Annotated in this window: 44 protein-coding genes (1 of these 44 running past the window's edge); 28 read left to right on the plus strand and 16 right to left on the minus strand. The window is 56.9% G+C overall.

Annotation, left to right across the window (positions count from 1 at the left end):
• Positions 1–271: 271 nt before the first annotated feature.
• Entirely contained in the window at positions 272–658 is a 387-nt protein-coding gene (gene panM, locus ABLU96_RS04285) for an aspartate 1-decarboxylase autocleavage activator PanM (protein ID WP_014227090.1), read from the minus strand.
• 420 nt (positions 659–1078) lie between these two features.
• Here panM and livK point away from each other — a divergent pair, with 420 nt between their 5' ends.
• The 5 genes from livK to livF are packed head-to-tail and all read left to right on the plus strand — an operon-like array spanning position 1079 to position 5931.
• Complete coding sequence (gene livK, locus ABLU96_RS04290) at positions 1079–2188, plus strand: high-affinity branched-chain amino acid ABC transporter substrate-binding protein LivK (protein WP_064406462.1); 1110 nt, start codon at positions 1079–1081, stop codon at positions 2186–2188.
• Between the two features lie 60 nt (positions 2189–2248).
• Positions 2249–3175 (plus strand): high-affinity branched-chain amino acid ABC transporter permease LivH, encoded by a 927-nt coding sequence (livH, locus tag ABLU96_RS04295; RefSeq protein WP_014227088.1) that lies wholly within the window; start codon positions 2249–2251, stop codon positions 3173–3175.
• Positions 3172–4452 (plus strand): branched chain amino acid ABC transporter permease LivM, encoded by a 1281-nt coding sequence (gene livM / locus ABLU96_RS04300; RefSeq protein ID WP_025107864.1) that lies wholly within the window; start codon positions 3172–3174, stop codon positions 4450–4452. Before livH ends, livM begins: the two co-directional genes overlap by 4 nt.
• Positions 4449–5216, plus strand: a complete 768-nt coding sequence (livG, locus tag ABLU96_RS04305) for a high-affinity branched-chain amino acid ABC transporter ATP-binding protein LivG (RefSeq protein ID WP_004855045.1) — start codon at positions 4449–4451, stop codon at positions 5214–5216. The genes livM and livG overlap by 4 nt, the downstream gene beginning before the upstream one ends.
• Before the next feature lies 1 nt (position 5217).
• Positions 5218–5931, plus strand: coding sequence for a high-affinity branched-chain amino acid ABC transporter ATP-binding protein LivF (gene livF / locus ABLU96_RS04310; protein WP_004126158.1), 714 nt, complete (start codon positions 5218–5220; stop codon positions 5929–5931).
• A 44-nt stretch (positions 5932–5975) separates the two neighbouring features.
• Here livF and ABLU96_RS04315 read toward each other — a convergent pair whose 3' ends face one another.
• The 4 genes from ABLU96_RS04315 to ABLU96_RS04330 all read right to left on the minus strand — a co-directional run bounded on the left by ABLU96_RS04315 (position 5976) and on the right by ABLU96_RS04330 (position 10829).
• Entirely contained in the window at positions 5976–7571 is a 1596-nt protein-coding gene (locus tag ABLU96_RS04315; protein ID WP_064380898.1) for an altronate dehydratase family protein, read from the minus strand.
• A gap of 33 nt (positions 7572–7604) precedes the next feature.
• Entirely contained in the window at positions 7605–8915 is a 1311-nt protein-coding gene (locus tag ABLU96_RS04320) for an MFS transporter (protein WP_009654269.1), read from the minus strand.
• An 18-nt stretch (positions 8916–8933) separates the two neighbouring features.
• Complete coding sequence (locus ABLU96_RS04325) at positions 8934–9833, minus strand: dihydrodipicolinate synthase family protein (protein ID WP_064406464.1); 900 nt, start codon at positions 9831–9833, stop codon at positions 8934–8936.
• Between the two features lie 228 nt (positions 9834–10061).
• On the minus strand, positions 10062–10829 hold the full coding sequence (locus tag ABLU96_RS04330) for an IclR family transcriptional regulator (protein ID WP_014227084.1): 768 nt from the start codon (positions 10827–10829) through the stop codon (positions 10062–10064).
• A 271-nt stretch (positions 10830–11100) separates the two neighbouring features.
• On the opposite strand from ABLU96_RS04330, the gene ugpB reads away from it, so the two are divergent.
• The 5 genes from ugpB (at position 11101) to ugpQ (ending at position 16078) form a co-directional block, all read left to right on the plus strand.
• The gene (ugpB, locus tag ABLU96_RS04335; protein ID WP_004855028.1) at positions 11101–12417 is read left to right on the plus strand and encodes a sn-glycerol-3-phosphate ABC transporter substrate-binding protein UgpB; all 1317 of its coding nucleotides are present in this window, start codon (positions 11101–11103) and stop codon (positions 12415–12417) included.
• 122 nt (positions 12418–12539) lie between these two features.
• Positions 12540–13427 carry a sn-glycerol-3-phosphate ABC transporter permease UgpA gene (ugpA, locus tag ABLU96_RS04340; protein WP_004126134.1) on the plus strand — a complete coding sequence of 296 codons (888 nt, stop codon included), beginning with the start codon at positions 12540–12542 and terminating at the stop codon, positions 13425–13427.
• Positions 13424–14269: a sn-glycerol-3-phosphate ABC transporter permease UgpE gene (gene ugpE / locus ABLU96_RS04345; protein WP_004116045.1), complete on the plus strand. Its 846-nt coding sequence runs from the start codon at positions 13424–13426 to the stop codon at positions 14267–14269. Before ugpA ends, ugpE begins: the two co-directional genes overlap by 4 nt.
• A 1-nt stretch (position 14270) precedes the next feature.
• On the plus strand, positions 14271–15341 hold the full coding sequence (locus tag ABLU96_RS04350) for a sn-glycerol-3-phosphate import ATP-binding protein UgpC (RefSeq protein WP_025107858.1): 1071 nt from the start codon (positions 14271–14273) through the stop codon (positions 15339–15341).
• Positions 15338–16078 carry a glycerophosphodiester phosphodiesterase gene (gene ugpQ / locus ABLU96_RS04355; protein ID WP_014227082.1) on the plus strand — a complete coding sequence of 247 codons (741 nt, stop codon included), beginning with the start codon at positions 15338–15340 and terminating at the stop codon, positions 16076–16078. The genes ABLU96_RS04350 and ugpQ overlap by 4 nt, the downstream gene beginning before the upstream one ends.
• 23 nt (positions 16079–16101) lie before the next feature.
• On the opposite strand, the gene ABLU96_RS04360 is transcribed toward ugpQ, so the two are convergent.
• Positions 16102–16422 carry a DUF2756 family protein gene (locus ABLU96_RS04360; RefSeq protein WP_004855016.1) on the minus strand — a complete coding sequence of 107 codons (321 nt, stop codon included), beginning with the start codon at positions 16420–16422 and terminating at the stop codon, positions 16102–16104.
• Between the two features lie 120 nt (positions 16423–16542).
• Here ABLU96_RS04360 and ggt point away from each other — a divergent pair, with 120 nt between their 5' ends.
• Positions 16543–18285 carry a gamma-glutamyltransferase gene (gene ggt, locus ABLU96_RS04365; RefSeq protein WP_064407364.1) on the plus strand — a complete coding sequence of 581 codons (1743 nt, stop codon included), beginning with the start codon at positions 16543–16545 and terminating at the stop codon, positions 18283–18285.
• Between the two features lie 50 nt (positions 18286–18335).
• Here ggt and yhhY read toward each other — a convergent pair whose 3' ends face one another.
• Complete coding sequence (gene yhhY, locus ABLU96_RS04370; RefSeq protein WP_032751567.1) at positions 18336–18827, minus strand: N-acetyltransferase; 492 nt, start codon at positions 18825–18827, stop codon at positions 18336–18338.
• A 247-nt stretch (positions 18828–19074) separates the two neighbouring features.
• On the minus strand, positions 19075–19734 hold the full coding sequence (locus tag ABLU96_RS04375; RefSeq protein WP_064406469.1) for a polymer-forming cytoskeletal protein: 660 nt from the start codon (positions 19732–19734) through the stop codon (positions 19075–19077).
• 253 nt (positions 19735–19987) lie between these two features.
• Here ABLU96_RS04375 and ABLU96_RS04380 point away from each other — a divergent pair, with 253 nt between their 5' ends.
• From ABLU96_RS04380 to glgP, 11 genes are all read left to right on the plus strand, one after another.
• Entirely contained in the window at positions 19988–21025 is a 1038-nt protein-coding gene (locus ABLU96_RS04380; protein WP_064406470.1) for an oxidoreductase, read from the plus strand.
• 121 nt (positions 21026–21146) lie between these two features.
• Positions 21147–21842, plus strand: a complete 696-nt coding sequence (locus ABLU96_RS04385) for a pirin family protein (RefSeq protein WP_025107853.1) — start codon at positions 21147–21149, stop codon at positions 21840–21842.
• Between the two features lie 114 nt (positions 21843–21956).
• A complete protein-coding gene (gntR, locus tag ABLU96_RS04390; protein ID WP_004106498.1) occupies positions 21957–22952 on the plus strand; it encodes a gluconate operon transcriptional repressor GntR in 996 nt (331 codons plus the stop codon).
• A 181-nt stretch (positions 22953–23133) separates the two neighbouring features.
• Positions 23134–23664 carry a gluconokinase gene (gene gntK / locus ABLU96_RS04395; protein ID WP_004854998.1) on the plus strand — a complete coding sequence of 177 codons (531 nt, stop codon included), beginning with the start codon at positions 23134–23136 and terminating at the stop codon, positions 23662–23664.
• A complete protein-coding gene (gene gntU / locus ABLU96_RS04400; protein WP_014227075.1) occupies positions 23664–25004 on the plus strand; it encodes a gluconate transporter in 1341 nt (446 codons plus the stop codon). Before gntK ends, gntU begins: the two co-directional genes overlap by 1 nt.
• Before the next feature lie 452 nt (positions 25005–25456).
• A complete protein-coding gene (gene asd / locus ABLU96_RS04405; protein WP_004854992.1) occupies positions 25457–26563 on the plus strand; it encodes an aspartate-semialdehyde dehydrogenase in 1107 nt (368 codons plus the stop codon).
• A gap of 248 nt (positions 26564–26811) precedes the next feature.
• Positions 26812–28998: a 1,4-alpha-glucan branching enzyme gene (glgB, locus tag ABLU96_RS04410; RefSeq protein ID WP_064406473.1), complete on the plus strand. Its 2187-nt coding sequence runs from the start codon at positions 26812–26814 to the stop codon at positions 28996–28998.
• Positions 28995–30971 (plus strand): glycogen debranching protein GlgX, encoded by a 1977-nt coding sequence (gene glgX / locus ABLU96_RS04415; protein WP_064406477.1) that lies wholly within the window; start codon positions 28995–28997, stop codon positions 30969–30971. The genes glgB and glgX overlap by 4 nt, the downstream gene beginning before the upstream one ends.
• Before the next feature lie 80 nt (positions 30972–31051).
• Entirely contained in the window at positions 31052–32347 is a 1296-nt protein-coding gene (gene glgC / locus ABLU96_RS04420) for a glucose-1-phosphate adenylyltransferase (protein WP_004106488.1), read from the plus strand.
• Complete coding sequence (glgA, locus tag ABLU96_RS04425; RefSeq protein ID WP_064406479.1) at positions 32347–33780, plus strand: glycogen synthase GlgA; 1434 nt, start codon at positions 32347–32349, stop codon at positions 33778–33780. Before glgC ends, glgA begins: the two co-directional genes overlap by 1 nt.
• 15 nt (positions 33781–33795) lie before the next feature.
• The gene (glgP, locus tag ABLU96_RS04430; protein ID WP_004854983.1) at positions 33796–36243 is read left to right on the plus strand and encodes a glycogen phosphorylase; all 2448 of its coding nucleotides are present in this window, start codon (positions 33796–33798) and stop codon (positions 36241–36243) included.
• A gap of 51 nt (positions 36244–36294) precedes the next feature.
• On the opposite strand, the gene glpD is transcribed toward glgP, so the two are convergent.
• Positions 36295–37803, minus strand: a complete 1509-nt coding sequence (gene glpD, locus ABLU96_RS04435) for a glycerol-3-phosphate dehydrogenase (RefSeq protein WP_004854978.1) — start codon at positions 37801–37803, stop codon at positions 36295–36297.
• 212 nt (positions 37804–38015) lie between these two features.
• Here glpD and glpE point away from each other — a divergent pair, with 212 nt between their 5' ends.
• Genes glpE through ABLU96_RS04450 form a run of 3 tightly spaced genes read left to right on the plus strand, consistent with a single transcriptional unit; the run spans position 38016 to position 40013 of the window.
• Positions 38016–38345, plus strand: coding sequence for a thiosulfate sulfurtransferase GlpE (gene glpE / locus ABLU96_RS04440; protein WP_004126086.1), 330 nt, complete (start codon positions 38016–38018; stop codon positions 38343–38345).
• A gap of 59 nt (positions 38346–38404) precedes the next feature.
• Entirely contained in the window at positions 38405–39235 is an 831-nt protein-coding gene (gene glpG / locus ABLU96_RS04445; RefSeq protein WP_064406480.1) for a rhomboid family intramembrane serine protease GlpG, read from the plus strand.
• Between the two features lie 19 nt (positions 39236–39254).
• Positions 39255–40013, plus strand: a complete 759-nt coding sequence (locus ABLU96_RS04450; RefSeq protein ID WP_004106478.1) for a DeoR/GlpR family transcriptional regulator — start codon at positions 39255–39257, stop codon at positions 40011–40013.
• A gap of 137 nt (positions 40014–40150) precedes the next feature.
• On the opposite strand, the gene malT is transcribed toward ABLU96_RS04450, so the two are convergent.
• The gene (malT, locus tag ABLU96_RS04455) at positions 40151–42856 is read right to left on the minus strand and encodes an HTH-type transcriptional regulator MalT (protein ID WP_014227069.1); all 2706 of its coding nucleotides are present in this window, start codon (positions 42854–42856) and stop codon (positions 40151–40153) included.
• Positions 42857–43475: 619 nt separating this feature from the next.
• Here malT and malP point away from each other — a divergent pair.
• On the plus strand, positions 43476–45866 hold the full coding sequence (malP, locus tag ABLU96_RS04460; protein WP_064406482.1) for a maltodextrin phosphorylase: 2391 nt from the start codon (positions 43476–43478) through the stop codon (positions 45864–45866).
• A gap of 10 nt (positions 45867–45876) precedes the next feature.
• The gene (gene malQ / locus ABLU96_RS04465) at positions 45877–47970 is read left to right on the plus strand and encodes a 4-alpha-glucanotransferase (RefSeq protein ID WP_025107848.1); all 2094 of its coding nucleotides are present in this window, start codon (positions 45877–45879) and stop codon (positions 47968–47970) included.
• 60 nt (positions 47971–48030) lie between these two features.
• Here malQ and pckA read toward each other — a convergent pair whose 3' ends face one another.
• The 5 genes from pckA to ABLU96_RS04490 form a co-directional block, all read right to left on the minus strand.
• Positions 48031–49653, minus strand: a complete 1623-nt coding sequence (gene pckA, locus ABLU96_RS04470) for a phosphoenolpyruvate carboxykinase (ATP) (RefSeq protein WP_014227066.1) — start codon at positions 49651–49653, stop codon at positions 48031–48033.
• Positions 49654–50001: 348 nt separating this feature from the next.
• Positions 50002–50886, minus strand: a complete 885-nt coding sequence (gene hslO / locus ABLU96_RS04475) for an Hsp33 family molecular chaperone HslO (protein ID WP_160741635.1) — start codon at positions 50884–50886, stop codon at positions 50002–50004.
• Positions 50887–50904: 18 nt separating this feature from the next.
• Complete coding sequence (gene hslR, locus ABLU96_RS04480) at positions 50905–51306, minus strand: ribosome-associated heat shock protein Hsp15 (protein WP_014227064.1); 402 nt, start codon at positions 51304–51306, stop codon at positions 50905–50907.
• 11 nt (positions 51307–51317) lie between these two features.
• Complete coding sequence (yrfG, locus tag ABLU96_RS04485; RefSeq protein WP_029946960.1) at positions 51318–51989, minus strand: GMP/IMP nucleotidase; 672 nt, start codon at positions 51987–51989, stop codon at positions 51318–51320.
• Positions 51990–52050: 61 nt separating this feature from the next.
• Positions 52051–54180: an intracellular growth attenuator family protein gene (locus ABLU96_RS04490; RefSeq protein WP_064406485.1), complete on the minus strand. Its 2130-nt coding sequence runs from the start codon at positions 54178–54180 to the stop codon at positions 52051–52053.
• Positions 54181–54507: 327 nt separating this feature from the next.
• Here ABLU96_RS04490 and nudE point away from each other — a divergent pair, with 327 nt between their 5' ends.
• Positions 54508–55068, plus strand: coding sequence for an ADP compounds hydrolase NudE (nudE, locus tag ABLU96_RS04495; RefSeq protein ID WP_004854946.1), 561 nt, complete (start codon positions 54508–54510; stop codon positions 55066–55068).
• A 144-nt stretch (positions 55069–55212) separates the two neighbouring features.
• Here nudE and mrcA read toward each other — a convergent pair whose 3' ends face one another.
• Positions 55213–57671, minus strand: the 3' portion of a protein-coding gene (gene mrcA / locus ABLU96_RS04500) for a peptidoglycan glycosyltransferase/peptidoglycan DD-transpeptidase MrcA (protein WP_009654857.1). 100 nt of this gene lie beyond the right edge of the window; 2459 of the gene's 2559 nt are visible here — the last part of the coding sequence; its start codon lies beyond the right edge, outside the window; it ends in the stop codon at positions 55213–55215.

Consider the following 57671-nt stretch of genomic DNA (forward strand, 5'->3'; position numbering starts at 1 on the left):
GGAATGCGCCGGGGTTGATGCATTGGTGCGGTTTCTTCCCGGGTCGCGCTGCGCTTACCCGGGCTACAGGCTGGTGCGGTCTGGTTTTTTGTAGCCCGGGTAAGGCGTTACGCCGCAACCCGGGGAATGCGCCGGAGTTGATGCATTGGTGCGGTTTCTTCCCGGGTCGCACTGCGCTTACCCGGGCTACAGGCTGGTGCGGTCTGGTTTTTTGTAGCCCGGATAAGGCGTTACGCCGCAATCCGGGAATGTTCAGCCTTCTTTCGCCGATTTATTGCTTTTTTACCCAACCGCCGGTTTGCGCGTTAAAGCCCAGCGCCTGCATAAACGCCGCCATCACGCCGCGGTCTTCCACGTCGGCATCCGCGATGTGCCAGCTGCCGATCTCTGGATTATCCCTTAGCACCTCTTCCACTAAATATTGTCCGACGCCGCGACGGCGGGTCACTTCACGCACGCACAGCGCGCTGAGTTCGCCCTCAACGCCGTTTAGCGTTACGCGAACCGCGGCCAGCAGGCGCTCATTGAAGCGGGCGGCATAAATACGATGGCTCTCATCCAGAGCCAGCGCCGCAAGATCCTGCGACGGCCAGATTTTACCTAAGTCGATGCGATCCTGATCGCTGAAGTGCTGTAAACGAATAATGGTCAGTTTCATACGCGAGGGTCCAGTCAAAACAGAGGCGTTAGTGTATCCAAATTCCCCGCCAGGCGGAGCGCCGTTTTTTGCCTGTTCATCAGGGGATTCGTTTTCCTGGAAGGAGCAGGGTAGAGCAATTCATCATGGATCGAAAAATAAGCAGAATTTTAACCTGATATGTAGCGTTTTATTCCGCCTTATGTATCGTTATTTTATGCTGTTTACTGGACTTTTTTTGTTTATCTTCCAGCAAATACAGAATATTATCTTTGCTTAATCGCCTGAAAAATAGAGATTTTACTCTGTATTCAGGCAAAAAACCTCGCTAAACCATTAAAGATAATGGTAAAAGTAGCGTTGTTTAATAAAAGTACAGAATGCTTTTTAACCATAAAAATACAAAATATTTACACCACATCACGAACGGGGTTCTGCAGCATGAAAAGGAACGCGAAAACGGTTATCGCGGGGTTAGTCGCACTGGCGATGTCCCAGGCGGCTTTTGCCAAAGATATTAAGGTCGCTGTTGTTGGCGCGATGTCTGGCCCGGTAGCCCAGTGGGGCGATATGGAATTCAACGGCGCGCGTCAGGCGATCAAAGATATTAATGCCCAGGGCGGCATCAATGGCGATAAGCTGGTTGCCGTGGAGTACGATGACGCCTGCGACCCGAAACAGGCCGTTGCGGTGGCGAACAAAATCGTCAATGACGGCATTCAGTACGTTATCGGCCACCTCTGCTCTTCTTCCACCCAGCCGGCATCCGATATCTATGAAGATGAAGGCATTCTGATGATCTCCCCGGGCGCGACCAACCCGGAGCTGACCCAGCGCGGCTATCAGTACATCATGCGTACCGCCGGTCTGGATTCTTCGCAGGGGCCGACCGCCGCAAAATACATCATGGAAACCGTCAAGCCGCAGCGTATTGCTATCATTCATGATAAGCAGCAGTACGGCGAAGGCCTGGCGCGTTCCGTCCAGGATAGCCTGAAAAAAGGCGGCGCGAATATCGTCTTCTTCGACGGCATTACCGCCGGTGAAAAAGACTTCTCCGCGCTGCTGGCGCGCCTGAAAAAAGAGAATATCGACTTCGTTTACTACGGCGGCTACTACCCGGAAATGGGCCAGATGCTGCGCCAGGCGCGCTCCGTGGGCCTGAAAACTGTGTTTATGGGCCCGGAAGGCGTGGGTAACGCGTCGCTGTCCAACATCGCGGGCGATGCGGCGGAAGGCATGCTGGTGACGATGCCAAAACGCTATGACCAGGACCCGGCCAACAGCGCTATCGTTGACGCGCTCAAAGCCGAGAAGAAAGACCCGAGCGGTCCGTATGTCTGGATCACCTACGCCGCCGTGCAGTCGCTGGCGCAGGCGATGGACCGGGCCGGAAGCCAGGAGCCGCTGGATTTAATCAAAGATCTAAAAGCTCACGGCGCGAAAACCGTGATTGGGCCGCTGAATTGGGACGAAAAAGGCGATTTGAAGGGATTTGAATTTGGTGTCTTCCAGTGGCACGCGGACGGGTCATCCACCCTCGCGAAATAAGCCATAAGACAAGTTATCCCACCGCCCGTGCAAAGCGGGCGGGTAGAAAAAGGTTACCTTATGTCCGAGCAGTTTCTCTATTTTCTGCAGCAGATGTTTAACGGCGTCACGCTGGGAAGCACCTATGCGCTGATTGCCATCGGCTATACCATGGTGTACGGCATTATCGGCATGATCAACTTCGCCCACGGCGAGGTCTATATGATTGGCAGCTACGTCTCCTTCATGATCATTGCCGCCCTGATGATGATGGGCATTGATACCAGCTGGCTGCTGGTTGCCGCCGGATTCGTCGGCGCTATCGTGATTGCCAGCGCCTACGGCTGGAGTATCGAACGCGTGGCCTACCGGCCGGTGCGCAGCTCCAAACGCCTGATTGCGCTGATCTCCGCCATCGGGATGTCCATCTTCCTGCAAAACTACGTCAGCCTGACGGAAGGTTCGCGCGATGTCGCGCTGCCGAGCCTGTTCAACGGCCAGTGGACGGTAGGCAGCAGCGATAACTTCACCGCTACTATCACCACCATGCAGCTGGTTATCTGGGTGGTGACGTTTATCGCCATGCTGGCGCTGACGCTGTTTATCCGCTATTCCCGCATGGGGCGCGCCTGCCGCGCCTGCGCTGAAGACCTGAAAATGGCCAGCCTGCTCGGCATCAACACCGACCGGGTGATTGCGCTGACGTTTGTGATCGGCGCGGCAATGGCGGCGGTTGCCGGCGTTCTGCTCGGTCAGTTCTACGGCGTAATCAACCCGTACATCGGCTTTATGGCCGGGATGAAGGCCTTCACCGCCGCGGTGTTGGGCGGCATCGGCAGCATTCCCGGGGCGATGATCGGCGGGCTGATCCTCGGTATCGCCGAAGCGCTCTCTTCTGCCTATCTCAGTACGGAATATAAAGATGTGGTCTCCTTCGCGCTGCTGATCCTGGTTCTGCTGGTGATGCCTACCGGTATCCTGGGCCGTCCGGAGGTAGAAAAAGTATGAAACCGATGCATTTTGCGATGGCGCTGCTGTCCGCGGTGATGTTCTTTATCCTGGCGGGCGTCTTTATGGGCGTGCAGCTGGAGCTTGACGGCACGAAGCTGGTGGTGGATACCGCCGCCGATATCCGCTGGCAGTGGATCTATATCGGTACCGCGGTGGTCTTCTTCTTCCAGCTGCTGCGTCCCATTTTCCAGAAAACCATGAAGAACGTCTCCGGGCCGAAGTTTATTCTGCCGGCTATCGACGGTTCGACGGTAAAACAGAAGCTGTTCCTGATCGCCCTGCTGGTTATCGCCGTGGCGTGGCCGTTTATGGTGTCGCGCGGGACGGTGGATATCGCTACCCTGACGATGATCTATATCATCCTCGGCCTGGGCCTTAACGTGGTGGTGGGGCTTTCCGGCCTGCTGGTGCTGGGATACGGCGGCTTTTATGCCATCGGCGCCTATACCTTCGCGCTGCTGAACCACTATTACGGTCTGGGCTTCTGGACCTGCCTGCCGCTGGCGGGGCTGGTGTCGGCGGCGGCGGGCTTCCTGCTTGGCTTCCCGGTCCTGCGCCTGCGCGGCGACTATCTGGCGATTGTCACGCTTGGCTTTGGCGAAATCGTGCGCATCCTGCTGCTTAACAACACCGAAATAACCGGTGGCCCGAACGGCATCAGCCAGATCCCGAAACCGACGCTGTTCGGCCTTGAATTCAGCCGCAGCGCCCGCGAAGGCGGCTGGGATACGTTCAGCAACTTCTTCGGCGTGAAGTACGATCCCTCCGATCGCGTGATTTTCCTCTACCTGGTCGCTCTGCTGCTGGTGGTGTTAAGCCTGTTCGTGATTAACCGCCTGCTGCGTATGCCGCTGGGCCGCGCGTGGGAAGCGCTGCGTGAAGATGAGATTGCCTGCCGCTCGCTGGGCCTCAGCCCGACGCGCATCAAGCTGACCGCCTTTACCATCAGCGCCGCGTTTGCCGGTTTTGCCGGCACCCTGTTCGCCGCCCGTCAGGGCTTCGTCAGCCCGGAATCCTTTACCTTCGCCGAGTCGGCCTTTGTGCTGGCGATTGTGGTTCTCGGCGGTATGGGCTCCCAGTTCGCGGTGATCCTGGCGGCGGTTCTGCTGGTCGTTTCGCGCGAGCTGATGCGTGATTTCAATGAATACAGCATGCTGATGCTGGGTGCGCTGATGGTACTGATGATGATCTGGCGTCCGCAGGGGCTTCTGCCGATGACCCGTCCGCAGCTGAAGCTGAAAAATGGGCAGGCCAAAGAAGGAGAGCAGGCATGAGTCAGCCATTATTGTCCGTAAACGGTCTGATGATGCGTTTTGGCGGCCTGCTGGCGGTCAACAACGTGTCGCTGGAGCTGCGCGAGCGGGAAATCGTTTCGCTTATCGGCCCTAACGGCGCGGGCAAAACCACCGTTTTTAACTGTCTGACCGGTTTCTATAAGCCAACCGGCGGTACCATTATGCTGCGCGACCAGCATCTGGAAGGGCTGCCGGGCCAGCAGATTGCCCGTATGGGCGTAGTGCGAACGTTCCAGCACGTGCGTCTGTTCCGCGAAATGACGGTGATTGAAAACCTGCTGGTGGCGCAGCATCAGCAGCTGAAAACCGGGGTTTTCTCCGGCCTGCTGAAGACGCCGTCCTTCCGCCGCGCCCAGAGCGAAGCGCTGGACCGCGCCGCGACCTGGCTTGAACGTATTGGCCTGCTTGAGCACGCCAACCGGCAGGCCAGTAACCTGGCCTACGGCGACCAGCGCCGTCTGGAGATTGCCCGCTGTATGGTGACCCAGCCGGAAATCCTGATGCTGGATGAGCCCGCGGCGGGGCTAAACCCGAAAGAGACCAAAGAGCTGGACGAGCTAATCGTCGAGCTGCGCAGCCATCACAACACCACCATCCTGCTGATTGAGCACGATATGAAGCTGGTGATGGGCATTTCCGATCGTATTTACGTGGTAAACCAGGGCACGCCGCTGGCCAACGGTACGCCGGAAGAGATCCGCAACAACCCGGACGTGATCCGCGCCTATTTAGGTGAAGCATAAGATGGAAAAAGTGATGTTATCTTTTGACAACGTCAGCGCGCATTACGGCAAAATCCAGGCGCTGCACAACGTCAGTCTGCATATCAATCAGGGAGAGATTGTCACCCTGATTGGCGCCAACGGCGCGGGAAAAACCACGCTGCTGGGTACCCTGTGCGGCGACCCGCGCGCCTCCAGCGGCCGCGTGGTTTTCGACGGTAAAGATATTACCGACTGGCAGACGGCGAAAATCATGCGCGAAGCGGTGGCGATCGTGCCGGAAGGACGCCGCGTTTTCTCGCGGATGACGGTGGAAGAGAACCTGGCGATGGGCGGTTTTTTTGCCGACCGCGACCAGTTCCAGACCCGCATCAAATGGGTGTATGAGCTGTTTCCGCGCCTGCATGAGCGCCGGGTTCAGCGGGCGGGCACCATGTCCGGCGGCGAGCAACAGATGCTGGCTATCGGGCGCGCGCTGATGAGCCAGCCGCGCCTGCTGCTGCTGGATGAGCCTTCGCTCGGTCTGGCGCCGATTATCATTCAGCAAATCTTCGATACCATCGAACAGCTGCGCGAGCAGGGAATGACCATCTTCCTCGTCGAGCAGAACGCCAACCAGGCGCTGAAGCTGGCCGACCGCGGCTACGTGCTGGAAAACGGCCACGTGGTGCTTGAGGATACCGGCGACGCGCTGCTGGCGAATGAAGCGGTACGCAGCGCCTATCTGGGCGGGTAGTGAAGACAAAACGCCCGGCATCTGCCGGGCGTTTTACTTGGCTACTACAGCTCCAGAGAGCGTTTCCACAGCATAAAATCATACTGTTCGAGCGCATCCGCTTTGGTGCGCCAGGTCCCACTGGCGGTGGCGATGATTTTCTCAAACAGGCCGTCGGCGATGTCCGCCAGCGGCGTGCCTTCGATAATCGGCCCGCAGTCATAATCGATAATATCCGGCATCTTTTTCGCCAGCGCGGAGTTGGTTGAAACCTTAAGCACCGGAACGATAGGGTTCCCCGTCGGCGTACCTAACCCGGTTGAGAAGATCACCACGTTGCACCCCGCCGCGACCAGGCCCGTTACCGCGTCCACATCGTTGCCCGGCGTGCAGACCAGCGAAAGGCCGCTTTCTCCCATCGGTTCGGCGTAGTCGCATACCGCGCTTACCGGCGCTCTGCCGCCTTTTTTCGCCGCGCCGGCGGATTTGATGGCGTCAGTGATCAGCCCATCGGCAATGTTTCCCGGGCTGGGATTATCGGCGATGGTGGTACCGAAGAAGTTCGCGACATGCTCATAGTTTTTCATCAGCGACAGAAACTTCTCTTTCAGCTCGCGGGTCGCGCAGCGTTGCACGATATCCCCTTCAGCGCCGCACAGCTCGGGGAATTCCGCCAGCCCCGACGCGCCGCCGAGGGCGACAAGACGATCCGACACTTCGCCCATCGCCGGGTTTGCGCTGATCCCCGAGAACCCGTCAGAAGCGCCGCACTTCACGCCGATTTTGAGGTGGGAGAGCGGGACGTCCTGCCGCTCGGCGACGGGGGCTTCGCGGATCGCGTTATAGGTTTCAGTCAACGCATCCTGCATCATTTTTTCTTCGCTACTCCAGTCCTGCTGTCTGAAGTAAATAATCGGTTTGTTGAAATTCGGGTTGCGCTTCGCCAGCGCGGCGTTGAAATCAACAATCCGCGCTTTTTCACAGCCGAGGGCAAAGACCGTCACGCCAAGAACGTTGGGATGATCGGAATAGGCGGCCAGCACGTCGCACATCGTCATGCTGTCCGAGGTGGCGCCGCCGCAGCCGGAATTGACGGTAATACAGCGGATGCCGTCAAGATGCGGGAAGGGCAGATGCCGGGTATCGTTTAATGCTCCTGCCGACGTCACCTGGCGAGCAAAATTTTTCAGGCCGTTATTGGCGTAGCCGAGGGCGTCGTTCAGCGCATCGGTGACGCGCTGAACGTTGCGGTTTTCACAGAATACCAGCGGAATGACCAGCCAGTAGTTCGCGGTGGCGACCCGGCCATCTTCGCGAACTATGCCCTTGAAAGTCCGCTGCTGCCAGGCGGAAACATCCGGCTGCTGCCAGTCATAGGGCGCGACGTCGTCAAGCGAAACCGGGGCCGCGTAGTGTTTGATATTCTCAGTGGTAATGGCTTCGCCGCGGGTGATGGGGCGCGTCGCTTTGCCGACCGGTACGCCGTACAGCGACACGATATCGCCGGGCGCAATATCCTCGGTGGCGAATTTATGTTTGGCTTTGACATCGCTACGCAGAACGTAGGCTTCATCGTTCCAGTGAACCCGCTGCTCTTTGCGTAAGTCCTGCAGCGCAACGATCAGGTTATCGGTAGGGTCAATTTTTAAGATGTTCTGCATGTTCATTATCCTTTGTTATAAGCGCATCAGGACTTAGTGATGGGGGACGGCGACGCCGTTTGTCGCTTTTCTGCCGGCAAGGGCGGCAATCAGCAGCGCGCAGCAGACGGTGATGAGCGACAGGGCGACCAGACCCGCCGAATCGTTGCCGAAGAAGGCATCGACCTCAACGCGAATCAGCGGCGCGAGGAAGCTGCAAAATGCGCCCATGGTGGTGCAAAAGCCGATACTGGCGGCCAGCGCCGAGCCTGACACAATCTGCGCCGGGAAAGTCCAGAAGATAGGTTGCACTGAGAGGAAGCCGATGGCCGACAGCGAGAGCGCGGCAATGGCGAGTACCGGGCCGGACCAGGCAGAAACAAACAGCCCCAGCGCCGCCGCCAGCATACAGATGACTGAAATCAGCACCCGACGGGCCGGCATTTTGTCCGCCAGACGCGGAATGTAATAGACGCCGACGGCGGAGCAGGCCCACGGAATGGCGGCGACCAGCGACTCCTTAAAGCCGAGGGTGGAGCCCATTAGCGAGGCGACTTGCGAAGGCAGGAAGAACATCAGCCCGTAAACGCTGATCTGGATGGTGCCGTAGATCAGCGCCAGGTGCCAGACTTTCAGGCTTTTCAGGGCGGTGCCGACGCTGCTGGTTTCCGTCTGCCGCTGCTCCTGCTGAAGCTGAGCAATCAGCGCTTTTTTCTCTTCGTCGTTCAGGAATCGCGCTTTGGCCGGCGTATCATCAAGCCAGAACCAGGCGAAGATCCCCATGATGACCGCCGGAATGCCTTCGATAAAGAACATCCAGAACCAGCCGGGTTTGCCGAGGAAGCCGTGCATTTCCAGAAGCGCCCCGGAGATGGGCGAGCCTAAGGTTAATGCCAGCGGCACGCCGAGCACGAAGATACCGACGACGGAGGCGCGAACTTTATTGGGAAAGTAGATTGAGGCCAGCAGCAGAATACCGGGATAAAAACCGGCTTCGCCTAGCCCCAGTAAAAAGCGCAGAACAATAAACTGGGTTTCCGTCTGCACCAGTCCGGTGAGGGCAGAGAGAACGCCCCACAGCGCGGTGGTGATGCTTAACCATTTTTGCGCGCCGATTTTATTCAGAATCAGGTTAGCGGGAATACCAAACAGCGCATAGGCGGCGAAAAAGATCCCCGCGCCGAGGGCGAAGGCGGAATTGGAGAGCCCAATATCCACCTGCATCGCCTCTTTGGCGAATCCCACGTTCACCCTGTCGATAAAGGCGATGAAGTACAAAATAAACATCAGTGGCACCAGGCGCTTCCATGATTTGGTAATCGCGGAATTGAGGGCCGGATTGTCGTAAGCTGTGATGGTTTTCATAATACCTCCGCGTGGGGGTCAGGCATTAATTTCAATACCAGCGCGGGAAAGTATCCGCAGAATACTTTCGGTCTGGCAGGTGGCGAGCGAGCTAAACGGTGGCGTGCAGCGGTCGGACTGAATAATTCCGCGCAGCTGTAACGCTTTTTTAAATGTTGGAATGAACGGATCGTTAACCGCGTAAATATCCATTAACCCATCCACTTTTTGCTGATACCGCGAAATTTGCTGCACATTGTTATCGTTAAATGCCTGCATCCAGTCGCGGAATATTTCAGGGCAAATATTGGATAACCCGCCAATACATCCATCGCCCCCCGCCAGCACATTGTGCGCGAAGTTATTGTCATAACCGGCATAGACTTCAAAATACGGCAGTTCAGATTTTACCTGGCGAATCACCTGCGACGTGTGATTGGTGTCCGGAATGGTGTCTTTAAGACCGACAATGTTTGGGAACTCGCTGGCGAGTCGTAAACAGACCTCCGGCGAGACGCAATAGCCGGTACGCTCCGGAAAGTTATAGATGAATATTTTGGCGGCGGTGCGGCGGGCAATCTGGCTATAAAATGTATAAATGCCTTCATCAGTCAGGCGGAAGTACCACGGGCTGATAATCATGACGCCATCCAGCCCGCACTCATCTGCATAGTTTGCCAGCTCTACGCACTCGTCAATATCCATGCGGCTGGTACCCGCATAGGCCTTTATTCCCTCGCGCGGGAACTCTGCCGCCATTTGAATTATCTGACGGGATGTTTTCATATCCAGCGAGAAAAACTCGCCGGTACTGCCCATGACGACAAATCCCGATACGCTGTTTTTAATAAAATCGTACAGGCGAAAATTTCCGTCAGGATCCAGCCTGCCCTGCTCATCAAAAACCGTTATTGCCGGGGTGATGTAACGACTTTGCATATTCAACCTCTTTATTGTTCGTATATACAAACTGTGTTTGTATTTGCGATTAAGCATAAGTAAACACGCCATCGACGTGAAGTCAAATGGCGTAAAAGGCGGATGGATAATTGATTAAATCAATGAATAAATAGGGAATTATGCAGAAGAGACGGGCGTCACGGCGGATCATTAAATCTCGGTATTGTGTGGGTAATCACAATTCCGACGGCACCGCTGGCGAATAAATCAGTAATTTTTAATATCAGGCAGCTTATTCAGCACGCTTTCGATACGACCCTTTGCCTCTTTTAACGCGTGAATAACCTGCTGCGTTTTTTCATCGCTGGCGCGGAAAGAGGGCAATGAGACGCTGATCGCCGCCAGAATAATGCCTTTCTGCAGCAGGGGGACGGCAAAGCAGATGGTATCGTCGTTGATTTCCCGATCGTCCATGGCATAACCGTTGGCGGCGACCCATTCCAGCTGCTGACGAAGCTGAGCCATATTCGTTACGCTGCGGGCGGTAACGGAAGGAAAACCCTGCGGATAGAGCTCCAGGATCTCTTCGTCGCGGTGCTTATGCAGCAGCGCCTTGCCCAGGGCAGAGCAGATTGCCGGAAGGCGAGTCCCTACCTTAGAGACCAGCTGCACGGTTTGGTCGCCCTGAACTTTATCAACATAGAGCACCCAGGCGTCATCCAGAATGCCGAGCTGGCAAACTTCATTGCATTCATTGACCACCGCGTGCATTTCGCTATTGATCGTTTTCAGCCAGAACTCTTTTTCCACCGTTGAGCTGGCCAGAACCGCGCACGAGATCCCCAGCGTATATATGCCGTTGCGATCGTCGTGGCTGATATATTTCCGGTACTGCAGCGATTTGAGGATCGGGAAAATGGTTCCCTTTGAAATATCCGTTTTGAGCGATAGCTCGGAAAGCGTCATTCCGTCCGCGTTGGCTAAGGTTTCCAGAATGAGTAAAACGCGTTCGGTAGGTTTATGAAGCGTCTTCATATTTTTCCTTATGACGGCTCGCCGGAGAGTGCTGTTTAACGCCCCCTATTTAACTACAGATCCCCGCTTATCTGTAGCCTGCGCCGCCTCTCTTTTTCGCTTTGCCATTTCCCTGCCACTTTTTTTTCACCGTTTCATCATGTTTTTGCCAATTTATTGTAATATTTTTGTAATGCAATAGTTATTTTTCTGTCATTCGAGCATGTCATGTTACCCCCGCGAACATAAAACGCGTGAAATCGCGCATCCGGAACAACAAGAGAGATAACCGATGATATCGTTACGACATACAGCTTTAGGACTGGCGCTCAGCCTGGCATTTGCCGGACAAGCCCTGGCGGTAACCACTATCCCGTTCTGGCACTCGATGGAAGGGGAGTTGGGGAAAGAAGTTGATTCACTGGCGCAACGTTTCAACGCAGCCAACCCGGACTACAAAATTGTTCCGGTGTATAAAGGCAACTATGAGCAGAGCCTGAGCGCCGGCATCGCCGCCTTCCGTACCGGCAACGCGCCGGCTATTCTGCAGGTTTACGAAGTCGGCACCGCGACGATGATGGCCTCGAAGGCGATTAAGCCGGTCTATCAGGTGTTCAGCGATGCGGGCATTCAGTTTGATGAAACGCAGTTCGTGCCAACCGTCTCCGGTTATTACACCGACTCCAAAACCGGCCATCTGCTCTCCCAGCCGTTTAACAGCTCCACGCCGGTGCTGTACTACAACAAAGACGCCTTTAAAAAAGCCGGATTAGATCCGGAACAGCCGCCGAAAACCTGGCAGGATCTGGCGGCGTATACCGCGAAGCTGAAAGCCGCCGGGATGAAATGCGGCTACGCCAGCGGCTGGCAGGGCTGGATTCAGATTGAAAACTTCAGCGCCTGGCACGGCCTGCCGGTGGCGACCAAAAACAACGGCTTCGACGGTACCGATGCGGTACTGGAGTTCAATAAGCCGGAGCAGGTGAAGCATATCGCTCTGCTCGAAGAACTGAATAAGAAAGGCGACTTCAGCTACTTCGGGCGTAAAGACGAATCCACCGAGAAGTTCTATAACGGCGACTGCGCCATTACCACCGCCTCTTCCGGCTCCCTCGCGGATATTCGCCAGTACGCGAAGTTCAACTATGGCGTAGGGATGATGCCGTACGACGCCGACGTGAAAGGCGCGCCGCAAAACGCCATTATCGGCGGGGCCAGCCTGTGGGTGATGCAGGGTAAAGACAAAGAAACCTATACCGGCGTCGCCAAATTCCTCGATTTCCTGACTAAGCCGGAAAACGCCGCCGAATGGCATCAGAAAACCGGCTATCTGCCGATTACCACCGCCGCTTACAACCTGACCCGCGAACAGGGCTTCTATGATAAGAACCCCGGTGCCGATATCGCGACGCGCCAGATGCTGAACAAGCCGCCGCTGCCGTTCACCAAAGGTCTGCGCCTGGGCAATATGCCGCAGATTCGCACCATCGTGGATGAAGAACTGGAAAGCGTATGGACCGGGAAGAAAACGCCTCAGCAGGCGCTGGACGCCGCGGTTGAGCGCGGTAATCAGCTGCTGCGCCGTTTCGAGCAGTCAACCAGGTCGTAATCTTATAGCCAGCCCCTCACCCTCTCCCCGTCGGGGAGAGGGGATCGCCCGGAGCCGTCTTTTCATCCTCGTCCGTTTAGGGAGAGGGCCGGGATGAGGGGAAACCAACTCAGAGTTTAACTATGTCATCATCCCGTCCGGTGTTCCGCTCGCGTTGGCTGCCCTATGTGCTGGTCGCGCCGCAGCTGGTTATCACCGTCATCTTTTTTATCTGGCCCGCGGGCGAAGCGCTGTGGTATTCACTGCAGAGCGTCGATCCGTTTGGGCTCTCCAGCCAGTTTGTTGGCCTGGATAACTTTTTAGCCCTCTTCCAGGACCCGTACTACCTGGACTCCTTCTGGACCACCATTAAGTTCAGCACGATGGTTACCGTCAGCGGCCTGCTGATCTCGCTGTTTTTCGCCGCGCTGGTGGATTACGTGGTGCGCGGCAGCCGCTTCTATCAGACGCTGATGCTCCTGCCCTATGCCGTTGCGCCCGCGGTGGCGGCGGTGCTATGGATCTTCTTGTTCAACCCCGGACGCGGGCTGATTACGCATCTCCTCGGTGAGATGGGCTACGACTGGAACCACGCGCAGAACAGCGGTCAGGCGATGTTCCTTGTGGTTTTCGCCTCGGTCTGGAAGCAGATTAGTTACAACTTCCTGTTCTTCTTCGCCGCGCTGCAATCTATTCCCCGCTCGCTGGTAGAAGCCGCCGCGATTGACGGCGCCGGTCCGGTTCGCCGCTTCTTCAGGCTGGCGCTACCGCTGATCGCCCCGGTGAGCTTCTTCCTGCTGGTGGTGAACCTGGTATACGCCTTCTTTGATACCTTCCCGGTTATCGATGCCGCAACCGGCGGCGGGCCGGTTCAGGCGACAACAACGCTGATTTATAAAATCTACCGTGAAGGTTTTGCCGGGCTCGACCTTTCCGCTTCCGCCGCCCAGTCGGTGGTGCTGATGTTCCTCGTCATTATTCTGACGGTGGTGCAGTTCCGCTACGTTGAACGAAAGGTGCGCTACCAATGATTGAGAATCGACGCGGGCTGACGATTTTCAGCCACACCATGCTGATTTTAGGGATCGCGGTCATTCTGTTCCCGCTGTATGTCGCCTTTGTCGCGGCGACGCTGGACAGTAAAGCGGTTTTTGATACGCCGATGACGCTGATTCCCGGCGGGCATCTGCTCGAAAATATGAAATTTATCTGGGTGAACGGCGTAGGGGCCAATAGCGCGCCGTTCTGGCTGATGATGCTCAACAGCTTCATCATGGCCTTCGGCATCACGGTGGGCAAAATTACGGTCTCGATGCTCTCCGCTTTCGCCATCGTCTGGTTTCGTTTTCCGCTGCGCAACCTGTTCTTCTGGATGATCTTCATCACGCTGATGCTGCCGGTTGAGGTGCGTATTTTCCCGACGGTGGAAGTGATCGCCAACCTGAAAATGCTCGACAGCTATGCCGGGCTCACCCTGCCGCTGATGGCTTCGGCGACCGCCACCTTCCTGTTCCGCCAGTTCTTTATGACCCTGCCGGACGAGCTGATAGAGGCCGCACGTATCGACGGCGCGTCGCCGATGCGCTTCTTCCGCGACATCGTGCTGCCGCTGTCGAAAACCAACCTGGCGGCGCTGTTCGTCATCACCTTTATCTACGGCTGGAACCAGTATCTGTGGCCGCTGCTGATCATTACCGACGTGAATCTCGGCACGGCGGTCGCGGGCATTAAAGGGATGATCGCCATCGGCCAGGGTACCACGCAGTGGAATCAGGTGATGGCGGCGATGCTGCTTACGCTGATTCCTCCGGTTGTCATCGTTTTAGCCATGCAGCGCGCGTTTGTGCGTGGTTTAGTGGATAGTGAGAAATAAAATGGCAGGACTTAAGCTACAGGCAGTAACCAAAAGCTGGGATGGCAAAACCCAGGTGATCCAGCCGCTGACGCTGGACGTCGCGGACGGCGAATTTATTGTGATGGTGGGTCCCTCGGGCTGCGGAAAATCAACCCTGCTGCGCATGGTGGCGGGCCTGGAGCGGGTCACCAGCGGTGATATCTGGATCGACCGCAAGCGCGTCACCGAAATGGAACCGAAAGATCGCGGTATTGCGATGGTGTTCCAGAACTACGCCCTCTACCCGCATATGAGCGTGGAAGAGAATATGGCGTGGGGCCTGAAAATTCGCGGTTTAGGTAAAGGATTAATTGCCGAACGCGTCCAGGAAGCGGCGCGCATTCTGGAGCTGGACGGCCTGCTGAAGCGCCGTCCGCGCGAACTCTCCGGCGGCCAGCGCCAGCGCGTGGCGATGGGGCGGGCTATCGTGCGCGACCCGGCGGTATTCCTGTTTGATGAGCCGCTCTCCAACCTCGATGCCAAACTGCGCGTGCAGATGCGTCTGGAGCTGCAGCAGCTGCACCGTCGGCTGAAAACCACCTCGCTGTACGTGACGCACGATCAGGTGGAAGCCATGACCCTCGCGCAGCGGGTGATGGTGATGAATAAAGGCATCGCCGAGCAGATTGGTACGCCGGTCGAGGTCTACGAAAAACCGGCCAGCCGCTTTGTGGCGAGCTTTATCGGCAGCCCGGCAATGAACCTGCTGGAAGGCCGGGTCAGCGACGACGGTAGCCGCTTCGAGCTTGAGGGCGGGATGCTTTTACCCATCAACAGCGAGCATCGCCGCTATGCCGGGCGTAAGATGACCCTGGGTATCCGCCCGGAACATTTTGCATTAAGCTCCGAGGCGGAAGGTGGCGTACCGCTGGTGATGGATACGCTGGAAATTTTAGGTGCCGATAACCTCGCCCACGGGCGCTGGGGCGAGCAAAAGCTGGTGGTCCGGCTGCCGCACCAGCAGCGTCCGCAGGCGGGCAGCACCCTGTGGCTGCATCTGCCGCAGGAAAGTCTGCATCTTTTTGATAGTGAAACAGGACAACGCGCATGAGTCACTGGCCTTATCCTCATATCGTCGCCCACCGCGGCGGCGGTAAACTGGCCCCGGAAAATACCCTGGCGGCCATCGATACCGGCGCTCGCTACGGCCATACGATGATTGAGTTTGACGCTAAGTTATCGAAAGACGGGCAGATTTTTTTACTGCACGATGACAATCTCGAACGCACCAGCAACGGCTGGGGCGTGGCGGGCGAACTGGCGTGGAACGATCTGCTAAAAGTGGATGCCGGCAGCTGGTACAGCGGCGAGTTCAAAGGCGAGCCGCTGCCGCTGCTGAGCGAGGTGGCCGACCGCTGCCGTCAGCACGGCATGATGGCCAATATCGAAATTAAACCGACCACCGGCACCGGGCCGCTGACCGGCAAAGCGGTGGCGCTGGCGGCGCGTGAGCTGTGGCAGGGAATGACGCCGCCGCTGCTCTCATCGTTTGACGTTGATGCGCTGGAAGCCGCGCAGGAGGCGGTGCCCGAACTGCCGCGCGGGCTGCTGCTGGATGAGTGGCGCAACGACTGGCGCGAACTGACCGCGCGTCTCGGCTGCGTCTCTATTCACCTCAACCATAAGCTGCTGGATGAAGCGCGCGTGGCGAGCCTGAAGGCCGCGGGCCTGCATATTCTGGTCTATACCGTTAACAAACCGCAGCGCGCCGCCGAGTTGCTGCGTTGGGGCGTGGACAGCATCTGCACCGATGCGATTGACGTCATCGGCCCCAACTTCCCGGCGTAATCCACTTCTGCGTCAGGCGGCCCTTACGGGGTCGTCTGGCGCTGCAGCATCCCACCGTTGGTGTTAGGGAGAGGCTGCTCACGGGTCAGATTATTATTCTGCTGTACCCGCTGCCGATCGTTATTCAACTGCGTCTGAAGATGCTGCTGCTGCGCGCGCGACTGGCTTTGAATACCCTGCTTAAGATTGTTTTGCTGCTGCATTTGCTGGGTCTGCATCTGATTTTGCATCCGCTGCTGGCTGGGCACCACGTACCCCGGCTGATTGGGGTTATTGTCGATATTGATCGGCTGCGCCATGACGCTCAGCGGCAGCAGCGCCGCCAGATATAACATTGCTTTCATTGTTCTCTCCTCACTTCGTGGGATCGCTTAAGTTTACTCCCTTTCCGGCGCAACAATGATTTTTTAAGACTTATCATCCAGGATTATGGATAAATAAAAACATCATTCAGGAGTATGACAATGATAAAAACAACGCTCTGGCGTCAGGTGGTCATCGCTGCGTTGCTGGCGGGCGGCAGTTTTACCGTCGCGGCAGATCCCGCCCCTCCGCCGGTATCTTATGGTGTAGAGGAAGATGTTTTTCACCCGGTCCGCGCTCAGCAGGGGATGGTGGCCTCGGTGGACGCGCTGGCAACAAAGGTAGGCGTGGATATTCTGCGTCAGGGCGGCAACGCGGTCGATGCCGCCGTGGCGGTGGGCTACGCGCTGGCGGTCACCCATCCGCAGGCCGGTAATATCGGCGGCGGCGGGTTTATGATGCTGCGAACCAAAGACGGTAATACCACGGCGATCGACTTCCGCGAGATGGCCCCGGAACAGGCCACCCGGGATATGTTTCTCGACGATCAGGGCAACCCGGACAGCAAGAAATCGCTGACCTCGCATCTGGCTTCCGGCACGCCGGGCACCGTCGCCGGGTTCTCCCTCGCGCTGGAAAAATACGGCACGATGCCGCTCAACAAAGTGATTCGCCCGGCGATTAAGCTGGCCGAAGAGGGCTTCACGGTAAACGATGCGCTGGCCGACGACCTGAAAACCTACGGCAGCGAAGTGATCCCCGACCATGCCAACAGCCGGGCTATCTTCTGGAAAAACGGCGAGCCGCTGAAAAAGGGCGATAAGCTGGTGCAAAAACAGCTGGGGAAGAGCCTGGAGCTGATTGCCGAGCTGGGGCCGGATGCCTTCTATAAAGGCGCGATTGCCGACCAGATTGCCGCTGAGATGAAGAATAACGGCGGGCTTATCACCAAAGCGGATCTGGCGAATTACAAAGCGGTCGAACGTACGCCGGTGAGCGGCGAGTATCGCGGCTATCAGGTGTTCTCAATGCCGCCCCCATCGTCCGGGGGCATTCATATCGTGCAGATTCTGAATATCCTCGAAAACTTCGATATGCATAAGTACGGCTTCGGCAGCGCCGACGCCATGCAGGTGATGGCGGAAGCCGAAAAGCACGCCTATGCCGACCGTTCGGAATACCTTGGCGATCCGGACTTCGTCAAGGTGCCGTGGCAGGCGCTGACCAGCAAAGCGTACGCCAAATCGATCGCTGAGCAGATTGATATCAATAAGGCGAAGCCGTCGAGCCAGATTCGCCCCGGTAAGCTGGCGCCGTATGAAAGCAATCAGACCACTCATTTCTCTGTGGTGGATAAGGACGGTAACGCCGTTGCCGTGACCTATACGCTGAATACGACCTTTGGAACCGGCATCGTGGCGGGGAACTCCGGCATTCTGATGAATAATCAGATGGATGATTTCTCAGCTAAACCCGGCGTGCCAAACGTCTACGGGCTGGTGGGCGGTGACGCCAACGCCGTCGAGCCGAAAAAACGTCCGCTGTCGTCGATGTCGCCAACGATTGTGGTGAAAGATGGCAAAACCTGGCTGGTGACCGGTAGCCCCGGCGGCAGCCGCATTATCACCACCGTCCTGCAGATGGTGGTGAATACCATTGATTTCGGAATGAACGTCGCGGAAGCCACCAACGCCCCGCGCTTCCACCATCAATGGCTGCCGGACGAACTGCGGGTAGAGAAGGGGTTTAGCCCGGATACGCTGAAGCTGCTGGAGAGCAAAGGGCAGAAAGTGGCGGTGAAAGAGGCGATGGGCAGTACCCAGAGTATTATGGTTGGCCCGGACGGCACGCTGTACGGCGCATCCGATCCGCGTTCGCCGGATGATTTAACGGCAGGGTATTAGATTTACCCTCACTCCGACCCTCTCCCTGCCGGGAGAGGGTTAGTTGAGCGTCACCCCTTCAGCCGCGCCATAAAGTAGGCATCGACATATTCGCCGTTGCGCAGGGCATACTTTCTCCCCGTCCCTTCAATTTCAAAGCCTAATTTCTGATACACCGCCACCGCGGGAGCGTTATCCACAAACACCGTCAACTCAATACGGTCAACGCGGAGCCAGTTGTCGCACATGTCGATCATGGTGCGAATCAGCTCACTGGCAACGCCGCGATTGTGCCATCGTGAATCCACGCAAATGCCGAAATCGGCGACGTGGCTCCGGCGCGGGCGCTGGATAACCTCAATGGCGAGGTGTCCCACGACCTGGTCATCTATGCTGGCGACCAGCTGTTTGACGCCCGGTCGGTCGGTTAGTCGCTCGTGCCACATATGGCTGGAAGGATGAGGAACCTGTAGCGTATTGTGATATACCTCCGGCTGAGCATGGATCTGACGGATTGTGTCGTAATCTTTGGCTTCGGCATGGCGTATCACTATGTCGCTCATTCTTCATTTTCCTTTTTGAGTTAATCGTCCCCTTAAAGATCGCTGACTTTAAAAAAGGGAGCAACGCCTATTTTTTGCAAAAAGAGGTGGACAAGTGCGAATGAGAATGATTATTATTGCTCTGCATTCAGGGAGACCCTTGCGGAAAGCCTGAAAGCACGACATTGCTCACATTGCTTCCAGTATTACTTTAGCCAGCCGGGTGCTGGCTTTTTTTTTGCTTTTTTTCAGCCTGCACCCGAAGACGCTACTGCGCCGCTTCTGCGGCGTGTCTGTCTGCTCTGTTTTTGGTTTCAGCCGCGGTATCCGCGATAAACCCCACCACGTTGTTCTTTTCCGCGACCGGCGGCAGCACTTCTGCCTGGCCGGAAAAAACGCCGCCCTTGTTAATGGCCAGCGTGCGGTAGGCCAACGTGCCGGTGACCTGGCCGTTCTTATCGATTTCAATCGTCTCGCTGCGGCACTGACCGAGGATGCAGCCGTCGATAATCAGCTCGCGGCAGGTGATATTTCCCTCGACCAGGCCTCCGGCCATAATCTTAATCTGGCTCTCTTCGGCGTCGATATTGCCGCTTACGGTACCGTAAATATCGACATCTCCCTCAGCGATAATATTGCCGTCAAAGCGGATGCCGCTGGCGATAACCGTGGCGGCAGGTTTGCGGGAAACGGCTAACGGGGATGCGCTGTTGAGTACCGGCGTAGCCACCGTCTGTGGCGTCGCTTCAACGTTTTTATTCTTTTTAAACATATGGTTAATCCGATGATATTGAAAATGAAAAACGAAGGATGACAAGGAGAAAGAGCCCGATAGCCAGGCCAGATACGTGGATTCGCAGCACCAGGCCATCAGGCCAAGCAGCCAAAAGAGAAGGGCGCTATTCAGGGCGATATACTTGCTTTCCATACGAACGAGATGGCTACTCCTTTAGTCATCGTGTTTTGGGAAACTGCGAGCGCGATGCGGCGTCATGCTCCCACGCGCTGGATAAAAAACGTTCTTTTCCCGAGGGCCCTCTTATCCAGAATTTAGGCCGTAGGGTCAATGAATTTGAGCGTTAATTTTTACATTTAAGAATTTGGCACACTTATTGAAGGGGTTAAGTTCGCAGCCAGCTTGCGCTATGGTTAATAGCAGAGACCTAACAAAGGACCGCGTTATGACTTTGCACTGCGCATTTATTGGATTCGGCAAAAGCACCACCCGCTACCATCTTCCCTATGTCCTGCACCGAAAAGACCGCTGGCACGTGGCGCATATCTTTCGCCGCAGCGCAAAGCCAGAGGAACAGGCACCGGCATACTCGCATATTCACTTCACCAGCGACCTCGACGAAGTGCTTAACGATCCGCAGGTCAAGCTGGTGATTGTGTGCACCCACGCGGACAGTCATTTTGCCTATGCCAAAAGGGCGCTGGAGGCGGGCAAAAATGTACTGGTCGAAAAGCCCTTTACCCCGAGCCTTGATGAGGCAAAAACGCTATTCGCCCTGGCGAAAAGCAAGGGGTTGACGGTCACGCCGTACCAGAATCGTCGCTTCGACTCCTGCTTCCTGACCACGAAGAAAGTGATTGAGAGCGGAAAGCTGGGCGAGATCGTCGAGATTGAAAACCATTTTGACAACTATCGCCCGGTAGATGGAGGGAAACCCGGCCTGCCTCAGGACGGCACGTTTTACGGCCTGGGCGTCCATACCCTGGACCAAATTATCTCCCTGTTCGGTCGCCCTGACCATGTCTCTTACGACATCCGTAGCCTGCGCAACAAGGCCAATCCGGACGATACCTTTGAGGCCCAGCTGTTCTATGGCAGCCTGAAGGCGATTGTCAAAACCAGCCATCTGGTGAAGCTGCCCTATCCAAAATTCATCGTCCATGGTCATAAAGGGTCGTTTATTAAATACGGTATCGACCAGCAGGAGACCAGCCTGAAGGCCAATATTATGCCGGGCGAGCCGGGATTCGGCGCGGACGAGACGGTTGGTCTGCTGGAGTACGTCAATGAGGCAGGCGAAACCGTACGGGAAGAGATCCCGCTTGAAACCGGCGACTATGGGCGGGTCTATGATTCGCTGTATGAAACCCTCGTTAACGGTCAGCCAAATTTCGTCAAGGAATCTGACGTTCTCACGAATCTGGAGATCCTCGAACGCGGCTTTGAACAGCCATCTCCAGCCACGATTACCCTTACCCGATAAGCCCTCATGGCTCCTCTGCACTCGTTCATATTTTTTGAACAGAGGAGTCAATTTTCACCCTCTATGATCGCCAGGGGATTGGGTACACACTTATCCCATCGAAAACATACGGGGGTGCAACATGATCTACTTACGCAAAGCTAACGAACGCGGCCACGCTAACCACGGCTGGCTGGATTCCTGGCATACTTTCTCTTTCGCGAACTATTACGACCCTAACTTTATGGGCTTCTCGGCGCTGCGGGTGATCAATGACGACGTGATTGATGCAGGCCAGGGCTTCGGAACCCATCCGCACAAGGACATGGAAATCCTGACCTACGTGCTGGAAGGGGCCGTTGAGCACCAGGACAGCATGGGGAATAAAGAGCAGGTGCCGGCGGGTGAGTTCCAGATCATGAGCGCGGGTACCGGGATTCGTCACTCGGAGTACAACCCAAGCAACACGGAAAAACTGCATCTGTACCAGATCTGGATTATGCCGGAAAAAAATGGCATCACGCCGCGCTACGAACAGCGCCGCTTTGACGCCGCGCAGGGCAAACAGCTGGTGCTGTCGCCGGATGCCCGCGAAGGTTCGCTGAAGGTGTACCAGGATATGGAACTGTACCGCTGGGCGCTGCTGAAAGATGAGCAGTCGGTGCACCAGATTGCCGCTGAACGGCGGGTGTGGATCCAGGTGGTGAAAGGTGACGTCACCATCAACGGAACGAAGGCCACCACCAGCGATGGCCTGGCCATTTGGGACGAGCAGGCGATTTCCGTACACGCCGACGGCGATAGCGAAATTCTGCTGTTCGATCTGCCGCCCGTCTGATCGTTCTCCGATCGGGTCTAAATAAATTGCGCAACCTTCCCTGATGTTAGGGAAGGTTGCGCTTTGTCCGTGATAAACTGAGAAAATGTTTCCCCGTTGATCGCAGTCAGGACGATGAAAAAGAAAAGACCCGTACTTCAGGATGTAGCCGATCTTGTCGGCGTGACCAAAATGACGGTCAGTCGCTACTTACGTAACCCGGAACAGGTTTCCGAAGCGCTGCGTGGCAAGATAGCCGTTGCTCTCGATGAACTGGGTTATATTCCTAATCGCGCCCCCGACATCCTCTCGAATGCCACCAGCCGCGCTATTGGCGTGCTGCTGCCCTCGTTAACTAACCAGGTTTTCTCAGAAGTGCTGCGCGGTATTGAAAGCGTGACCGACTCTTTCGGTTACCAGACGATGCTGGCGCACTACGGCTATAAGCCGGAAATGGAAGAAAAACGCCTGGAATCCATGCTTTCCTGGAATATTGACGGCCTGATCCTTACCGAACGAACCCATACGCCGCGCACCCTGAAGATGATTGAAGTGGCGGGTATCCCGGTTGTGGAGCTGATGGACAGCCAGTCGCCGTGCCTCGATATCGCCGTCGGCTTTGATAACTTTGAAGCGGCCCGGCAGATGACCGCGGCGATTATCAATCATGGCCATCGTCACGTTGCCTATCTTGGCGCACGTCTTGATGAACGTACTATCATCAAACAGAAGGGGTATGAGCAGGCGATGCTTGATGCCGGAATGACGCCCTACAGCGTGATGGTTGAGCAGTCTTCCTCTTATTCATCGGGGATTGAGCTGATGCGCCAGGCGCGTCGCGAATATCCGCAGCTTGACGGCATTTTCTGTACCAACGATGACCTTGCGGTCGGCGCGGCGTTTGAGTGCCAGCGGCTGGGGCTTAAAATCCCTGACGATATGGCGATTGCCGGTTTCCACGGCCACGATATCGGCCAGGTGATGGAGCCGCGTCTGGCCAGCGTGCTGACGCCGCGCGAGCGGATGGGGCGGATTGGTGCTGAACGACTGCTGGCGCGTATTCGCGGTGAAGCGGTGACGCCTAAGATGTTAGATTTAGGTTTCACATTGTCACCGGGCGGATCTATTTAAACTGACAAATTTGAAGTAGATCACACATATTCACATCTGGCACGAATGGTTATTGCTTCTCCACAACTCCGGCATGACAATGTTACCGATAACAGTTACCCGTAACAATTAACCTGTACGCCAGTATTCCACGCCGTTAAACGCTGCCAGGCTGCGCGTATGTGTCCAGTGGGAGGAAGCTTTGAGCACGACTAACCATGATCACCACATCTATGTCCTGATGGGCGTTTCCGGCAGCGGCAAATCCGCTGTCGCCAGCGAAGTGGCGCATCAACTGCACGCCGCGTTTCTCGACGGCGACTTTCTGCATCCGCGCAGCAACATCAACAAGATGGCTTCCGGCGAACCGTTAAATGACGATGACCGCACCCCGTGGCTGCAGGCGCTGAACGATGCCGCGTTTGCCATGCAGCGTACCAATAAAGTGTCGCTGATTGTCTGCTCCGCGCTGAAAAAGAGCTACCGCGACATCCTGCGTAAAGGTAACCCGAACCTCTCATTTATCTACCTGAAAGGCGACTTCGAGGTTATCGAACAACGTCTGAAGGCGCGTAAAGGCCACTTCTTTAAAACTCAGATGCTGGTCACGCAGTTTGAAACGCTGCAGGAACCGGGCGCGGATGAAAACGATGTTTTAATCGTCGATATCGACCAGTCATTGGAAGGCGTGGTCGCCAGCACCATTGAGGTGATCAACAAAGGCAGTAAATAGTGAGTACATTAACGCTTGTTTTAACAGCAGTCGGCTCCGTTTTGCTGCTGCTGTTTTTAGTGATGAAGGCGCGTATGCATGCCTTCGTGGCTTTGATGGTGGTTTCTATTGGAGCAGGGCTTTTTTCCGGAATGCCGTTGGACAAAATCGCAGCGACGATGGAAAAAGGCATGGGCGGCACGCTGGGCTTTCTGGCTATCGTCGTCGCGCTGGGGGCTATGTTCGGTAAGATCCTGCATGAAACCGGCGCGGTCGACCAGATTGCCGTTAAGATGCTGAAATCTTTCGGCCACAATCGCGCCCACTATGCGATAGGCCTGGCCGGACTTATCTGCGCGCTGCCGCTGTTTTTCGAAGTGGCGATCGTGCTGCTGATCAGCGTGGCTTTCTCAATGGCGCGCCACACCGGCACCAACCTGGTGAAGCTGGTGATCCCGCTGTTTGCTGGCGTAGCCGCTGCGGCCGCGTTCCTGCTGCCGGGGCCCGCGCCGATGCTGCTGGCCTCGCAGATGCACGCCGACTTTGGCTGGATGATCCTGATTGGCCTGTGCGCCGCGATCCCGGGGATGATTATCGCCGGACCGCTGTGGGGTAACTTTATCAGCCGTTACGTTGAGCTGCATATTCCGGACGATATTAGCGAGCCGCACCTCGGCGAAGGCAAAATGCCGTCATTCGGCTTCAGCCTGTCGCTGATTCTGCTGCCGCTGGTGCTGGTTGGCCTGAAAACCATCGCCGCGCGCTTTGTGCCGGAAGGCTCTACCGCCTACGAATGGTTTGAGTTTATCGGCCATCCGTTTACCGCGATTCTGGTGGCGTGCCTGGTGGCTATCTATGGCCTGGCGGTACGTCAGGGGATGGCCAAAGATCGGGTGATGGAGATTTGCGGTCATGCGCTCCAGCCTGCGGGCATTATCCTGCTGGTCATCGGTGCGGGCGGCGTGTTCAAACAGGTGCTGGTCGACTCTGGCGTCGGTCCTGCCCTCGGCGAAGCGTTGACCGGTATGGGCCTGCCGATTGCCATCACCTGCTTCGTGCTGGCGGCGGCGGTGCGTATTATTCAGGGCTCCGCGACCGTTGCCTGCCTGACGGCCGTTGGGCTGGTGATGCCGGTTATCGAACAGCTGCACTACAGCGGCGCGCAGATGGCGGCGCTCTCTATCTGCATCGCCGGCGGCTCTATCGTCGTCAGCCACGTTAACGACGCGGGCTTCTGGCTGTTCGGTAAGTTTACCGGCGCGACCGAAGCGCAAACGCTGAAGACCTGGACGATGATGGAAACCATCCTCGGCACCGTCGGGGCGATTGTCGGCATGATTGCGTTTACGCTATTGAGCTAAACGACAAAGTGAAACACCCGGCGGAGCGAGGCGATGCCGGGTTAATTTTTCCGCTCTACTTATATCGAAAACCCTTAGCTTTACCCCTCTCCCGATCTGCCACTATCAGAAATACGATAAACGTCATACGGCTCACAAACCCGCGCCACGCCTGGCTTTAACCGGTTTGGTTAGCAAGAGCAAAACAACCGAATTTCTGCCGTAATCCATAATCCTGATCAATAAAATAGCGGCGGAAAATATTTCCTTCGCGATATAAATTCCCTGATAATTATTAGGGTATTCCGGGGGGCCAGCGACGGCTGCCGCTATGCAAAATTAGTTACGTTACTGATTGCCTGGCAATCATTGATTAATTTCACTTGCGACTTTAGCTGCATTTTGTAATGTGAAGGACTAACCAGTAGGAAACTGGCCTGGAACAAACAGCACACACCTCGCAGGAATACGTTATGAAAAATGTTGGTTTTATCGGCTGGCGCGGAATGGTCGGCTCTGTCCTCATGCAACGCATGGTTGAAGAGCGCGATTTTGATGCCATTCGCCCTGTTTTTTTCTCCACCTCCCAGCTGGGGCAGCCTGCTCCATCTTTTGGTGGCAGTACCGGTGGCACGCTTCAGGATGCATTCGATCTGGAAGCACTGAAGGCGCTGGACATTATTGTCACGTGTCAGGGCGGCGATTACACCAACGATATTTACCCGAAGCTGCGTGAAAGCGGCTGGCAGGGCTACTGGATTGACGCCGCCTCTTCGCTGCGCATGAAAGACGACGCCATCATCATTCTCGACCCGGTGAACCAGGACGTTATCACCGCAGGTCTGAACAACGGCGTTAAAACCTTTGTCGGCGGCAACTGTACCGTCAGCCTGATGCTGATGTCTCTCGGCGGCCTGTTTGCTCAGGATCTGGTTGAGTGGGTTAGCGTGGCGACTTATCAGGCGGCTTCCGGCGGCGGTGCGCGGCATATGCGCGAGCTGCTGACCCAGATGGGCCAGCTTCACAGCCATGTTGCGGCTGAGCTGGCGGATCCGGCTTCCGCGATCCTGGATATTGAACGCAAGGTCACCTCGTTGACCCGCAGCGGCGAGCTGGCGGTAGACAACTTTGGCGTTCCTCTGGCGGGAAGCCTGATCCCATGGATCGACAAACAGCTGGATAACGGCCAGAGCCGTGAAGAGTGGAAAGGCCAGGCGGAGACCAACAAAATTCTCGCGACCGCCTCACCGATTCCGGTAGACGGCCTGTGCGTTCGCGTTGGCGCGCTGCGCTGCCATAGCCAGGCGTTCACCATCAAGCTGAAAAAAGATGTTTCTATTCCGACCGTTGAGGAACTGCTGGCCGCGCATAACCCGTGGGCCAAAGTGGTACCGAACGATCGTGATATCACCATGCGTGAGCTGACTCCGGCTGCCGTTACCGGCACCCTGACCACCCCGGTGGGTCGCCTGCGTAAACTGAACATGGGGCCGGAGTATCTGTCGGCCTTCACCGTTGGTGACCAGCTGCTGTGGGGGGCCGCCGAGCCGCTCCGCCGCATGCTAAGACAGCTGGCGTAGTCGTCACAAGATGAGAAAAGGGGTGTTGAAACACCCCTTTTTTTTGCGTAATACAAGGAGTAAACGCGAATGTTAGATTTTTCCCAACGGAGGTAACTCAGCCTTGGCTATGCTTTAAGTAAGGAGTCACGATGTCTCCTTACCTGAAGGTGGGACGGAGCAGGGGGACGCATAACGTGCTGCGCCGTTCAGGTCAAAAAAAAGTCGCCGGATACAGGAAAGGGCGACACCTACAACAGGATGAAACCATGTCTAATCGTATTGATAAGGACGTGATTAATGCGCTTATCGCCGGCCATTTTGCGGATCCTTTTTCCGTGCTTGGCATGCATTACACCGACGCCGGGCTGGAAGTTCGTGCATTATTACCCGATGCCACCGATGTGTGGGTCATTGAACCAAAAACCGGACGCAAAGTCGGCAAGCTGGAATGCCTCGACTCGCGCGGTTTCTTCAGCGGCGTTCTGCCGCGTCGTAAAAATCCTTTTCGCTATCAGCTGGCCGTCACCTGGCACGGGCAGCAGAACCTGATTGATGACCCGTACCGTTTTGGTCCGCTGTTGCAGGATCTCGATGTCTGGCTGCTGTCGGAAGGCACGCATCTGCGTCCTTATGAAACGCTGGGCGCGCATGCCGATACCATGGACGGCGTGGTCGGTACGCGTTTCTCCGTATGGGCGCCGAATGCCCGCCGGGTATCGGTCGTCGGCCAGTTTAACTACTGGGACGGCCGCCGCCACCCGATGCGCCTGCGTAAAGAGTCCGGCATCTGGGAGCTGTTTGTTCCCGGCGCGCTGAACGGCCAGCTGTATAAATTCGAGCTTATCGATGTCCACGGCAACCTGCGGGTGAAGTCCGATCCTTACGCTTTTGAAGCGCAAATGCGTCCGGAGAGCGCCTCGCTCATCTGCGGGCTGCCGGAAAAGGTCGCACAGCCGCCGGAGCGCAAGCAGGCTAACCAGTTTGATGCGCCGATCTCGATTTATGAAGTACATCTCGGCTCCTGGCGCCGCCACACCGATAATAACTTCTGGCTGAGCTATCGCGAGCTTGCCGACCAGCTGGTCCCGTATGCCAAATGGATGGGCTTTACCCACCTCGAACTGCTGCCGGTTAACGAGCATCCGTTTGACGGCAGCTGGGGCTACCAGCCGACCGGGCTGTACGCGCCCACCCGTCGCTTCGGTACCCGGGAGGATTTCCGCTACTTTATCAACGCCGCGCACGCCGCGGGGCTTAACGTTATTCTGGACTGGGTGCCTGGCCATTTTCCGGCGGATGACTTTGCGCTCGCCTCGTTTGACGGCACCTCGCTGTATGAACATAGCGACCCGCGCGAAGGCTACCATCAGGACTGGAACACCCTGATTTACAACTACGGCCGCCGCGAGGTCAGCAATTACCTGGTCGGCAATGCGCTGTACTGGATCGAACGCTTCGGCATTGACGCGCTGCGGGTTGATGCGGTGGCGTCGATGATTTATCGCGACTACAGCCGCAAGCAGGGCGAGTGGGTGCCGAACGAATTCGGCGGTCGGGAAAACCTTGAAGCGATTAAGTTTCTGCGCAATACCAACCGCGTGCTGGGCGAACAGACGCCGGGCGCGGTAACCATGGCGGAAGAGTCGACCGATTTTCCCGGCGTTTCCCGTCCTTCCTCCACCGGCGGGCTGGGTTTCTGGTTCAAGTGGAACCTCGGCTGGATGCACGACACCCTCGACTACATGAAGCTGGACCCGGTGCATCGCCGTCATCATCACGACAAGATGACCTTCGGTATGCTCTACAACTACACCGAAAACTTTGTCCTGCCGCTCTCTCATGATGAAGTGGTGCACGGCAAAAAATCGATACTCGACCGCATGCCGGGCGACGCCTGGCAAAAGTTCGCTAACCTGCGCGCCTACTACGGCTGGCTGTTTGCCTTCCCGGGTAAAAAGCTGCTGTTTATGGGCAATGAGTTTGCTCAGGGACGCGAATGGAACCACGACGCAAGCCTCGACTGGCATCTGCTGGAAGGCGGCGATAACTGGCACCACGGCGTCCAGCGGCTGGTGCGCGACCTCAACCATACCTATCGTCACCATAAAGCGCTGCACGAGCTGGATTTCGATCCCTACGGCTTCGAATGGCTGGTGGTGGACGACCATGAGCGTTCGGTATTTATCTTTGTTCGTCGCGACAGGGCGGGCAATGAAATTATCGTCGCCAGCAACTTCACCCCAGTCCCACGTCATGAGTACCGTTTTGGCATCAACCAGCCCGGCCGCTGGCGTGAAGAGCTCAACACCGACTCCATGCATTACCACGGCAGCAACACCGGCAACGGCGGCGTCGTTGAGAGCGACCCGATCGCCAGCCACGGTCGTGAACACTCCCTCTCCATTACGCTGCCGCCGCTGGCGACGGTGTGGCTGGTGCGGGAGGCGCAATGATCGCACTCACGGCAGGAAAGCCCGCGCCTTTAGGGGCCAGCTACGACGGTAAGGGCGTGAATTTCGCGCTCTTTTCCGCCCACGCGGAGCGGGTGGAACTCTGCGTGTTTGACGAGCAGGGTAATGAACGGCGCGTCGACCTGCCCGCGCGCAGCGGCGATATCTGGCACGGCTGGCTCGCCGATGTCGGGCCTGGCCTGCGCTACGGCTACCGCGTCCACGGGCCCTGGGACCCAACGCAAGGGCACCGCTTCAACCCGGCGAAGCTGCTGCTTGACCCCTGCTGCCATCAGGTAGACGGCGGGTTGCCTGACGATGAACGTCTCCACGGCGGCGATCGCGTTCCCGATCGTCGCGACAGCGCGGCGATAGCGCCGAAGTCGCGGGTGATCGACCTGCATTACGACTGGCGCGGCGATAAGCCGCCGCGCACGCCGTGGGGCCAGACGGTGATTTATGAAGCCCACGTCAAGGGGCTGACGTATCTGCACCCCGATCTGCCGGAGAATATCCGCGGCACCTATAAAGCGCTCGGTCATCCGGTGATGATCGATTACTTCCGCATGCTGGGCATTACTGCACTAGAGTTAATGCCGGTGGCGCAGTTCGCCAGCGAACCGCGCCTTCAGCGGATGGGGTTAAGCAACTATTGGGGCTACAACCCGCTGGCGATTTTCGCCCTCGACACGCGCTACGCCAGCGCGCCGGAGCAGGCGTTAAACGAGTTTCGCGATGCGGTAAAAGCGCTGCATGCGGCGGGCATCGAAGTGATCCTTGACGTAGTGCTGAACCATAGCGCGGAGATAGACCTGGAAGGGCCGACCTTCTCCCTGCGCGGAATCGATAACCGTAGCTATTATTGGATCAGGGAAGACGGCGATTACCACAACTGGACCGGCTGCGGGAACACCCTCAACCTCAGCCACCCCGGCGTGGTGGAGTATGCCCGCCAGTGCCTGCGCTTTTGGGTTGACGAGTGCCACGTTGACGGCTTTCGTTTCGACCTCGCCTCGGTGATGGGGCGGACGCCGGCGTTTCGTCAGGATGCGCCGCTGTTTGAGGCCATCCGTAACGACCCGCGTCTGGCTGAGGTCAAGCTGATCGCGGAACCCTGGGATATCGGCCCGGGCGGCTACCAGGTGGGTAACTTTCCGCCGCTGTTCGCCGAGTGGAACGACCATTTCCGCGATACCGCGCGTCGATTCTGGCTGCAGCAGAACGTCTCGCTGGGCGACTTCGCTCAGCGTTTTGCCGCATCCAGCGACGTTTTTCAGCGTAACGGCAGAGCGCCTTCGGCGGCGGTTAACCTGGTCACCGCGCACGATGGTTTCACCCTGCGCGACTGCGTTTGTTTCAATCAGAAACATAATGAGGCAAACGGGGAGGAGAATCGCGATGGGACTAACAATAACTACAGCAACAATCATGGTATAGAAGGATTAGAAGGGAGTCTTGCCGTGATTGAACGGCGCCGTGCCAGCGTTCACGCTCTTCTGGCGACTTTACTGCTGGCGCAGGGAACGCCGATGCTGCTGGCGGGTGACGAACACGGTCACAGCCAGCATGGCAACAACAATGCTTACTGTCAGGACAATGCGTTGACCTGGCTGGACTGGAACCATACTAACCGCGGGCTGACCGCGTTCACCGCCGCGTTAATTCATCTGCGCCAGCGCGTTCCGGCTTTAACCGAGAATCGCTGGTGGCAGGAGGGAGACGGCAGCGTTCGCTGGTTAAACCAACATGCGCAGCCGCTGTCCGCCGATGAATGGCAGCACGGTGCGCCGCGTATGCAGATCATATTGTCCGATCGCTGGCTGATGGCGCTCAACGCCACCGCCGAGGTGGCAGAGATGGTTTTACCCGCGGGGGAATGGCGCGCCATTCCACCTTTCGCCGGAGAGGATAATCCGGTCACTATAGCTGTCTGGCATGGGCCCGCGCACGGAGTGTGCGTATTTCAAAGGTCGTAACCTCGGGGCTTCCGGTTGGTCTCGAAGCGGCGGCGCGACGAGAAGGGCAGGCAAGCTGGGGAGTAAAAAAGGAGTTAATTATGGTTGGGGTAGAAAAGAACGATCCATTGATGCTGGCGCGTCAGTTGCCGATCAAATCCGTTGCGCTGATCCTTGCCGGGGGACGTGGTACCCGTCTGAAGGATCTGACCAATAAACGCGCGAAACCTGCTGTCCATTTCGGCGGCAAGTTCCGCATTATCGATTTTGCGTTATCTAACTGTATTAACTCAGGCATTCGACGCATCGGCGTCATCACCCAGTATCAATCGCATACGCTGGTGCAGCATATCCAGCGCGGCTGGTCGTTCTTCAATGAAGAGATGAACGAGTTTGTTGACCTGCTGCCCGCCCAGCAAAGGATGCAGGGGGAAAACTGGTATCGCGGCACGGCGGATGCGGTGACGCAGAACCTCGACATCATTCGTCGTTACAAGGCGGAGTACGTCGTTATCCTCGCGGGCGACCATATTTACAAACAAGACTACTCGCGCATGCTTATCGATCACGTCGAAAAAGGCGCGCGTTGCACCGTGGCCTGTATGCCGGTGCCTATTGAAGAAGCACGGGCGTTCGGGGTCATGGCGGTGGACGAGAGCGATAAGATTATCGATTTCGTCGAAAAACCGGCTAATCCGCCTGCGATGCCGGGCGATGCCAGCAAATCGCTGGCGAGTATGGGTATCTATGTCTTTGACGCGGATTACCTTTATGAGCTTCTGGAAGAAGACGACAGCGATGAAAGCTCCAGCCACGATTTTGGTAAAGACATCATTCCGAAAATCACCAAAGCTGGCATGGCTTATGCACATCCTTTCCCGCTCTCCTGCGTGCAGTCCGATCCGCAGTCTGAGCCCTACTGGCGCGATGTGGGGACCCTGGAAGCGTACTGGAAAGCCAACCTCGATCTGGCTTCGGTGACCCCGGAACTGGACATGTACGATCAGAACTGGCCGATTCGCACCCATATGGAGCCTTTGCCTCCGGCAAAATTCGTCCAGGACCGCTCGGGCAGCCACGGGATGACCCTGAACTCGCTGGTTTCAGGCGGTTGTATTATCTCCGGATCGGTGGTTGTGCAGTCGGTGCTGTTCCCGCGCGTGCGGGTGAATTCATTCTGTAATATTGATTCGGCAGTCTTGTTGCCAGAGGTTTGGGTTGGCCGTTCGTGCCGCCTGCGTCGCTGCATTATTGACCGCGCCTGCGTGATCCCGGAAGGTATGGTTGTCGGGGAGAACGCGGAAGAGGATGCACGCCGTTTCTACCGCTCGGAGGAAGGTATCGTGCTGGTCACCCGCGACATGCTGCGGAAATTGGGGTATCCACAGGAGCGCTAATGCAGGTATTACATGTATGTTCAGAGATGTTCCCGCTGTTAAAAACCGGTGGACTGGCGGATGTGATCGGCGCGCTGCCTGCAGCGCAAATTGCCGGGGGCGTCGACACGCGCGTACTGCTGCCCGCGTTTCCTGATATCCGCCGCGGCGTTACGGATGCGCAGGTGGTGACGCGCCGCGAGACGTTTGCCGGGCGCATCACTCTGCTGTTCGGTCACTTTAACGGCGTGGGCATCTATTTGATTGATGCCCCGCATCTCTACGATCGCCCAGGGAGCCCTTACCACGATACTAATCAGCACGCCTATACCGACAACGTGCTGCGCTTTGCGCTGCTGGGATGGGTCGGTAGCGAGATGGCCTGCGGCCTGGATCCTTTCTGGCGCCCTGACGTTGTTCACGCCCACGACTGGCATGCGGGCCTGACCCCGGCCTACCTGGCGGCGCGCGGCCACCCGGCTAAGTCGGTCTTTACGGTGCATAACCTGGCCTACCAGGGGATGTTCTACTCGTGGCATATGAACGACATTGAGCTGCCCTGGTCGTTCTACAACGTTCATGGCCTTGAATTTAACGGCCAGATCTCCTTTCTGAAGGCGGGGCTCTACTACGCCGACCATATTACGGCGGTCAGCCCGACCTATGCGCGCGAAATCACCGAGCCGCAGTTCGCTTACGGCATGGAAGGGCTGCTGCGTCAGCGGCAGCATGAGGGCCGCCTCTCCGGGATCCTCAACGGGGTGGATGACCATATCTGGAATCCGGAAAGCGACCTGCTGTTGGCCGCGCGCTACGATCGCGATCGGCTGGAAGAAAAAGCGGAAAACAAACGCCAGCTGCAAATCGCCATGGGGCTGAAGGTGGATGACAAAGCGCCGCTGTTTGCCGTTGTCAGCCGTTTGACCAGCCAGAAGGGGCTGGACCTGGTGCTTGAGGCGCTGCCGGGCCTGCTGGAGCAGGGCGGTCAGCTGGCGCTGCTGGGGGCGGGCGATCCGGTGCTGCAGGAGGGCTTCCTGGCCGCCGCGGCCGAGCATCCGGGCAAGGTCGGCGTACAGATTGGCTACCATGAAGCCTTCTCGCACCGCATTATGGGCGGCACCGATGTGATTCTGGTGCCCAGCCGTTTTGAACCGTGCGGCTTAACCCAGCTGTACGGCCTGAAGTACGGCACGCTACCGCTGGTGCGGCGTACCGGCGGACTGGCGGACACCGTGTCCGATTGCTCGCTGGAGAATCTCGCCGACGGTCTGGCTACCGGCTTTGTTTTTGAAGATAGCAACGCTTTGTCGCTGCTGCGGGCTATTCGACGTACATTCGTCCTGTGGTCGCGCCCGTCGCTCTGGCGCTACGTCCAGCGTCAGGCGATGAATATGGATTTTAGCTGGCAGGTTGCCGCAAATTCTTACCGCGAACTTTATCAACGCTTGCTGTAACCAGGAGCCAAAGCTATGAATGTACCTTTTAGCTACTCATCACCCACCCTGAGCGTTGAGGCGTTAAAGCACTCTATTGCTTATAAGCTGATGTTTATCATCGGCAAAGATCCGGCTATCGCTAACAAACATGAATGGCTCAACGCCACGCTGTTCGCCGTTCGCGATCGCATGGTTGAGCGCTGGCTGCGTTCAAACCGGGCGCAGCTCTCTCAGGAAGTGCGTCAGGTTTACTATCTGTCGATGGAGTTTTTGATTGGCCGTACCTTGTCCAATGCGCTGCTATCGCTCGGTATTTATGAGGACGTGAACAGCGCGCTGGAAGAGATGGGGCTGAATCTTGAAGAGCTGATTGACGAAGAGAACGACCCGGGCCTGGGCAACGGCGGTCTTGGTCGTCTGGCTGCCTGCTTCCTCGACTCGCTGGCGGCGCTGGGTTTGCCGGGCCGCGGCTACGGTATTCGCTACGACTACGGGATGTTTAAGCAGAATATCGTCGACGGGCGGCAGAAAGAGTCCCCGGACTACTGGCTGGAGTACGGCAACCCGTGGGAGTTCGAGCGCCACAATACGCGCTACAAAGTGCGCTTCGGCGGCCGCATTCAGCAGGAAGGTAAACATTCCCGCTGGGTGGAGACCGAAGAGATTATTGCCGAAGCCTACGATCAGATCATCCCGGGTTTCGACACCGATGCCACCAACACGCTGCGTCTGTGGAGCGCGCAGGCCAGCAGCGAGATCAACCTCGGTAAATTCAACCAGGGCGACTACTTCGCGGCGGTGGAAGATAAAAACCACTCCGAGAACGTGTCGCGGGTGCTCTATCCGGATGACTCCACCTATTCCGGGCGCGAGCTGCGCCTGCGCCAGGAGTATTTCCTCGTGTCGGCGACGGTGCAGGATATCCTCAGCCGTCACTACCAGCTGCATAAAACCTACGCCAATCTGGCGGACAAAATCGCGATTCACCTCAACGACACGCACCCGGTGCTGTCGATTCCGGAGCTGATGCGCCTGCTGATTGACGAGCATAAGTTTAGCTGGGATGAGGCGTTCGAGGTGACCTGCCAGGTCTTCTCCTATACCAACCATACCCTGATGAGCGAAGCGCTGGAGACCTGGCCCGTCGATATGCTGGGTAAAATCCTGCCGCGTCATTTGCAGATTATTTTCGAGATTAACGACTACTTCCTGAAGACCCTGCAGGAGCAGTATCCCAACGATACGGCGATGCTGGGCCGTACGTCGATTATCGACGAGTCTAACGGGCGTCGCGTACGCATGGCGTGGCTGGCGGTGGTGGTAAGCCACAAGGTCAACGGCGTGTCGGAGCTGCACTCCCGGCTGATGGTCGAGTCGCTGTTTGCCGAATTTGCCAAAATCTTCCCGATGCGCTTTACCAACGTCACGAACGGCGTCACTCCGCGCCGCTGGCTGGCGCTGGCGAATCCGCCGCTGTCGAAAGTGCTGGATGAAAATATCGGCCACACCTGGCGTACGGATTTAAGCCAGCTGAAGGAGCTGGAGCAGCATATTGACTTTCCGAAGGTTAACCAGGCGGTGCGCCAGGCCAAGCTGGAAAACAAGCAGCGGCTGGCGAACTACATCGGCCAGCAGCTTAACGTGGTGGTCAACCCGAAAGCCCTGTTCGATGTGCAGATCAAGCGTATTCACGAGTACAAACGCCAGCTAATGAACGTGCTGCATGTGATCACCCGCTACAATCGCATTAAGGCCGATCCCGACGCCGAGTGGGTACCGCGCGTGAATATCTTCGCCGGCAAGGCGGCTTCGGCTTACTACATGGCGAAGCATATTATTCATTTAATCAATGACGTCGCGGCGGTGGTGAATAACGATCCGGACGTTGGCGATAAGCTGAAAGTGGTGTTCATTCCTAACTACAGCGTTAGCCTCGCGCAGCTGATCATTCCAGCGGCGGATCTCTCCGAGCAGATCTCGCTGGCGGGGACGGAGGCGTCCGGTACCAGCAACATGAAGTTCGCGCTTAACGGCGCGTTAACCATCGGTACCCTGGACGGGGCTAACGTTGAGATGCAGGAGCACGTCGGGGCGGATAATTTCTTTATCTTCGGTAATACGGCGGAAGAGGTTGAAGCCCTGCGGGCTAACGGCTACAAACCGCGTGATTACTATGAGCAGGATGAAGAGTTGCACCAGGCGCTGACGCAGATCGGCACCGGCCTGTTCAGCCCATCGGAGCCGGGACGCTACCGTGACCTGCTGGATTCGCTGATTAACTTCGGCGACCACTATCAGGTTCTGGCGGATTACCGTAGCTACGTGGATTGTCAGGATAAGGTGGATGAGCTGTACCGTCACCCGGAGGAGTGGGCCAATAAAGCGATGCTGAATATCGCCAATATGGGCTACTTCTCTTCTGACCGCACGATTAAAGAGTATGCCGACCATATCTGGCATATCGATCCGGTAAGGTTGTAACGGATTAGCCATAAAAAACGGGGCCCGCAGGCCCCGTTACTGTTTGCGGTGTTATGACGCCAGCGACAGCTCAGACTTTCCCGCGTGCTGCGCCAGCCACTCGCTGATGCGCGCCTGCTGCTCGTCATTCAGCCACATACCTTGTTTAGTGCGACGCCAGATCGCGTCATCCAACGAACGAACCCATTCGTGTTCAACCAGATAGCGCAGTTCGGCTTCAAAAAACTCATGGCCGAAATGCTCACCCAGATCGTCCAGTGAGGTCGCCTTATCAAGGATTAGCTCGCTGTTGCTGCCGTAGGTGCGGGCGTAATGGCGGGCCATCGATTCGCTGATAAACGAAAAGCGGCGGCGCAGTTTCGCCGCGTAGTCGTCACGGTCGCTGCCGATATCGCCGCCGGGCAGCACCGCGGTTTTGGTCCATGCCGGGCCGATGCCTTTGTAGTAAGGCGTCAGTTTCTCCAGCGCGTGTTCGGCCAGCTTGCGATAGGTGGTCAGCTTGCCGCCAAAGACCGACAGCAGCGGCGCCTGCCCGTTATCATCATGGATATCAAGAGTGTAATCGCGGGTGATCGCCTGCGGCGAGTCGGATTCATCGTCGCACAGCGGGCGCACGCCGGAGTAGGTCCAGACGATATCGTCCCGCGTGAGAGGCTTTTTAAAGTGGGCGTTATAGACGTTCAGCAGGTAGTTAACTTCGTTGTCGTCGATCGCTACCGCTTTCGGATCGCCTTTATACTCCACGTCGGTGGTGCCGATGATGGAAAATTCATCCATCCACGGGATCACAAACACAATGCGTTTATCTTCATTTTGCAGGATGTAGGCCTGTTTCTGCGTGTGCACGCGCGGCACCACGATATGGCTGCCCTTGATCAAGCGAATACCGTACGGCGAGCGCAGATGCATCCCTTCGTCGAAGAACTGTTTGACCCACGGGCCGGTGGCGTTAACCAGACCGCGCGCCTGCCAGGTAAACTTCTCGCCGCTATCAATATCTTCGGCTTCGACAATCCACAAACCGTTTTCACGTTTTGCCGAGATGGCGCGGGTCCGCGTGCGCACTTCCCCGCCTTTACGCACAACCATCTGGGCATTGGCCAGCACCAGACGCGCATCGTCAACCCAGCAGTCGGAATATTCGAAACCGCGCACGATTTCAGGTTTAAGTACCGATTCTGTGCCAAAACGCAACCCGGTTGAGCCGGGTAGGCTGGTGCGCTTGCCCAGATGATCGTACATAAACAGGCCAATGCGGATCATCCACGCCGGACGCAGGTGCGGGCGATGCGGTAAACGAAAGCGCATCGGGAAGGCGATATGCGGGGCCATTTTCAACAACACTTCGCGTTCGGCCAGCGCTTCGCTCACCAGGCGGAACTCATAGTGTTCAAGGTAGCGCAGCCCGCCGTGAATCAGCTTTGAGCTGGCGCTGGATGTGGCGCAGGCAAGGTCGCTTGCCTCCAGCATCAGTACGGATAAACCACGCCCTGCGGCGTCTGCCGCGATACCGGCACCGTTGATGCCTCCCCCTATCACAATCAGATCTTTGGTTTCCACGCTCGCCACCTCTTACACTTTCGTTTAAGCTCACAAATGTTCGATATCGCTCAATATAGCAAACAATCGCGCTATTGGTAACATCAAAAAAACATTTCAGAGTGATGCGTGTAACATATTGGCGTTTATTTAGCGCCAGGCTGTACACTAGACGCTAAAATCCAGGGCGTTTCGCCGCCTGCCTGTATATCCGTATATAAAGAAGAGAGCTTATGGATCGCTTTGAATGTATTAACGTAGAAGAAGCCCACCAGAAAATGCACCAGCAGACGGCGGTGCTGGTCGATATTCGCGACCCGCAAAGCTATGCGATGGGCCACACGCCGGGCGCATTCCATCTCACCAACGATACGCTGGGCGCGTTTATGCGCGACAACGACTTTGATACGGCGGTCATGGTGATGTGCTATCACGGCAATAGCAGCAAAGGCGCCGCGCAGTATCTGCTGCAGCAGGGTTACGACAAGGTTTACAGCGTGGACGGCGGGTTTGATGCCTGGCACCGGCATTTTCCGGCGGAAGTCGCGCATGGCGCACTTTAGGCGTTAGCGCCGGTTGTGGCTATAATATCTCCCTTTGTGTGGAATAAGCGATCCGCTGCATGTTAATGATTACCTCTTTTGCCAACCCGCGCGTGGCCCAGGCGTTTGTCGACTATATGGCGACGCAGGGCATTATTCTGACTATTCAGCAGCATACGCAGAGCGATATCTGGCTGGCTGATGAGTCCCAGGCCGGACGCGTACAGGCCGAACTGGCCCGCTTTCTGGAAAATCCCGCCGATCCGCGTTACCTCGCCGCCAGCTGGCAGTCGGGGCACACCAATAGCGGGCTGCACTACCAGCGCTTTCCCTTTTTAGCGACGCTTCGCCACAACGCCGGGCCGGTGACCTGGGGCGTGCTCTTCGCCTGCATCGCCGTCTTTGTCCTGCAAACGGTCATTGGCGATCAACCGATCATGCTGCTGCTGGCCTGGCCCTACGATCCTTCGCTGAAATTTGAAGTCTGGCGCTACTTTAGCCATGCGCTTATGCACTTCTCGCTGATGCATATTCTGTTCAACCTGCTATGGTGGTGGTACCTCGGCGGAGCGGTAGAAAAGCGCATCGGCAGCGGCAAGCTGGTGGTGATTACGGTGATCGCCGCTTTGCTGAGCGGCTTTGTGCAGCATCAGTTCAGCGGCCCGTGGTTTGGCGGACTCTCCGGCGTAGTCTATGCGCTAATGGGCTATGTCTGGCTACGGGGCGAGCGCGATCCGCAGAGCGGCGTTTATTTACAGCGCGGCTTGATACTCTTCTCTTTAGTATGGTTAATTGCTGGCTGGTTTGATGTTTTCGGCATGTCGATTGCGAACGGTGCGCACGTGGCCGGTCTGGTGACCGGGCTGGCGATGGCGTTTGTTGATACGCAGAATGTGCGAAAACGAACGTAGAGATTCCCAGGGATATTTCATGAAACAAACACAACGTCATGACGCGATTATCGAGCTGGTAAAAAAACAGGGATACGTCAGTACCGAAGAGCTTGTCGAGCAGTTTGCCGTCAGCCCGCAGACCATTCGCCGCGATCTGAATGATTTAGCCGATCAGAAAATGATTCTGCGTCATCACGGCGGCGCTGCGCTACCGTCCAGCTCGGTGAATACGTCCTGGCACGACAGAAAATCGACCCAGACCCAGGAAAAAGAGCGCATCGCCCGCAAGGTGGCGAGCGAAATCCCCGATGGCGCGACGCTGTTTATCGATATCGGTACCACGCCGGAAGCGGTGGCCCACGCGCTGCTTAACCATAACGACCTGCGCATCGTCACCAATAACCTCAACGTCGCCAATACGCTGATGGTGAAAGAGGACTTCCGCATTATCCTAGCCGGCGGCGAGCTGCGCAGCCGGGATGGCGGTATTATCGGTGAGGCCACCCTGGACTTTATCTCCCAGTTTCGCCTTGATTTCGGCATTCTCGGCATCAGCGGTATCGACAGCGATGGCTCGCTGCTGGAGTTCGACTACCACGAAGTGCGCACCAAACGGGCAATTATTGAAAACTCCCGCCACGTGATGCTGGTCGTTGACCATTCTAAATTTGGCCGTAATGCGATGGTCAACATGGGCAGCATCAGTATGGTTGATGCGGTCTACACCGATGTGATGCCGCCCGCCGGCGTACTGAAGGTGATTACCGATAACAACCTTCAGCTGGAGCTGTGCTGAACCTATAACATTCTGACGCGCGCGATTGATGGCGTGGCGTTGGTGTGTGACGGGATTATCTCCGCCGCCAGGCGGAGGGAAACCTGCCGCCGGCGATGACGTAAGGGTTATGTTGCCTGAAGCGAGCCGATAGCGGCTTAAACCCCGTATCCCATCATTTTCAACAGCTGCTGGGCATGCTGAACGGCATCCTGGCGGTGCGCCACGCCCAGCTTCTGATACAAGTTACGGATATGCGTTTTAATCGTAGTGGCGGCCACGTCCAGCTCACCGGCGATCTGCTCGTTGCTGTAGCCGGAATAGATAAGTCCCAGGACCTGCCATTCGCGCTGGGTCAGCGGGCTGGTGCGGATAAGCTCCGGTACTTCCGGGTGGTTCAGCAGCCGTTCGACGAAGCTCTCGTCAAAGTGGGCGAACTTATGCCGATGATGCTGGTTGATATCGCGCAGAATACGCTGGGCGCGGTGCTGCTCCAGCTCCGGCAGCGTATTGAGCTGAATCAGCTGGCGCAGCTGCTGCGCCATCGCTTCGCCTTCAATGACAAAATGATTAATAAATCCGGTGCGGTTAGCGAGGGTGAGCGCTTCCAGCAGCGCTTTTTGCGCTTCGCTCTTACGCCCGGCCTGCCAGTAGAGCTGGTTGAGCAGCAGCAGGTTGCGGTTCAGGTCGCTCATCAAACGCAGCGAGCGGGCGTTATCGTTTAGCTCTTCCAGCACCATCTCGGCGGAATCAAAATCGCCGAGCAGGATCTGCGCGCGGGCGATATTGCGCCACTGGCTCTGCAAGAAATGGTTGTTAGCGAATTCCGGTTTTGGCGTCTGGCGCAGCCAGTTTGCCGCGGCGGCTTTATCGCCGATCATCTGCCAGTAGATCACCCGGACTTTGTCGGCATTGGATACCCAGTCGCTATGGTAATGGCCGTTGCCAAGCAGATTTTCCAGGCGATTCAAATGGCTGCGGGCGTTATCCAGGTCGCCCCGCGCCAGCGAGCACTGTACCATCAGCGTCAGGCACTGCAGCTGCTGCTGCGGCTGATAGGAGGAAAGCACGTTCATGCCGCTGCGCGCGGAGGTCTCCGCTTCATCCAGCCGCGCCCAGGCCCACAGCAGCTGGGAGCGAATCCGCAGCAGGAACTCGTGCATCGGCAGCTGCTCAAGGTGCTGTTCGCGAATCAGCTGGAACGCTTTTTCCTGAATTTCCCAGGCGGCCTGCAGGAAACCCTGCGCAAAGAGGATTTCGCTTTGCTGGATCATGCTCCATAACGCGTAGTGCCAGACGTCATGACGGCGGGCCATCTGTTCCGTCTGCTGCATGACCGCCAGCGATTTGCTCAGCTGGCCTTTGCAGTGCAGAACTTCACCGTGTACGGATGTGGCAACGATACGGCTGTAGTAGCTGGCCAGCGGCAGTTCATCAAGGGCCACCATCGCCAGGCGCTCGGCTTCGTCCTGATCGCCTGCGTTGATCGCCACCTGGGCGCGCAGGGCGTTGAAATCCCCGTGCATGGCGGTGTCCATTTCCGTATCCATCTCCTGCTCGGCGCGCGCCAGCAGGGTATTCACTTCGCTATAGCGGTGCTGGCTCTGCATCAGCCAGGCCTGCAAAAGAATTAAACGCGGGTTTTCCAGCAGGTTTGACCACGGCAGCGCGGCGAGGGACTGCTCCAGCAAACTCAGTTCGCTGTGGTTAAACATGCCCCACGCGTGGTTGAGCAGAATATCGCGCAGCATTTTGGCGTCACCCGCGGCCAGGGCGTGGTGAATGGCTTCGCTCGGGAAGCCTTGCGCCATCCAGCTTTCTGCCGCCGCACGGTGAATTTCCGGCAGCTCAACCGCCAGCTCCCACTGGCAGCGCTGGCGCAGGAAGTTGCCGAACAGCGGATGGTAGCGGAACCATTCGCCGGAATCGTCCATCCGCTGCAGGAATAAGCCCTGACGTTCAATTTCTTCCAGCTGCATCTGGCCATTCTCTTCGCCGGTAACGCGGACGATGAGCGCATCGTTCATTGAACGCAGTAGCGAACTTTTCAGCAGGAAATTACGCGTCCGCGGGTCCACGTTATCCAGCACCTCATCGACCAGATAGTCAGAAAGATGGCTGGCGTTAATGCCGGCAAGACGACGAGCGGAGTGGTGGGCGGAAGTATTGTTCTGGCGCGCCGAGAGGGCAATCAGCTGTAGCGCGGTGGCCCAGCCGGCAACATCGTCGCACAGCCTTTTGCTGTCGTCGGCCTCAATGGGCGAACTGAGACGACAGTCGAAAAACTGCTTGGCTTCCTGATGGGTAAAAGCCAGCTGCTGGCTGCCGATTTCCAGCAGCTGATCGCGCACGCGCAGGTTGGCGATACCCAGCTGCGGCAGATTACGCGACAGCACCACCAGCGTCATATTTTCTGGCTGATGGCGGAGGAAGAAACGCATTGCGTCATGAATCACCGGATTGCTGATCAGATGGTAATCATCAATCACCAGGAACAGCGGGCGCTGCCAGTCGGCCAGTTCAATAAACAGTTGTGCGAAGAGGGAAGGCAGGCTGGCGTACTGGCGCTTTTGCACCATCGCTTCGCTGGCCGCGCAGTGGCCGCCGGTTGCCTGTTGAACGGCGGCGATAAGATAGCTGGCAAAACGCTCCTGTTGGTTATCGCCTTCATCCAGGGAGAACCAGCCGAGATCGTTTTTCCCCGCCGCCCATTGAGACACGAGCGTGGTCTTACCGTAGCCAGCCGGGCTGGTCACCAACGCGAGACGATAATTGTTCGCGCCGGAAAGTTTCGCCAGCAATCGCTCACGAACCACAGTGTGTTCAAGGCGGACCGGGCGACTTAATTTAGACGGAATCAACATAGTTCTTCATTTCGCTGTGCAAGGGAGGAGTTGCGAATTTTTTTGCGCTTCGTAATTAATATCCAATAAGGTCGGCCATAATGAATTTTATTGCAAGTTATGTCCGAGTTTTATGCTCTTGAATTTGCTCTATGTCACAAATTTGGACATAGAGAGAAATTCACAGAAATCCGCGTCAGCGTGCGCGGTTATTGGGATTGCGCAGGTTACAGGCACGATAAGCTAATCTTTTATTACAAAATTAGTAGCTGTTTGTTTTTAATAAAATATTATCAGCGAAATCTTATAAGTCATCTTTTTGAGCTATTTCTACATTAAAGTACGTTTATTCCCCTGATATTTACTTTTATTTGGCAATATTTACACAACGGCATTTCGCTTGCTTTTATCGTCCTGGCTTGTAACAAAATTTTGAGCGCCAGGCGGGCCGGTTTGTTGTTTCGGTATGGCGAATTTTGCAGCATAATTTTTGCCGGTAGGCTAACGTAATAGTGGCCACGATCACACTTTTCGCTCATCCCTGCTACTCCTCCCCGGCTAATCCCTGGCGGGATGAGGACGCGACTCCGGGAGGTCGGCACACTAACGCTAACGTTTTAGTAAAGGACCCGGATTACTTATGTCACAGACTTCTTTTAACAAAGCTCAGTTTCAGGCTGCACTGACGCGTCAGTGGCAGCATTTTGGTTTACAGTCCGCTTCCGAGATGACCCAGCGTCAGTGGTGGCGCGCCGTTAGCGGTGCGCTGTCCGAGCTGTTGTCGGCTCAGCCGGTAGCAAAAGCGGCCGAAGGGCAGCGCCACGTAAACTATATCTCCATGGAGTTTTTGATCGGTCGCCTGACCGGCAACAACCTGCTTAACCTTGGCTGGTATCAGCAGGTCAGCGATGAGCTTCAGGCCCACGACATTAATTTGACCGACCTGCTGGAAGAGGAAATCGACCCGGGTCTGGGCAACGGCGGTCTTGGCCGTCTGGCGGCTTGTTTCCTTGATTCAATGGCTACCGTTGGCCAGTCGGCGACCGGCTACGGCCTGAACTACCAGTACGGTCTGTTCCGCCAGTCTTTCGCTGACGGCCAGCAGATGGAAGCGCCGGATGACTGGGGGCGTAATAGCTACCCGTGGTTCCGCCACAACGAAGCGCTGGACGTGCAGGTTGGCCTCGGCGGTAAAGTGACCAAAAGCGGTGAGTGGATACCGGCATTCGTGATTACCGGCGAAGCCTGGGATCTGCCGGTGCTGGGCTACCGCAACAACGTGGCTCAGCCGCTGCGCCTGTGGCAGGCTAAGCACGCGCATCCGTTTAACCTGACCAAATTCAACGACGGCGATTTCCTGCGTGCCGAACAGCAGGGCATTGACGCCGAAAAACTGACGAAAGTTCTCTACCCGAACGATAACCATCAGGCGGGTAAAAAACTGCGTCTGATGCAGCAGTACTTCCAGTGCGCCTGCTCGGTTGCCGATATTCTGCGTCGCCATCATCTGGCGGGCCGCAAGCTGGCGGAGCTGGCGGATTATGAAGTCATCCAGCTTAACGATACTCACCCGACGATTGCGATTCCGGAACTGCTGCGTGTGCTGATTGATGAGCATCAGCTGAGCTGGGACGACGCCTGGGCGATTACCAGCAAAACCTTCGCGTATACCAACCACACCCTGATGCCGGAAGCGCTGGAGTGCTGGGATGAGAAGCTGGTGAAAGCGCTGCTGCCGCGCCACATGCAGATCATCAAGCAGATTAACGACCGCTTTAAAACGCTGGTGGATAAAACCTGGCCGGGCGATAAGCAGGTATGGGCGAAACTGGCGGTGGTGCACGATAAACAGGTTCGCATGGCGAACATGTGCGTGGTGAGCGGCTTTGCGGTTAACGGCGTTGCCGCGCTGCACTCCGACCTGGTGGTGAAAGATCTGTTCCCGGAATATCACCAGCTGTGGCCGAATAAATTCCATAACGTCACCAACGGTATTACCCCGCGCCGCTGGATCAAACAGTGCAATCCGGCTCTGGCCGCGCTGCTGGATAAAACCCTGAAGAAAGAGTGGGCCAACGATCTCGACCATCTGATCAACCTCGAAAAATATGCCGATGACGCTAAGTTCCGTCAGACGTATCGCGACATTAAGCTGGCCAACAAGGTTCGTCTGGCGGAGTTTGTGAAGCGGCGTACCGGTATCGAGATTAATCCGCAGGCGATTTTCGATATCCAGATTAAACGTCTGCACGAGTACAAACGTCAGCACCTCAACCTGCTGAACATCCTCGCGCAGTACAAAGAAATCCGCGAGAACCCGCAGACGGACCGCGTACCGCGCGTGTTCCTGTTCGGTGCGAAAGCGGCGCCGGGCTACTACCTGGCGAAGAATATTATCTGGGCGATCAACAAGGTTGCCGCAGCGATCAATAACGATCCGCTGGTTGGCGATAAGCTGAAAGTGGTATTCCTGCCGGACTACTGCGTCTCGGCGGCGGAAATGCTGATCCCGGCGGCGGATGTCTCCGAGCAGATCTCTACGGCGGGCAAAGAGGCCTCCGGTACTGGCAATATGAAGCTGGCGCTGAACGGCGCGCTGACCGTGGGAACCCTGGACGGGGCGAACGTGGAAATCGCTGAGCAGGTGGGCGACGAAAACATCTTTATCTTCGGTCATACCGTGGAAGAAGTGAAAGCGCTGAAGGCCAAAGGCTACGATCCGCTGAAATGGCGTAAGAAAGACAAGCTGCTGGACGCGGTGCTGAAAGAGCTGGAGAGCGGCAAATATAGCGATGGCGATAAGCATGCCTTTGACCAGATGCTGCATAGCCTGCTGAAAGGCGGCGATCCGTACCTGGTGCTGGCTGATTTTGAAGCCTACGTGGCGGCGCAGAAGCAGGTTGATGCGCTGTATCGCGACCAGGAGGCCTGGACGCGCGCAGCGATCCTGAACACCGCGCGCTGCGGCATGTTCAGCTCCGACCGCTCGATTCGCGATTATCAGCAACGTATCTGGCAGGCAAAACGCTAAGGACAGGCCTATGGAGACTAAACGCCTTGATAACGCAGCCCTGGCGGCGGGAATAAGCCCAAGCTACATCAACGCTCATGGAAAGCCGCAGTCCATTGCTGCGGTGACCAAGCAGCGGCTGCTTGATGCGATGCATCGTACAGCGACCGCCGTGAAGGCGGCGGTTAACCCGCTGCCTGCGGTGCAGGTGTTCACCTACGGCAAAAAGATGTCTCTGCCGGTGGCGGGCCAGGGGGAGTTCCACTGGATCCTCACCACCGAAGAAGGGAAACAGTATCAGGGCCAGGCGCGCGGCGGTGAAACGCTGCCGCTGCCGGCAAGATTGCCGGAAGGGTACCACACGCTGACGCTGACTCAGGACGGCGACCGCTGGCACTGCCGGGTCATCGTCGCGCCCGCGCGCTGCTACGAACCGCAGGCGCTGAAGGATGGCAAGAAGCTGTGGGGTACCTGCGTACAGCTGTATACGCTGCGCTCGGAGAAGAACTGGGGGATTGGCGACTTCGGCGATTTACGCGCGATGCTGCCGGAAATCGCCCGCCGCGGCGGTGCGTTTATCGGGCTTAACCCGATCCACGCGCTCTATCCGGCTAATCCGGAGAGCGCCAGTCCGTACAGCCCCTCTTCACGCCGCTGGCTCAACGTTATCTATATTGATGTCAATGCGGTTGAGGATTTCCGACACAGTAAAGAGGCGCAGAAATGGTGGCAATCACCGGCTACGCAGCAGGCCCTACAGGCCGCGCGTCAGACCGATGATGTTGACTACACCGCCGTGACCGCCCTTAAGCTCACTGCACTGCGCATGGCCTGGAAAGGTTTTTCCGCACGTAACGATGAGACGACGGCGGAGTTCCGTCAGTTTGTGGCGCGCGAGGGGGAAAGCCTGTACTGGCAGGCGGCGTTTGACGCGCTGCACGCCTGGCAGGTTAAGCAGGATCCGCTGCGCTGGGGCTGGCCCGCGTGGCCGAAGGCTTATCAGGATACCGATAGCCCGGAGGTTAAAGCGTTCTGCACCGAACACGCCGATGAGGTGAATTTTTACCTGTGGCTGCAGTGGCTCGCTTTCACTCAGTTTGCCGAATGCTGGCATACCAGCCAGAACGACGCTATGCCGATCGGCCTGTATCGCGACCTGGCGGTGGGCGTTGCGGAAGGCGGGGCGGAAACCTGGTGCGATCGCGAGCTGTACTGCCTGAAAGCTTCCGTCGGCGCGCCGCCGGATATCCTGGGACCGCTGGGACAAAACTGGGGCCTGCCGCCGATGGATCCGCATATCATCGTGGCGCGCGCCTATGAGCCGTTTGTCGAACTGCTGCGCGCCAACATGCAAAACTGCGGGGCGCTGCGCATCGATCACGTGATGTCGGTGCTGCGTTTGTGGTGGATCCCTTACGGTGAAACGGCCGATCACGGCGCCTATGTGCAGTATCCGGTCGACGATCTGTTGTCGATTCTGGCGCTGGAGAGTAAACGTCATCGCTGTATGGTGATCGGCGAGGATCTGGGAACCGTACCGGTAGAGATCGTCGGTAAGCTGCGTAAAAGCGGCGTTTACTCTTACAAAGTGCTCTATTTCGAAAATGACCACGAGAAGACTTTCCGTGCGCCGAAGGCGTATCCGGAGCAATCAATGGCTGTGGCTACGACGCATGACCTGCCAACGCTGCGCGGCTACTGGGAAAGCGGCGACCTGACGCTGGGTAAATCGCTTGGCCTGTATCCGGATGCGGTGGTACTGCGCGGACTGTATCAGGACCGCGAGCGGGCGAAGCAGGGGCTGCTGGACGCTCTGCACCGCTACGGCTGTCTGCCGAAGCGTACCGGGCACAAAGCGTCGCTGATGGCGATGACGTCGACCCTCAATCGTGGAATGCAGCGCTATATTGCCGACAGCAACAGCGCCCTGCTGGGCCTGCAGCCGGAAGACTGGCTGGAGATGGCCGAGCCGGTCAATATTCCGGGCACCAGCACGGAGTATCCAAACTGGCGTCGCAAGCTCTCCACCACGCTCGAGGCGATGTTTGCCGATGAGCAGGTGAATAAGCTGCTTAAGGATCTGGATAAGCGGCGTAAGGCGGCGAGTAAGAAGAAGCCAGCGTGATGTCAACGCGATAAAAAAGCCGGGAAGCGATTCCCGGCTTTTTCATTTCTGCGGACCCGATTAGCGTTTCGGCCCCGCGGCCACCAGCGCAGCGCCCGCCGGCGTATCGGTGTACTTCTCGAAGTTCTCGATAAACAGCTTCGCCAGCTGTTCCGCTTTCTCCTGCCACTGCTCCGGCGATCCGTAGGTGTTGCGCGGGTCAAGGATATGGGTATCCACGCCGGGAAGCTCGGTCGGGATCTGCAGCTCAAACATCGGCAGAGTGAAGGTTTCGGCGTTGTCCAGCGAACCATCAAGAATGGCGTCGATAATGGCGCGAGTATCTTTGATAGAGATACGTTTACCGGTACCGTTCCAGCCGGTGTTGACCAGATAGGCCTGCGCGCCGGACGCCTGCATGCGTTTCACCAGCACTTCCGCGTACTGCGTCGGGTGCAGCGACAGGAACGCCGCGCCAAAGCAGGCGGAGAAGGTTGGCGTCGGCTCCGTAACGCCGCGCTCGGTACCCGCCAGTTTGGCGGTGAAGCCAGACAGGAAATGGTACTGGGTCTGGTCGGCGGTCAGGCGAGAAACCGGCGGCAGGACGCCAAAGGCGTCGGCGGTCAGGAAGATAACCTTGGTGGCATGACCGGCCTTAGAGATCGGCTTAACGATGTTCTCGATATGGTTGATCGGATAAGAGACGCGGGTGTTTTCGGTCTTCGAACCGTCGTTGAAATCGACGGTGCCGTCGGCCAGCACCACCACGTTCTCCAGCAGCGCATCGCGGCGAATCGCATGGTAGATATCCGGCTCCGCGGCTTCGGAAAGCTTAATGGTCTTGGCGTAGCAGCCGCCTTCGAAGTTGAAGACCCCGTCGTCATCCCAGCCGTGTTCGTCATCGCCAATCAGACGGCGTTTCGGATCGGTAGAGAGGGTGGTCTTGCCGGTACCGGAAAGGCCGAAGAAGATGGCGACATCCTCTTTTTCCCCTACGTTGGCGGAGCAGTGCATGGAGGCGATGCCCTTCAGCGGCAGCAGGTAGTTCATGATCGAGAACATCCCTTTTTTCATTTCGCCGCCGTACCAGGTGCCGCCGATGAGCTGAATGCGCTCGGTCAGGTTGAACGCGACGAAGTTCTCGGAGTTCAGACCCTGTTCTTTCCACTGCGGGTTGGTGCACTTGGCGCCGTTCATCACGATGAAGTCCGGCTTGAAGTTTGCCAGCTCTTCATCGCCTGGTCGGATAAACATGTTCTTCACGAAATGCGCTTGCCAGGCGACTTCGGTAATAAAGCGGACGCTCAGGCGGGTGTCGGCGTTGGCGCCGCAGAAGGCGTCAACGATAAACAGACGCTTGCCGGAGAGCTGGCGGGTCACCAGCCCCTTCAGGTGCTGCCACGTTTCCTCAGAGAGCGGCTTGTTGTCGTTCTTGCCTTTGCCTTTATCAGCCCACCACACCGTATCGCGGGTGGTGTCGTCACGAACGATATACTTATCTTTTGGAGAACGGCCGGTAAAAATACCGGTATCTACGGCGATTGCACCAAGATTTGTTAATACGCCACGTTCATAGCCTTCCAGATTGGGGGCGAGCTCTTCTTCATACAAAGTGTCGTAGCTGGGGTTATGAACGATATCCTGGACGTCATTGATACCATAAGCCTTGAGATCCTGCGGGGTTAAACCATTATTAACGCGCATGTCACTGCTCCTTAGCCAATATGTACTGCTTTAAATTGTAGGGTTTATTACGGGGTATAGACCGCGACCAGGCTCATAGATTTACGTATCTCGACAAACGGCGGACTTACGAAAAACGTTGTGACTCCTGTCACGAGGCGTAGGGGATTATCTCAGGAATTGGGGCATAGTTGGGGGTAGATGTTTCTTAATGGTTAAAAAGTAATTAAAAAAACTGTTGAAATGTGAATGTAATCGCTTACCTGAAAGAAAATTACGTAACTCTTTCATGGGGAATCGATTCACCACGCGCAGAAAAAGCGTTGACGCCAGGCGCGAAAAGGGAAACCGCGCCTGACGAAGCGATGATTAGTGGAGCTGCGGGTCGGCCGGAGAGGCGTTGTTACGAATTTCGGCAATATCCATCGCATTAAAGATGTAGTGATTACCGCAGTAGTCGCAGTGCATATCGATTTCACCTTCATCGGCCAGGATGCTATCGATCTCCTCATCCGGCAGCGTTTTCAGCGCGCCGGCGCAGCGCTCGCGAGAGCAGGTGCATTTAAACTCGACGTTCTGCGGCTCGTAAACGGTGACTTCTTCTTCGTGATACAAGCGCCAGAGCACATCGTTCGCTGGCAGGGTAAACAGCTCTTCAGCTTTGATGGTCTCAGTCAGGGTGCTCAGATGTTCGAAATCCGCCGCCTGTGCGTCCTGCGCCGGCAGAACCTGCAGCAGCATGCCGCCGGCCATCGGTTTACCGTCGTGTTCGCCGCTACGAATGATCAGTCGGGTCGGCAGCTGTTCGGAGCGCTGGAAGTAATCTTCGAGGCAGGCCGCAAGGGTATCGCCCTCGAGGCCGACCACGCCCTGATAGCGCTCGCCCTCTTCCGGAGAGATGGTAATGACCAGATATCCGTTACCGACCATGGTTTTCAGGTCCGCCCCTTCCGGGATCTCGCCCTGGACGCGGGCTACACCGCGCATCTGCTGCTGGTTGTTGCCGTTGATCACCGCCAGCGACAGCGGGCCATCGCCCTGCAGCTGAACGGTAATATCGCCGGCGAACTTCAGCGTGGCGGTCAGCAGGCTGGTGGCAACCAGCAGTTCCGCCAGCACGGTTTTCACCGGCTGCGGGTAGCTATGGTTGGTCAGAATCTGTTCTAAAGTTTCTGAAACGGTTACCAGCTCACCGCGTACGGCATAGTTTTCAAACAGATAGCGGTGTAATTGATCGTGTTGAGTCATAATCATCTCTCTTGCGGGCCACAGTTATTCACTATCGCCGTGTTTAAATCTCATCAGGTCGCGGCGCTCTTTCTTATCCGGTCGCCTGTCGGGATGCGGCATGGTTAACGCGTTCATCTTCCGCGCCAGCGCCATTTTCTCGCGTTTCTCGATGCTCTCCGCCGTCTCTTCATAAAGCGCGACGGCTTCACTGGCGGGTCTGCGCTGTTCGGTAATGCCCTTTACCACGATGGTTCGTTCGTCATTACCCTGGCGAAGCAGCAGGGTCGCGTTCAGCTCGACCACTTTGCCCGGCTTACTGCGTTGTCCGTTATAGTGCACCTTGCCGCCTTCAATCATCTCGCGCGCCAGCGCACGGGTTTTATAAATGCGGGCCGCCCACAGCCATTTGTCCAGCCTGACGGCTTCGACGGGTTTTTCTTTCATGGCCTCTCCTGTTATAGGGTCAGCGAGGGGATCAGATGCCGGTAGTCATTCAACCCCGGATGGCGAGCGTAGCTTTTTTCCGCCAGCCCGGAATCGGGGTTGGTGATACCGAGGCAATAGCGGATGCCGTACTCCGCCGCCGCGTCCAGAATCGCCTCGTTATCGTCGACGAAGAGCGTATTACGCGCGTCGAAGCCGGTTTCTTCAGCCACGGCGTGCCACAGCCGCTGATCTTCTTTCGGATAACCAAATGTGTGGGTGGAAAGCAATAAATCAAGGTGTGCATCCAGCCCGGTGTGCTTTAGCTTCACCGCCAGATTATGCGGATGGGCGTTGGTCAGCAAAATCCGCCGTTTGCCGCTGTTTTTTAGCGCCTCGAGGAACGGCACGGTATCTTCACGCAGCGCGGCCCTTGGCCCCTGCTCGCTGGTCATCGCGCAAATATCCAAACCCAGGCGCTCGCTCCAGTAGTCCAGGCAGTACCAGTTTAGCGTATGTTGCACCGCGTGGTACTCCTGGCGCATTGCGTCCCTGGCTTCCTGCAGGTTGAGACCCCGCGCGGCGCCCCAGGTTTCCGGCACCAGTTTTTGCCAGAAGTAGTTGTCGAAGGCGAGGTCGAGCAGCGTGCCGTCCATATCCAGCAGAACGGTATCAACCTCCTGCCAGGCGATATCAAAATGCATGGTGAGTCTCCAGCGAGGGGGAAATTGCGCGACAGGGTATCATACCCGGTCGCGCAGAAAATTATTCTTGCGGGTCCGGCGAGGAAAGGAGATCCGGATTCAGGCAGCTTTCGTAGTATTTCTGAATCTCTTCCTGACGCTGGCGATGGCGCTGATAGCGGCGAAAAGCCTGGAGGCCGTGATACGCCGTACAGCCCAGCATGGTCAGTAGCAGCAGCGTGGTGCCGAGATAGCGCCACAGACCGGTGCGATCGGGAATACGATGCAGGTTGATGTGCTGCGTCCCGTTGGCATCGGTATAAAGATTGGTGACGATGCCTTCTGCCTGGAACGGCGTGTGCATTAACATGCCCGCCAGGCGCTGCAGTTCGCTCCACTGCTGGTGTGCAGGGAAGTCGTATAACCCGGTGCCTGGCCATGGCTGATTCACCAGGTCGCTGCCTTCATCGCTGGCAATCAGGAAACCGCCGGGCGCCGGGCTATTCAGCGCCTGCGCCGCGCGCGAGGTTTCACGGCTGATGAACGGGGCGGTGGAGGTGGTGACCAGATTCTCCAGCGACTCCGCGCTTACCGGGCGTAACAGGACGTTGACGCCATCCAGCTTACCCGCGTTTGCGCGTTTGGTCAGGGTTTCCCAGTTGCGGGTATTACCGAGGTTAACCAGCGCATTCTTCAAACGAACGCAATCGTCTTTCGCAGAGCACAGGTCGTTAGTTTTGGTGACGATATCGCCAAAGTCATCCAGCAGCACCATGCCTGACTTCTGAATGGCGGAACGCAGCGCCGGGCTGACGCGCGAATCGTCATCGGATTCGGGATGGAGCTGGCTCTGAACGGTCTGCATCAGGGCGGTGGCCTTACTGACGATATCTGACTCCGGCAGCGGCAGGGGAGGGGCATCATTCCAGACGATTTGTGAACAATCGAACGGCATAAACGGCGAGTTCTCTTTTGCCGTCCAGGCGCCCGGCGAGTGGATGTTGCACATTCCAGTGCCTTTCAGGCGCAGCGTGTCGCCGATGCGAATCTTTGACTTCTCCAGCTGGGCAACCGTCGTGGCTTCGATAGTTTGTGCGCCCTTGAGCCATGAAAGGGTGAATTTAAAGGGCATATTCAGCGGTACGCTGGCCCACAGCATCACGACGACCAGCAGCGCGCCCAGGGCGATAATCGCGCTGCGGAGCCAGTACTGAAGCGGGAAGTTTTTAACCTCATCATGTAGCGACAGGAAGCGCCCCTGGCGGACAACGTGGCGGCTAAGATAGATGTCGATATCCGTTTGTTGGCCGAGGTCCTGCGCGATCCACGGCTGCCAGTGGCGCGGGTAGATAAGATCGATAATACCGAGGGAAATATTATTGATATGTTCCTGGTCGTTTTCACCAAACAGCCCCCAGCGTTTAGGCATGCCGCGCAGGCAGTGAATTTCCCGCAGCGATGTTTTACGTGGGGGGGCGTAAATACCCCATATGCCCGCAAGCAGGAGAAGCAACCCGCCGCCCAGTAGCCAGGGGGAAAAAACGTTGGGAGTCATCAGGCTGCAATAAAACAGCAGGAAAGCGGTGACCACCAGGATGGCTTCGCGCAGACCGTCAGGGCGGCTGAGCGCGTACTCTTCAGGGGTTTCCGGGCGGATGTTCAGCAGCTCAATTTGTTCGCTCTCTTCTCCGCGGATGGAAGCCTGAGGCACGGAGGATTTTTCAAGCGCCAACCCTCTGGACTCGTGCGGGTAGTCGCTGAGAGTTTGCCCGTTGAGAGCAATCACCAGCGGAAGGCTATCGGTGGAGATTAATTCGACGCTGTTTTCATCATTGATGTGTTGTTCCCAGAAGGGGGGAAGATGAATTTCCACGGAATCAAGGAAGTAGCGCCATTTGTTGAGGTCGTCGGTGGTGATGCCGTAACGAGTGATGGCTCGGGTGACGCTATAAACGGTCCCGCTCTGTTCGTTCAGGGTCAGGTTTACCGGCGCGCTGCTGGCGCCTGATGCCGGCAGCTGCTGGTTGCGGCTGAGACGGTCGAGGTATTTTTCTACGGCGCTGCGCTCTTCATCGGAAAGCTTGCGCGTCGCGGCATCGCTAAAGGCCTGCAGCAGCGGCAGGCGACGACGTCTTGCATGCGTGCGATACCACCACCCGATAAGCAATGCGCAGATTAGCAGAGCTATCAAAAATATCAGAAAGGTGCCCATGCCCATCCCATCATAGTTATTCTTTTCTTACTGGTATCGTCGGTTGCCATTCATCAATGGAGGTAAAACAGCCGTCGCAATCGGCACTCTGTTAAAGCGGGAACATCTCTTATGCAAAGCAGCAGCATACAACCTTATCAAAAACGTTAAAATCCAGGAATCAGTATATTCTCAAATACTATTCAACCTATTGACTTTTTAGTCATTGTGATAATCGGGCTCGGGACGGGAAAGTTGCAACTATGTAAATTAGTAGCGATTAGGATTGCCGAAACCGTGCTGCGTATCGCACAATGGCCGCTGTAATCACAGCATAGACCGATGACAATGAGCAAATCATTACAAAAACCCACTATTCTCAACGTTGAAACAGTCGCGCGCTCGCGCCTTTTTAATGTTGAAAGCGTGGACCTCGAGTTCAGCAACGGCGTGCGCCGAGTGTATGAACGGATGCGGCCTTCTACCCGTGAAGCCGTGATGATTGTGCCGATTGTCGATGACCATATAATCTTGATTCGCGAATACGCTGTCGGTACGGAATCCTATGAACTGGGCTTCTCAAAAGGCCTGATCGATCCGGGTGAAAGCGTACTGGAGGCCGCCAACCGCGAGCTAAAAGAAGAGGTCGGCTTTGGCGCGCAAAAACTGACGTTTTTGAAAAAGCTGAGCATGGCCCCCTCCTACTTCTCCAGCAAGATGAACATTCTGGTGGCGGAAGATCTTTATCCGGAATCGCTGCCCGGCGACGAGCCCGAGCCGCTGCCCCAGGTTCGCTGGCCGCTGTCGCAGCTGATGACGCTGCTTGATGAAGAAGACTTTAACGAAGCGCGTAACGTTAGTGCGCTGTTCCTGCTGCGCGAATGGCTGCAGGCTCAGGGGCGGCTGTAGCGTCACTCCCGGATAACGAAAAATGCCCCGCGGCTGCCTCACGGCGCCGTTGCGGTAGGTCGTGGTAAAGGCGCCAGCCGTGGCACGATATCTACAACCGGTTTTCCGTCAGCCAAAAAAAAGCGCCCGCAGGCGCTTTTTTTGTCAGAACAGTTCGTGGGTTTCCCCCCCGCCATCGGTAATGGTGGTGCCGACTTCATGAACCGCCTGCTGGGTAGGCTGAGTGCCCTCAATAAAGTACTCAGCGCGGCTGTTACCGCCGCTGGCCAACTGACCGGTACTGCGGTCAATGTTGACCGTAATAATACCCGGCGGCGGCGTAAGCGGTTCTTCCGGTACGCCTTGCAGCACGTTTTTCATAAAGTCATCCCAGGCCGGCTGAGCGCTTTTGGCGCCGCCTTCATAGCCCGATATCTGATCTTTGATTGCCCCGGAGGCAGTGGTGCGGCCAAGGTCGCGACGGTGGTCATCGAAGCCAATCCATACCGACGTCACCACGCCAGGGCCGTAGCCCGAGAACCACGCATCTTTTGAACTGTTGGTGGTCCCGGTTTTGCCGCCGATATCGTGACGCTGCAGATCGCGTCCCGCTCGCCAGCCGGTGCCCATCCAGCCCGGTTCGCCGAAGATATTAGTGTTCAGGGCGCTTTTAATCAGGAACGCCAGCGGGGTGTTGATCACGTGCGGCGCATACTCCGGTGCGCCACTTTGCGCCACCAGCGACTGGTTCGCCTGCGCCAGCTGCGGCTGCGGAGGAACGCCGGGGTTTTGCGGGTCCTGAGAGGTCGCTACGTCCTCAACGTCTTTGTTCTCGAGCACATCGGACTTCGGCGTATCGCCATAAATCACCGGAATATTGCACTGCGGGCAGGCAATTTTTGGCCGCTCTTCAAAAATGACGCCGCCCTGATCGTTCTCGATTTTGCTGATGAAATAAGGGCTGACCAGGAAACCGCCGTTAGCCATCACCGAATAGCCGCGAGCAACCTGAAGCGGGGTGAAAGACGCGGAGCCCAGCGCCAGCGATTCTGTCCGCACGATGTTCTGCGCCGGGAAGCCGAAGCGCTGGAGATACTCAGCCGCGTAGTCCACGCCCATGGCGCGCATCGCGCGAACCATGACAACGTTCTTTGATTGACCCAGCCCCTGACGCAGGCGGATAGGGCCCGCATACTGCGGCGGGGAGTTTTTTGGCCGCCAGTCGGAGCCGGAGCCGGCATCCCAGCGGGAAATCGGCACATCGTTGAGCATGCTCGCCAGCGTTAAGCCTTTATCCATTGCCGCTGTGTAGAGGAACGGCTTAATGTTAGAACCGACCTGGCGCAGCGCCTGAGTCGCGCGGTTGAACTTGCTCTGGTTGAAATCGAAGCCGCCGACCAGCGCAATGATCGCCCCGTTTTGCGGGTTGATCGATACCAGCGCCGAGTTGACATCAGGCACCTGCGATAGCCACCAGCTGCTACCCACCTGGCGAACCCACACCTGCTGCCCGGCCTGTACCACATCGTTCACTTTACGCGGCGTGGCGCCCTGTTGGGTATCAGAGATAAACCGACGCGCCCAGCGGACGCCTTCCATATTCAGCGACACCGAGGTGCCGTTGCTCATGAGTGCGACGGCTTCCTGCGGGCTTGCCGAAGTGACTACCGCCGGAGAGAGCGGTCCGGTACTCGGGGTTTTTTTCAGGGTATCGAGGATTTTCTGGTTATCCCACGGCGTTTCGCCCACCTTCCACAGCACCTTTTCCGGGCCGCGATAGCCGTGGCGCATGTCGTAATCCAGCACGTTATTCCGCACCGCCTGCTGGGCTGCCTGCTGATTTTTACGGGTAATGGTGGTGTAGACGCGATAACCGTCTTCATAAGCCTGCTCGCCGTAGCGGCTGACCATTTCCTGACGCACCATTTCGCTAAGATACGGGGAGGAGAAGGCGATTTCCGGCGTATGGTAGCTGGCGTCAATCGTCTGGCTACGCGCCTGATCGTACTGCGACTGCGTGATGTAGCCTTCGCTCAGCATCCGTGAGAGAACAACGTTGCGGCGGGCGGTTGCGCGATCCATGGAGTAGAGCGGGTTAAACGTCGACGGCGCTTTAGGCAGGCCCGCAATGACCGCCATTTCGCTCAGCGTAAGCTGATCGACGGATTTCCCAAAATAGACCTGCGCGGCCGCGCCGACGCCGTAGGCGCGGTAGCCAAGATAGATTTTGTTCAGGTACAGCTCAAGGATTTCATCTTTATTGAGCAACTGCTCGATGCGGATCGCGAGGAAGGCTTCTTTCACCTTACGCATCAGCGTCTTCTCAGGGCTCAGGAAGAAGTTGCGCGCCAGCTGCTGAGTAATCGTACTGGCGCCCTGCGAGGCGTGGCCGGAGAACATCGCGACGCTGGCCGCGCGGAAAATCCCGACCGGGTCAACGCCATGGTGCTCATAAAAACGGCTATCTTCGGTGGCGATAAACGCTTTTATCAGCTCAGGCGGCATTTGCTGCAGCGTGACGGGAATACGGCGTTTTTCGCCATATTGCGCAATCAGCTCGCCATCCGCGCTATAGACCTGCATCGGGATCTGCAGGCGCACATCCTTCAGGGTTGCGACGTCGG

The sequence above is a fragment of the Klebsiella sp. CN_Kp106 genome (genome assembly GCF_040064575.1).
GTDB lineage: Bacteria > Pseudomonadota > Gammaproteobacteria > Enterobacterales > Enterobacteriaceae > Klebsiella > Klebsiella michiganensis.

What these genes read in the sequence shown, in the direction of transcription:
- panM (WP_014227090.1), bottom strand. Translation starts at nt 658, where the DNA reads ATGAAACTGACCATTATTCGTTTACAGCACTTCAGCGATCAGGATCGC.
- livK (WP_064406462.1), top strand. Translation starts at nt 1,079, where the DNA reads ATGAAAAGGAACGCGAAAACGGTTATCGCGGGGTTAGTCGCACTGGCG.
- livH (WP_014227088.1), top strand. Translation starts at nt 2,249, where the DNA reads ATGTCCGAGCAGTTTCTCTATTTTCTGCAGCAGATGTTTAACGGCGTC.
- livM (WP_025107864.1), top strand. Translation starts at nt 3,172, where the DNA reads ATGAAACCGATGCATTTTGCGATGGCGCTGCTGTCCGCGGTGATGTTC.
- livG (WP_004855045.1), top strand. Translation starts at nt 4,449, where the DNA reads ATGAGTCAGCCATTATTGTCCGTAAACGGTCTGATGATGCGTTTTGGC.
- livF (WP_004126158.1), top strand. Translation starts at nt 5,218, where the DNA reads ATGGAAAAAGTGATGTTATCTTTTGACAACGTCAGCGCGCATTACGGC.
- ABLU96_RS04315 (WP_064380898.1), bottom strand. Translation starts at nt 7,571, where the DNA reads ATGCAGAACATCTTAAAAATTGACCCTACCGATAACCTGATCGTTGCG.
- ABLU96_RS04320 (WP_009654269.1), bottom strand. Translation starts at nt 8,915, where the DNA reads ATGAAAACCATCACAGCTTACGACAATCCGGCCCTCAATTCCGCGATT.
- ABLU96_RS04325 (WP_064406464.1), bottom strand. Translation starts at nt 9,833, where the DNA reads ATGCAAAGTCGTTACATCACCCCGGCAATAACGGTTTTTGATGAGCAG.
- ABLU96_RS04330 (WP_014227084.1), bottom strand. Translation starts at nt 10,829, where the DNA reads ATGAAGACGCTTCATAAACCTACCGAACGCGTTTTACTCATTCTGGAA.
- ugpB (WP_004855028.1), top strand. Translation starts at nt 11,101, where the DNA reads ATGATATCGTTACGACATACAGCTTTAGGACTGGCGCTCAGCCTGGCA.
- ugpA (WP_004126134.1), top strand. Translation starts at nt 12,540, where the DNA reads ATGTCATCATCCCGTCCGGTGTTCCGCTCGCGTTGGCTGCCCTATGTG.
- ugpE (WP_004116045.1), top strand. Translation starts at nt 13,424, where the DNA reads ATGATTGAGAATCGACGCGGGCTGACGATTTTCAGCCACACCATGCTG.
- ABLU96_RS04350 (WP_025107858.1), top strand. Translation starts at nt 14,271, where the DNA reads ATGGCAGGACTTAAGCTACAGGCAGTAACCAAAAGCTGGGATGGCAAA.
- ugpQ (WP_014227082.1), top strand. Translation starts at nt 15,338, where the DNA reads ATGAGTCACTGGCCTTATCCTCATATCGTCGCCCACCGCGGCGGCGGT.
- ABLU96_RS04360 (WP_004855016.1), bottom strand. Translation starts at nt 16,422, where the DNA reads ATGAAAGCAATGTTATATCTGGCGGCGCTGCTGCCGCTGAGCGTCATG.
- ggt (WP_064407364.1), top strand. Translation starts at nt 16,543, where the DNA reads ATGATAAAAACAACGCTCTGGCGTCAGGTGGTCATCGCTGCGTTGCTG.
- yhhY (WP_032751567.1), bottom strand. Translation starts at nt 18,827, where the DNA reads ATGAGCGACATAGTGATACGCCATGCCGAAGCCAAAGATTACGACACA.
- ABLU96_RS04375 (WP_064406469.1), bottom strand. Translation starts at nt 19,734, where the DNA reads ATGGAAAGCAAGTATATCGCCCTGAATAGCGCCCTTCTCTTTTGGCTG.
- ABLU96_RS04380 (WP_064406470.1), top strand. Translation starts at nt 19,988, where the DNA reads ATGACTTTGCACTGCGCATTTATTGGATTCGGCAAAAGCACCACCCGC.
- ABLU96_RS04385 (WP_025107853.1), top strand. Translation starts at nt 21,147, where the DNA reads ATGATCTACTTACGCAAAGCTAACGAACGCGGCCACGCTAACCACGGC.
- gntR (WP_004106498.1), top strand. Translation starts at nt 21,957, where the DNA reads ATGAAAAAGAAAAGACCCGTACTTCAGGATGTAGCCGATCTTGTCGGC.
- asd (WP_004854992.1), top strand. Translation starts at nt 25,457, where the DNA reads ATGAAAAATGTTGGTTTTATCGGCTGGCGCGGAATGGTCGGCTCTGTC.
- glgB (WP_064406473.1), top strand. Translation starts at nt 26,812, where the DNA reads ATGTCTAATCGTATTGATAAGGACGTGATTAATGCGCTTATCGCCGGC.
- glgX (WP_064406477.1), top strand. Translation starts at nt 28,995, where the DNA reads ATGATCGCACTCACGGCAGGAAAGCCCGCGCCTTTAGGGGCCAGCTAC.
- glgC (WP_004106488.1), top strand. Translation starts at nt 31,052, where the DNA reads ATGGTTGGGGTAGAAAAGAACGATCCATTGATGCTGGCGCGTCAGTTG.
- glgA (WP_064406479.1), top strand. Translation starts at nt 32,347, where the DNA reads ATGCAGGTATTACATGTATGTTCAGAGATGTTCCCGCTGTTAAAAACC.
- glgP (WP_004854983.1), top strand. Translation starts at nt 33,796, where the DNA reads ATGAATGTACCTTTTAGCTACTCATCACCCACCCTGAGCGTTGAGGCG.
- glpE (WP_004126086.1), top strand. Translation starts at nt 38,016, where the DNA reads ATGGATCGCTTTGAATGTATTAACGTAGAAGAAGCCCACCAGAAAATG.
- glpG (WP_064406480.1), top strand. Translation starts at nt 38,405, where the DNA reads ATGTTAATGATTACCTCTTTTGCCAACCCGCGCGTGGCCCAGGCGTTT.
- ABLU96_RS04450 (WP_004106478.1), top strand. Translation starts at nt 39,255, where the DNA reads ATGAAACAAACACAACGTCATGACGCGATTATCGAGCTGGTAAAAAAA.
- malT (WP_014227069.1), bottom strand. Translation starts at nt 42,856, where the DNA reads ATGTTGATTCCGTCTAAATTAAGTCGCCCGGTCCGCCTTGAACACACT.
- malP (WP_064406482.1), top strand. Translation starts at nt 43,476, where the DNA reads ATGTCACAGACTTCTTTTAACAAAGCTCAGTTTCAGGCTGCACTGACG.
- malQ (WP_025107848.1), top strand. Translation starts at nt 45,877, where the DNA reads ATGGAGACTAAACGCCTTGATAACGCAGCCCTGGCGGCGGGAATAAGC.
- pckA (WP_014227066.1), bottom strand. Translation starts at nt 49,653, where the DNA reads ATGCGCGTTAATAATGGTTTAACCCCGCAGGATCTCAAGGCTTATGGT.
- hslO (WP_160741635.1), bottom strand. Translation starts at nt 50,886, where the DNA reads ATGATTATGACTCAACACGATCAATTACACCGCTATCTGTTTGAAAAC.
- hslR (WP_014227064.1), bottom strand. Translation starts at nt 51,306, where the DNA reads ATGAAAGAAAAACCCGTCGAAGCCGTCAGGCTGGACAAATGGCTGTGG.
- yrfG (WP_029946960.1), bottom strand. Translation starts at nt 51,989, where the DNA reads ATGCATTTTGATATCGCCTGGCAGGAGGTTGATACCGTTCTGCTGGAT.
- ABLU96_RS04490 (WP_064406485.1), bottom strand. Translation starts at nt 54,180, where the DNA reads ATGGGCACCTTTCTGATATTTTTGATAGCTCTGCTAATCTGCGCATTG.
- nudE (WP_004854946.1), top strand. Translation starts at nt 54,508, where the DNA reads ATGAGCAAATCATTACAAAAACCCACTATTCTCAACGTTGAAACAGTC.